Origin of the sequence: Streptomyces sp. NPDC020597 (assembly GCF_044335095.1) — a bacterium.
GTDB lineage: Bacteria > Actinomycetota > Actinomycetes > Streptomycetales > Streptomycetaceae > Streptomyces.
In genome coordinates, this window is record NZ_JBIRUL010000017.1 from 55,764 (window position 1) to 111,577 (window position 55,814).

Below are 55,814 nucleotides of genomic sequence, written 5' to 3' on the forward strand. Positions count from 1 at the left end.
GTTGGCCCCCTGTGGCTTGCCCGTTCCACCCTGCCACGGAAACCAGTTCGCGTTGAGAGCCCGGGGACGTGCCGACGCCGGCGCCCCTCGCGGTGGGGCGCCGGCGTCATGGCTCTGGGGGCGTCCGTCAGCCGGCCTGGCCGAGGGCGTCGTCGTCCACGGCGAGGCTGTCGCTGGAGAGGGTGTGGTCGAGGGAGCTGAGCGTGTCGTTGACGTTCAGTCCGTCGAGGTCGTCGGCGGCCAGGCCGTGCGAGGGGCTGATCGCGGCGACGACGAAGCCGGTGGCGAGGGAGGCGATGGCGAGCATGCTGCGCTTCTTCATGCGCGGATCAACTGTGCGGGCGGGCCCGGAGTCACGCCCGTCCGGCAATCCGTTCGCGCGGCCCGCTGGCCGGCGGTGAGAATGCCGTGGTCGCCGACGTCACCGAGGAGTTGTGTCATGGGAGTTGTGTCATGAGTGGCCCGCCTCACGCCCACGCCAGCCTGGACGGGCTCGTGACGGGGGACGCGTTCGGCGACGCCTGGTTCACCCGCTCCGACGAGCCCGCCGAGGAGCTGTGGGCGGCCCGCGAGCCGCGGCCCGCGCCCTGGCCGTGGACGGACGACTCGGCGATGGCCTGCGTGCTGTTCGCCCATCTGACGGCCCACGGAGAGGTCAGGCCGGGCGAACTGGCGGGCGAGTTCGCCGCCGAGTACGGCCGCGACCCCGGCCGCAAGTACGGCCCCTCCATGCACGGCGTGCTGCGGCGCGTCGCCCAGGGCGAGGACTGGCGCGCGGTGACCACCGGTCAGTTCGGCGGGCAGGGTTCGCACGGCAACGGCGCCGCCATGCGGGTCGCCCCGCTCGGCGCCTGGTTCCGGGGCGATCCGGACGCGGCCCGCGAGCAGGCCCGGCTGTCCGCACTCGTGACCCACGCCCACCCCGAGGCGGTCGCGGGCGCGGTGGCGGTGGCCGTCGCCGCAGCGCTGGCGGCCGGTCTCGAGGGCCGGGACGTCCCGCCGCGCGCCGAGTTCCTGCGGGAGGTGGCCGGTCGTCTGGCGGACGGCGACGTCCGCTCCGGGCTGCTGGTGGCGGCCGGCCTGCCCGGGCACACGTCGGTGCGCCATGCGGCGTCCGTGCTGGGGTCGGGCCGGCTCATCTCCGCTGCGGACACCGTGCCGTTCGCCCTCTGGTGCGCCGCGGGCCATCTGGACGACCTGTCCGAGGCCCTGTGGCAGACCGTCGGCGGATGGGGCGACCGCGACACCACCTGCGCCGTCGTGGGAGGAGTCGTCGCGGCCCGCACCGGCACCGCGGGTGTTCCGGCGGCCTGGCGTGCGGCCCGCGAGGACATCCCCGCCCGGAGCGGCTGGGACCCGCTCGTCGCGGCAGGGGTGGGCGTTCGCTGAGGCCCGCCGCGCCGCGCCGCAGGACCGCACGGACCCACCCGGACACCGACACCCGCGCCCACCCCCACACGCGGGCACCAGCACCAGCACCAGCACCAGCACCGAGGACGCACGCCGGAACGTTCCTGCTTCGCCTCGCTTCCTCCCGTCAGACCCGCGCCGCCGTGGCGCCGACCCCCGCTCCGGTCGCCGCCAGGGCGGCGGCGGCCGCTCCCACCAGGCCCGCGTCCGTGCCCATCTGCGCGGGCGTCACCGTCAGACGCCGGACGAAGGAGAGGGTGGCGTAGTCGCGCAGGGCCCGGCGCAAGGGAGCGAAGAGCACCTCGCCCGCCTTGCCGACCCCGCCGCCGATCACCGCGATGTCGATCTCGACCAGGGTGGCGGTGGCAGCGATGCCGGCGGCCAGGGCCTGGGCGGCCCGTTCGAAGGAGGCCACGGCGACCGGGTCGCCCGCTCGGGCGGCGGCGGCCACCGAGGCCGCGGAGACATCGCCGTCGGGGCCGGGCAGCCAGCCGTTCTCCCGCGCCCGTCGGGCGATGTTGGGGCCGCTGGCGATGCGTTCCACGCAGCCGCGCGCTCCGCACGGGCACGCGTCGCCGTCGAGTTCGACGCTGATGTGGCCGATGTGGCCGGCGTTGCCCGTGGGTCCCGGGTGCAGCCGGCCGCCCAGGACCAGGCCGCCTCCGACGCCGGTGGAGACCACCATGCACAGCGCGTTGGCGTGGCCGCGCGCGGCGCCCTGCCAGTGCTCCGCCGCCGTGATCGCGACGCCGTCGCCTATCAGTTCGACCGGCAGCCCTCCGGTGGCCGCCCGGACCCGCTCGACCAGCGGGTAGTCCCGCCAGCCGGGCACGTTCACCGGGCTGACCGTGCCCGCGGAGGCGTCCACCGGGCCGGCGCTGCCGATGCCCACGGCGTGGACGCGCTCCCATCGGGGGGACGCGGTCAGCTCACCCAGCACCCCCTCGACGGCCCGCATCACGGTGTCGCCGCTCTCCTGCGCCGGCGTGGGCCGCTGGGACCGGGCCAGGATCGCTCCGGAGCCGTCCACCAACGCTCCGGCGATCTTGGTGCCGCCGATGTCCAGCGCGGCCACGAGGTCGGTCTGCATCAGTCTGGGTTCTCCCCGTCCACCATGGAAAAGAGCTGCCGGTCCAGCGACTGGGGACGCGGGCCGGAGTTTGCGACGGACAGTGTCCCCCGCCGTTGACAACGTTGTCCAGGCTCTATGCTCGACGCCACATCCTCATACAGACCCAGGCGTCACGCACCCCTCGCGCGCAACATTCTGTGGAAATCGTGCGTGACCGCCCCCGTGGACCGACAGGACAGGACACAGCATCGTGCCCGAGACGCAGCGCCGGCCAGAGAATCGTTACGGCAACCGTCCCACCATGAAGGACGTGGCAGCTCGTGCCGGGGTCGGCCTCAAGACCGTGTCGCGCGTGGTGAACGGCGAGCCCGGGGTCACGCCGGAGACGGAACGGCGTGTCCAGGAGGCCATCGACGCGCTCGGCTTCCGCCGCAACGACAGCGCGCGGGTGCTGCGCAAGGGCCGCACGGCCAGTATCGGGCTGGTCCTGGAGGACCTGGCCGACCCCTTCTACGGGCAGCTCAGCCGCGCGGTGGAGGAGGTGGCCCGGGCGCACGGGACGCTGCTCATCAACGGCTCCAGCGCCGAGGACCCGGACCGTGAGCAGGAACTGGCGCTCGCGCTCTGCGCCCGGCGGGTGGACGGACTGGTGGTGATCCCGGCCGGCGACGACCACCGCTACCTGGAGCCCGAGATCAAGGCGGGGGTGGCCACGGTCTTCGTGGACCGGCCCGCCGGGCGGATCGACGCCGACTGCGTCCTGTCGGACAACTTCGGAGGAGCCCGGGAGGGCGTGGCCCATCTGCTGGCGCACGGGCACCGCCGGATCGGCTTCATCGGCGACATGCCGCGCATCCACACCGCCGCCGAACGTCTGCGCGGCTACCGTGCGGCGATGGAGGACGCGGGGATACCGGTCGAGGACGCCTGGATGTCCCTGGGGGCGACCGATCCGGTGCGGGTGCGCCGGGCGGCCGAGGAGATGCTGGCCGGGCCCGCGCCGGTGACGGCGATCTTCTCGGGCAACAACCGGGTGACGGTCACCGTGATCCGGGTGCTCGCCGAGCAGCCCCGCAGGACCGCGCTGGTCGCCTTCGACGACCTGGAGCTCGCCGACCTGCTGCAGCCCGGTGTCACCGTGGTCGCCCAGGACGCGGTCACGCTCGGGCGTACCGCCGCGGAACGCCTGTTCCGGCAGCTGGACGGCACCGTGCTCGCGCCCGAGCGGATCGAACTGCCCACCCGGCTCGTCGCGCGCGGCTCGGGTGAGCTGCCGCCGGCGGAGTGAGACGGTCGTGGACGCCCGCGGCGCGCGCCGCACTCTGGAGGCGCTGGGGCTCGCCGAGGCGCCGCGCGACCGCCCGCTGAGCTATCCGGGAGTGTGGCCGGCCGGGTCCGGTCTGCTCGACGGCGACGAGTGGCTGCCGCTGGAGCGGCTGAGGCATCCGGGCCGGACCCCGGTGGTGGCCGTCGGATCCAACGCCAGCCCCGCCCAACTACGGCACAAGCTGGCCGCGTTCGACGTCTCCGCCGCCGTCCCGATGACGAGGGCGCGGGTGACGGGCGTGGAGGTGGGGGTGTCGGCGCACATCAGCCGGGCCGGATACGTGTCCGCGTCTCCCGTCCACGCTCCCGCCGCCACCGTGGAGTTGTTCGTCATCTGGCTGGACGCCGGGCAGCTCGAGGTCCTCGACGCGACCGAGCCGAACTACGACCGGGTCGTGCTGCCGGCGCCCGGCTTCCGGGTCGAGCTGGAGGACGGCGAGGCACTCCTCGACGCGTTCGCCTACGTGAATCATCACGGAGTGCTGCATGACGGCTCCGGCGTTCCGCGCCGTCATCCCGGGCAGCGCGCCCTGCTCACGGAACTCCTTTCGCAGTCGTCCGAGTTGCGGCGGCTGTTCGGCGCCACGCCGGAAGAGTTCTGCGCCCGGGCCCGGGCCGACGCACGGCGTTGCGAGCAGGGCACGCGAGTGTTCGCACAGGAGAAGTGGGTGACCGCGTCCGGTCTGGAGCACCTGCACGTCCGTTAGGGTGATCGAACGGCGTCGCGTGTCGGTCACCGGCCGGGTGAGGCATGGAGGCGCCCGTGAGTCTGCCTTACGGAGGCATTCACACATGTCAGTCGAGTTGAACCACACCATCGTCCATTCCCGTGACAACCGCGAGTCCGCCGAGTTCCTCGCCCACATCCTGGGACTCGAAGTCGGGGCCGAGTGGGGCCCGTTCGTCCCGGTGGCCACGGGTAACGGAGTCACCCTGGACTTCGCCGCCGTCCCGGCGGAGTCGATCGTCATGCAGCACTACGCGTTCCTCGTCTCGGACGAGGAGTTCGACGCCGCCTTCGACCGGATCGAGCGGGCGGGGATCGCGTACTTCGCCGATCCGCACGGCAGGCAGCCCGGTGAGATCAACCATCACCACGGCGGCCGGGGCGTGTACTTCATGGATCCCGCGGGGCACGGGATGGAGATCATCACGACCCCGTACACCTTTCCCGCGCAGTAGCCGGGCCTGAGGCTGACGGCCGGGCGGGGCGCGCCCCGCCCGGCCGTCAGCCGTCCGCGTGCCGGTGCCGGGCGGCCGGCGCCCTACTGCGCGGAGGCCGTCAGGTCGCCCCGGCGGGGCGCCGCGAAGCCCTCCAGTGCCGGCCGGGTCAGCCCGGTCGCCTCGCTCACCTCGGCCGGGTCGAGCGCACCGCAGTCCAGACCGCGCAGCAGATAACCGCTGAGGGCCTTGGCGGTCGCCGGCTCGTCCATCACGTCCCCGCCGGCCCGGCCGGCGTATCGGGACAGGCGCTCGGCGGCCTGGACGAAGCCCTCGCGGTAGAAGGCGAAGACGGCCGCGTAGCGGGTGGGCAGGTGGCCCGGGTGCATGTCCCAGCCCTGGTAGTAGGCGCGGGCCAGGGCGCGGCGGGTGAGGCCGTAGTGCAGCCGCCACGCGTCGTGGACCTGTGCGGTCGGGCCGACCGGCAGGACGTTCGTGGAGCCGTCCGAGACGCGCACGCCGGTGCCCGCGGCGGCGACCTGCATGATCGCCTTGGCATGGTCGGCGGCGGGGTGGTCGCTCGCCTGGTGGGCGGCGGAGACGCCGAGACAGGCGCTGTAGTCGAAGGTGCCGTAGTGCAGTCCGGTGGCGCGGCCCTCGGCGGCCTGGATCATGCGGGCGACGGTGGCGGTGCCGTCGGAGGCGAGGATGGACTGGCTGGTCTCGATCTGGATCTCGAAGCCGAGGCGGCCGGGAGTCAGGCCGCGGGCCTGCTCGAAGGCCTCCAGGAGCCGGACCATGGCGGTGACCTGTTCCGGGTACGTCACCTTCGGCAGGGTGAGGACCAGGCCGCCGGGCAGGCCGCCGGCGTCCGCCAGGCCGGTGAGGAAGACGTCGAGGGTGCGGATGCCCCGGTCGCGCACGGCGGCCTCCATGCACTTCATGCGGATGCCCATGTAGGGGGCGGCGGCGCCCTCGGCGTACGCCCGCGCGATCAGCCGGGCCGCCCGGGCGGCCGCCTCGTCCTCCTCGGCGTCCGGGCGGGGTCCGTAGCCGTCCTCGAAGTCGACCCGCAGGTCTTCGACGGGCTCGCGTTCCAGCTTGGCCCGCACGCGCGCGTACACGGGTTCGGCGAGGTCGTCGGACAGGCCGAGGCAGGCGGCGAAGGAGGCCGCGTCGGGGGCGTGCTCGTCGAGGGCCGCGAGGGCCAGGTCGCCCCAGGAGCGGATCGTGTCGCCGTCGAAGACGTCGCCGGGGACGTAGACGGTGTGGACGGGCTGGCGCGTGCCGGGGTCGCCGGGATAGCGGCGGTCGAGTTCGGCGTCGACCGGGGCCAGGGAAGCGCTGATCTTCTCGCTGACGGCGCCCGCGAGGCTCGTCGCCACCGTCTCCTGCTGGCCCTGGCCCATTCCACATCCTCCAGTTTTCCGCTGTACGGAATCAACAATCCGTAGAATGAAGTTATCCGGGTGCCTTCCGGCGGGTCAACACCCTGTCCACGGCAGGGTCCCGCGCACCTCTCGCCGCACCCACGCCCTCTTCCGTACAACAGTTCACCCGTTCATCCTGTCTCACGGGGCGCGTGGGAGCGGAGACGAGGGGGACGCATGACGAGGAGCGGCAGGACGACCCGGCGGGCGGGACTGAGGACCGTGCTGGCGGCCCTGGCCGCCGTCCCGCTGATCGGCACGGCGGGGGCGTCCGCCGCCCGACAGGAGAGCCTGCCGGGCGGGCTGCTCCGGCCGGCGCCCTTCCCTCCGCTCGAGGTCATGACGTTCAACCTGCGCTTCGCCTCCGCGCGCAGGCCCCACAGCTGGGCCGTCCGGCGTCCCGTGATGCGGGAGTTGCTGCACCGGGCGGCCCCGCACGTCATCGGCACCCAGGAAGGCCGCCCGCGGCAGTTGCTGGACATCGAGGCCGACCTCGGACCGCACTACGCCTGGATCGGGACCAGTCGGGGCGTGGGCCCCGACGAGGCGGTGGCCGTCTTCTACGACACACGCCGGCTCGTCCCGGCCGAGTACGGGCACTTCTGGCTCTCCGACACCCCGCAGGTGCGCGGTTCCAACACCTGGGGCGGTGGACATCCCCGTATGGTCACCTGGGTCCGCTTCCGCGATCTGCTGGCCGCGGGGCGGCAGTTCTGCGTGCTCAACACCCACCTCGACAACGCGAGCCAGTACGCGCGCGAACGTTCCGCCGCGCTCATCGCCGCGCGGATCTCCCGGTTCGACCCCGCGCTGCCGCTGCTGCTGACCGGCGACTTCAACACCGTCGCGCACGAGAATCCGGTGTACGACAGGCTGCTCGCCGCCGGACTGGTGGACACCTGGGACACGGCGCGCACGCGGGGCGACGCGTACGCCACGTATCACGGGTACAAGGCGCTGACCCCGAACGGGAGCCGCATCGACTGGATCCTCGCGACGCCCGGCGTGCGCGTCCAGCGGGAGTGGACCGACGCCTTCAGCCTGAACGGTCAGTACCCGAGCGACCATCTGCCGGTACGGGCCTCGCTGACCATGGGATGAGCGAAGCCCCCGCGACCTTGAGGTCACGGGGGCCTGGCGCGGTCCTGTCGACCGCCGCGAGATCAGCCCTTGCGGGTCTTGATCTCCTCGGTGAGCTGCGGGACGACGTCGAAGAGGTCGCCGACGACGCCGTAGTCGACGAGGTCGAAGATCGGGGCCTCGGCGTCCTTGTTGACGGCGACGATGGTCTTCGAGGTCTGCATGCCGGCGCGGTGCTGGATCGCACCGGAGATGCCGTTGGCGATGTAGAGCTGCGGCGAGACCGACTTGCCGGTCTGGCCGACCTGGTTGGTGTGCGGGTACCAGCCGGCGTCCACCGCGGCGCGGGAGGCGCCGACGGCCGCGCCGAGCGAGTCGGCGAGGGCCTCGATGAGTCCGAAGTTCTCCGCGCCGTTGACGCCGCGGCCGCCGGAGACGACGATCGCGGCCTCGGTCAGCTCCGGGCGCCCGGTCGACTCGCGCGGGGTGCGGCCGGTGACCTTGGTGCCGGTGGCCTGCGCCGAGAAGGTGACGGCGAGGGCCTCGACCGCGCCGGCGGCGGGAGCGGCCTCGACCGCGGCCGAGTTCGGCTTCACGGTGATGACCGGGATGCCCTTGGAGACGCGGGACTTGGTCGAGAAGGACGCGGCGAACACCGACTGGGTGGCCACCGGGCCCTCGTCGCCGGCCTCGAGGTCGACGGCGTCGGTGATGATGCCGGAACCGATGCGCAGCGCCAGGCGGGCGGCGATCTCCTTGCCCTCGGCGGAGGACGGGACGAGGACGGCGGCCGGGGAGACGGCGGCGACGGCGGCCTGCAGCGCGTCCACCTTCGGCACGACGAGGTAGTCGGCGTACTCGGAGGCGTCGTGGGTGAGGACCCGGGCGGCGCCGTGCTCGGCCAGCGCGGCGGCGGTGCTCTCGGCACCGGCGCCCAGCGCGACGGCGACGGGCTCGCCGATGCGGCGGGCCAGCGTCAGCAGCTCCAGGGTGGGCTTGCGGACGGCGCCGTCCACGTGGTCGACGTAGACGAGGACTTCAGCCATGGGATTTGCTCTCCTGCGAAACGAAGTTGAGGGGCGGTCGGCAAGGGGCCTTTAGATGAACTTCTGGCCCGCGAGGAACTCGGCGAGCTGCTTGCCGCCCTCGCCCTCGTCCTTGACGATCGTGCCCGCGGTGCGGGCGGGGCGCTGGGTCGCGGACTCGACCGCGGTCCACGCGCCCTCGAGACCGACTTCCTCGGCCTCCAGGTCCAGGTCCGACAGGTCCCAGGACTCCACCGGCTTCTTCTTCGCCGCCATGATGCCCTTGAAGGACGGGTAACGCGCTTCACCCGACTGGTCGGTGACCGACACGACGGCCGGCAGGGACGCCTCGAGCTGCTCGGAGGCGGCGTCGCCGTCGCGGCGGCCCTTGACCGTGCCGTCCTCGACCGAGACCTCGGAGAGCAGGGTGACCTGCGGGACGCCCAGGCGCTCGGCCAGCAGGGCCGGGACGACGCCCATGGTGCCGTCGGTGGAGGCCAGACCGGAGATCACCAGGTCGTAGCCGGCCTTCTCGATGGCCTTGGCCAGCACCAGGGAGGTGCCGATGGCGTCGGTGCCGTGCAGGTCGTCGTCCTCGACGTGGATCGCCTTGTCGGCGCCCATCGACAGCGCCTTGCGCAGCGCGTCCTTGGCGTCCTCGGGGCCCACCGTGAGAACGGTGATCTCCACGTCGTCGTCGGAGTTCTCGGAGATCTGCAGCGCCTGCTCGACCGCGTACTCGTCGAGCTCGGAGAGCAGACCGTCCACGTCGTCCCGGTCGACGGTCAGGTCATCGGCGAAGTGCCGGTCGCCAGTGGCGTCGGGCACGTACTTCACAGTGACAACGATCCTCAAGCTCACGCCGGCTCTCCTACTGCATCGTCAGTTACGGCTGCCTTCTTCCAGGCAGCATAGGCGTCACAAGCGGCCGATCCCGGTTGGGGCGGCCTGCGCTCCCGACCGAAATATTACTCGTCAGTACACCCAGTTCGTTCCCGCTAAGCAAGCGCTTTGAACTGTGACCTTCGCAACGCAGCGTAACCGGAACCCGACGACCCCGCAGCGGACCGCGGCAGTGATCAATCCCGCAGAGCCGTGAACCGCCCCTGGTGGTACAGCAGCGGGCGGCCCGCTCCCTCCGGGTCTCCGAGCACCACCTCGGCCAGCACGATCCGGTGGTCGCCGGCGGGCACCCGGGTGACGACGCGGCACACCAGCCACGCGAGCACGCCGTCGAGAACGGGGACGCCCTCCGGCCCCTCGTGCCAAGCGGTCGGCGGGCCGAAACGGTCCGCGCCGCTGCGGGCGAAGGTGGCGGCCAGCTCCTGCTGGTGCTCGCCGAGTATGTGGACGCCGACATGCCGGGCGCGGGAGAGGGCCGGCCAACTGGAGGCGCCGGTGCCGATGCCGAAGGACAGCATCGGGGGCTCGGCGGAGACCGAAGTGAGGGAGGTGGCGGTGAACCCCACCGGACCGTCCGGCGCGGCCGCGGTGATCACGGCGACTCCGGCCGCGTGCCGCCGGAAGACGGAGCGCAGGAGATCGGGCGAGGCGAGCCTGGGGGCGCCGAGGCCGGGCACGGCCGTCATGGAGTTGTCCTTCTGCGGGGAGGGGCGTCGGGGTCCGTGGATGCTCAACGGGCGGGACAGCACGCGCTCGCGGTACGGCCCAGGTCGACGTGGGGCCGTCCGTGGAGAAGGAGTTCCTCAGGCATGGGGCCAGGCTGACGAGGGAGTGCGGCCGCAGTCAAGTGCGTCCTGGTATCTGGGAGATGCCTCACCGTCCCGCACGAAACGGTCACACCGCTTCCCCCAGCGCCGCGAAGACGTCGGCCTTGCGCGGCTGTCCGGCGGCCCGCCGAACGATCCTGCCGTCGGCGTCGAGCACCAGGACCGTCGGCGTCTTGAGGATGTCCAGCTCGCGCACGAGGTCGAGACGCGCCTCGGCGTCGATCTCGATGTGGGCCACCCCCGGCACCGCCGCCGCCACGTCGCCCAGGATGCGGCGGGTGGCCCGGCAGGGCGCGCAGAACGCGCTGGAGAACTGTACGAGCGTGGCGCGTTCGCCGAGCTCACCGCCCAGGCGGTCCGCCCCGATCCGTCTGCCGTCGTCCCGCCCGCGCACCCGTACCCTCCCGCTCCGCCGCCGCTGCAGCACTCCGAAGGCGCTCGCCGCCGCGAGCACCGCCACGCACACCACCAGTCCGGCCATCTGTCGCTCCAGCGTTCACGAGACTGCAAAGATTCCCGGTCCCGGCAATCGTCTCCCATGCGGAATGCTTGATTCATGGACATCGACGCGAGGGGCCCGCGCTTCGGGGCCGCCGTGACGACCGTAGTACTCGCGGTCGTTCTGATCACCGGGAACGTCTGGTTGCTGGCCTGGCAGACTCTGGCGTTCGCGCTCGGCGCGACGGGCGGGCCGGGGCGGTCGCCCTACGGCTGGGTGTTCCGCACGGCCGTCCGCCCCCGGATCGGGCCGCCCACGGAGTTCGAGGCGCCGCAACCGCCGCGGTTCGCCCAGGCGGTGGGACTCGCGTTCGCCTGCGTCGGACTGGCCGGCTTCGCCCTGGGGCCGCACTGGCTCGGCCTCGCCGCGACCGGCGCGGCCCTGGCGGCCGCGTTCCTCAATGCCGCTTTCGGGTACTGCCTCGGATGCGAGATGTACCTGCTCGCGCGGCGGGTCGCGGTGCGCGCGGAGTAAACACGATCTAAAAGCCCGAGGTGGATCAAATAGGTTGACGTGACGAGGATCTCGCCGTTCCCGGGCACCAGGACTGGCTCCCCGGCCGTTCTTGGGGCACGATCTGCGAGATGCCGCAAACCTACGGCAGCGTAACTTCGCCGTAGGACGTCTCCTCGGAGAAGAGAAGGAAGGGTCCGCCCCACCCATGGCAGAGCTCGTCTACCGCCCCGTCGTCGGCCTCGCCCAGACGTTGTTCAAGGTCTGGGATCTCAAGATCGACTGCAAGGGGTCGGAGAACATCCCGCGCTCGGGTGGAGCCGTGCTGGTGAGCAACCACATCAGCTACCTCGACTTCATCTTCGACGGCCTGGCCGCCCTCCCGCAGAAACGCCTCGTCCGCTTCATGGCGAAGGAGTCCGTCTTCCGCCACCGGATCTCCGGTCCGCTGATGCGCGGCATGAAGCACATCCCGGTGGACCGCAACCAGGGTGAGACGGCGTACCAGCACGCACTGGAGTCGCTGCGCTCCGGGGAGATCGTGGGCGTCTTCCCCGAGGCGACCATCTCCCAGTCCTTCACGCTGAAGAGCTTCAAGTCGGGCGCGGCCCGGATGGCCCAGGAGGCGGGGGTCCCGCTCATCCCGGTGGCCCTGTGGGGCACGCAGCGACTGTGGACCAAGGGCCAACCGCGCAACTTCAAGCGCAGCCACACCCCGATCACCATCCGCGTCGGCGAGGCCGTCGAGGCCTCCCGCGACAAGTACGCGGGCGCCCTGACCCGTCAGCTGCGCGAGCGGGTCCAGGAGCTGCTGGAGGCCGCGCAGCGCGCCTACCCGGTGCGCCCCAAGGACGCGAACGACACCTGGTGGATGCCGGCCCATCTCGGTGGCACCGCGCCCACTCCGGAGCAGGTGCGCGCCGCCGAGGCGAGCTGAGTCCTCCCCTTTCCGAAGACGTCGGCCCTCTCCGCGGAGAGGGCCGACGCATGTCCCGGGGAGCGGACCACGCGCGCGGCGGCGAACGCCGACGGGCCTCACAGCGCGGCGGGCAGGCTCCTCCACAGGCTCGGCCGGTCGGCAGCCGTGCGCAGCGCTTCGAGGACGACCGGATGCGGCGAGGCGTAGAGGCCGGGGCAGTCCGTCTCGCCCGCCCCGGCGTCGGCGTGGAAGGCCAGCCGTTCCCCGTCCAGGGAGAACCGCGCGTCCACGCCGGGCTTGTTCCCGCGCGGGTCCTGCCGGTGCCACGCCCCGTGGAAGCGCACCGCGACGAGTCCGTGCAGGACGTGCCCGTCGCCGTCGTCGCTCACGAGGCGCTGGTAGCACAGGGCGGTCGGGATGTCCTCGGCCCGCAGCAGCGCGGCCAGCGCGTGCGCCTTGGCGTAGCAGACGCCGGTCCGCTGCTCCAGGACGTCCGAGGCGCGCCAGGTCACCCGCAGGTCCTGGGCGTCCTGGGAATGGGGGATGCCGTCGCGCACATACTCGAAGGCCAGGCGTGCATAGGCATACGAGTCCTCGGCGTCTCGCGCGAGGCGGGCGGCGATGGCCCGCACCACCGGATGACCGTGGTCGATGACCTCGTCGGCAGCCAGGTAGGCGGACAGGTCGGGATTGTCCTGGATCAGCTCCATGGCTGGAGAGCATAGGAAAACGATCACCCGAGCGTCAATGACTTTTCAGGTGATCGCATACCTATGCAGTTACTTCGCCTGCCGTGCCGCCCGTCGGCAGGGTCTACCTGGCCATCTCCTCCTTCAGGGCCGCGACGAACGCGTCCACGTCCTCCTCGGTCGTGTCGAACGCGCACATCCACCGCACGTCGCCCGCCGCCTCGTCCCAGAAGTAGAACCGGAACTTCTTCTGCAGCCGCTCGCTCACGTCGTGCGGGAGCCGCGCGAAGACGCCGTTGGACTGCACCGGGTAGAGGATCTCCACGCCGTGCACGGCCCGCACGCCCTCCGCGAGGCGCTGCGCCATCTCGTTGGCGTGGCGTGCGTTGCGCAGCCACAGGTCCTTGGCGAGCAGGGCCTCCAGCTGCACCGACACGAAGCGCATCTTGGAGGCGAGCTGCATGGACAGCTTGCGCAGGTGCTTCATGCGGCGCACGGCGCCCTGGTCGATGACCACGACGGCCTCGCCGAACAGCGCGCCGTTCTTGGTGCCTCCCAGGGACAGGATGTCGACGCCGACCGCGTTGGTGAACGTCCGCATCGGGACGTCCAGGGAGGCGGCCGCGTTGGCTATCCGGGAGCCGTCGAGGTGGACCTTCATGCCGTGCGCGTGGGCGTGGTCGCAGATCGCCCGGATCTCCTCGGGCGTGTAGAGCGTGCCGAGCTCCGTGCTCTGGGTGATCGAGACGACCTGCGGCATCGCCCGGTGCTCGTCCTCCCATCCCCAGGCCTGCCGGTCGATCAGCTCGGGCGTGAGCTTGCCGTCGGGCGTGGGGACGGTGAGCAGTTTGAGACCGCCCATGCGCTCGGGGGCGCCGCCCTCGTCCACGTTGATGTGGGCGCTCTCGGCGCAGATCACCGCACCCCAGCGGTCGGTGACCGCCTGGAGTGCCACGACGTTGGCCCCGGTGCCGTTGAAGACCGGATAGGCCTCCGCCGTGGGCCCGAAGTGGCTGCGCACGATCTGCTGGAGGTTCGCCGTGTAGTCGTCCTCGCCGTACGCCACCTGGTGGCCGCCGTTGGCCAGGGCCAGGGCGGCCATCACCTCCGGGTGGCCCCCGGCGTAGTTGTCGCTGGCGAAGCCGCGGACCTCGGGGTCATGACGGCGACGGGCGTCGGTCTTCGCAGGGTTCACGGCTTCTCGGTGAGCCACAGACGCTGTCCGTTCACTTCCTGGGCGGACTTCTCCCAGACGCCGGCGATGGCCTCGGCCAGGTCCTTGACGTCCGTGAAGCCCGCGAACTTCGCGTTGGGGCGGTCGGCGCGCATCGCGTCGTGCACCAGCGCCTTGACCACCAGGATCGCAGCCGCGGAGGTCGGCCCCTCGGCGCCCCCGGCCTTGCGGAAGGCGTCGGCGAGCGCGAGGGTCCAGGCTTCGGCGGCGGCCTTGGCGGCGGCGTACGCGGCGTTGCCCGCGCTGGGCTTGGTCGCCCCGGAGGCGCTGATCAGCACGTACCTGCCGCGCTCGCTGCGCTGGAGGGCCTCGAAGAAGGCGAGTGAGGTGTGCTGCACGGTCTTGATGAGCAGCAGCTCCAGGAAGTCCCAGTCGTCCAGACTGGTCTTGATGAAGGTCTCGCTGCCACGCCAGCCGCCGACGAGGTGCACCACGCCGTCGATCCGGCCGAAGTCCTTCTCGACGCGCAGCGCCCAGTCGCGGGTCGAGTCCAGGTCGAGCAGGTCGACGGGCTCGCCGATGACGGCCGCGCCCCCGGCCCCGTAGCGGGCCGCGTCGACGGCCTCCGCCAGCCGCTCCGGGTCGTTGTCGGCGCCGACGACCGTCGCGCCGGCCTCGGCGAGCCTGAGCAGTGTCGCCCGGCCCGCGGCTCCGCCCGCGCCGGCCACCGCGATCACCGCACCGCTGAGAGCCCCGTTCCCCATGGTCTTCGCCTCCTGAGCAGTGTGCTGCTCCGCAGTGTCCCGCGGAGCAGTGTTCTCCGTTCGCAGGTCGCTCACGCGGCGATCCGCTCGGCCCCGTCCGCCGTGATGCCCTTGGTGGAGGCGATCACGTTCTTCAGCTTCTTGGACAGTGCCTCATAGAACATGCTCAGCGGAAACTCGTCGGGAAGCACGTCATCGACGAGCCTGCGCGGCGGCTGGGTCAGGTCGAGGGCGTCGGGGCCCTTGGCCCACTTGGAGCCCGGGTGCGGGGCGAGATAGGTCGAGACCAGCTCGTAGCCGGCGAACCAGTGGACCAGCTTGGGGCGGTCGATGCCGTCGCGGTAGAGCGTCTCGATCTCGGCGCACAGCTGGTTGGTGACCTGCGGGGCACGCTCCCAGTCGATGTGCAGCCGGTTGTCGGTCCAGCGCACGACCTCGTGCTTGTGCAGGTAGGCGAAGAGCAGCTGGCCGCCGAGGCCGTCGTAGTTGCGCACGCGCTCGCCGGTGACCGGGAAGCGGAACATACGGTCGAACAGGACCGCGTACTGCACGTCACGGGCCTGCGGGACACCGTCGGCCTGCAGCTTCACGGCCTCCTTGAAGGCGGTGAGGTCGCAGCGCAGCTCCTCGAGCCCGTACATCCAGAACGGCTGGCGCTGCTTGATCATGAAGGGGTCGAAGGGCAGGTCGCCGTGACTGTGGGTGCGGTCGTGCACCATGTCCCACAGCACGAAGGCCTCTTCGCAGCGCTTCTGGTCGTGCACCATGTCGGCGACGTCCTCGGGCAGCTGCAGGCCCAGGATGTCGACGGCGGCGTCCGTCACGCGGCGGAAGCGGGCGGCCTCGCGGTCGCAGAAGATGCCACCCCAGGAGAAACGTTCCGGCGCTTCCCGGACGGCGATGGTCTCCGGGAAGAGGACGGCCGAGTTGGTGTCGTAGCCGGACGTGAAGTCCTCGAAGGTGATGCCACAGAACAGCGGGTTGTCGTAGCGGGTGCGCTCCAGCTCGGCGAGCCACTGCGGCCAGACCATCCGGAGGACCACGGCCTCCAGGTTGCGGTCCGGGTTGCCGTTCTGCGTGTACATGGCGAAGACGACCAGGTGCTGGAGTCCGTCCGCGCGGTTCGCGGCGGGCTGGAAGGCCAGCAGCGAGTCGAGGAAGTCCGGCACCTCGAAGCCTCCGTCGGCCCACACCCGCAGGTCCTTGACCAGCGCGCGGTGGTAGTCGGCGTCGTGCGGGAGCAGCGGGGACAGCTCCTCGACGGCCTCGATGACACGCTGCACGGCCTGCTCGGCCTCGCCGCGCGCCGGGGCGCCCTCGGCCGAGAAGTCGATCGACCCGTCCTTCGACTGCCAGGGCCGGACCTGCTCCACGGCATCCTTGAGCACGCGCCACGCCGGGTGCTCCACCACCCTGGACGCCGGAGGAACCTGCTCCTCCGATGCTGCCTGCACAAGAATTTCCGTCATGTCCCATCCTTCGCTGAAGAACCTTGCGTCACCACACCGTAGGCATATGGGGTTTCCTTCAGCAAGTGGCCTCTCGGGAAATTATCCTGCCCAACCACTCCTTCACCGTACTTTTTCCTGCCGGGCATCGGAGGGTCAGCGTGTGGGCATCGCAGGGGCGCCGGCTTCCCGCGGAGCAGGGCGGGTAGGGAACAGGTCGGTGCACACACCGGTCCCCACCCCGCCCGGGTCCGCCACGCGGCCCGCCCCTGCAGCCCCGTCGTCGGAAGCGAGTCGCGTCTTGAACTTCCTCACCATCGGCCATCGCGGCGTCATGGGCGTCGAGCCGGAGAACACCCTGCGTTCCTTCGTCGCAGCCGAGCAGGCGGGCCTCGACGCCATCGAACTCGACCTGCACCTGAGCAAGGACGGCGCCCTCGTGGTCATGCACGATCCCGAGGTGGACCGCACGACCGACGGCACCGGCCCCATCGCCGACCAGACGCTCGCGGAACTGCGCACACTCGACGCCGGACGCGGGGAACGCGTCCCGCGCTTCGAGGAGGTGCTGGACGTCGTACAGGCGCCGCTCCAGGCCGAGATCAAGGACGTGCAGGCGGCGCGGGCGCTGGCCGAGGTGATGCTCGAACGGGACCTCGTGCGGCGGGTGGAGGTGTCGTCCTTCCACGACGAGGCCGTCGCGGAGATCGCGCGGCTGGTGCCCGGGGTGCGCACCGCGCTCATCGGCAGCCGCTACGGCCTCGACATCGTGGACCGGGCCGTCGCGGCCGGCGCCGCGACGGTCTGCCTCAATCTGCGGCGGCTCACGCTGGAGATCGTCGAGGAGGCGCGCAAACGCGACCTGCGGATCATCGGCTGGGTGGTGAACACACAGGAGCAGTTGCGCCTGGTGCGCGCCCTGGAGCTGGACGGCGCGACCACCGACTATCCCGACATCAGGCGCACCGGCCGGTTCACCGCCTGAGCGCAGGCCCTGCTGAGCCCGGGCCGGGGGGTGCTCAGACCAGCGGCTTGACCAGCAGCTCGAACTGCAGGTCGGCGCGCCGCGGAATGCCGAAGCGCTCGTCGCCGTACGGGAACGGGGTCATGCGTCCGGTACGGCGGTACCCGCGCCGCTCGTACCAGGCGATGAGGTCCTCGCGCACGGAGATCACCGTCATCTGCATCTCGCCGACGCCCCAGTCCTCGCGGGCCTGCCGCTCGGCCTCCGCCATGACGGTCCTGCCGAGGCCGGCGCCCTGCGCCGTGGGGCTCACCGCGAACATGCCGAAGTAGGCGTGGTCACCGCGGTGGGCCAGCTGACAGCAGGCGACGATGCGGCCGTCCTGCTCCACGGTGAGCAGCCGGCTGTCCGCCGCGGCGACGACCGCGCGCACGCCTTCGGGGTCGGTGCGCCTCCCGTCGAGGATGTCCGCCTCCGTCGTCCATCCGGCCCGGCTGGAGTCTCCGCGGTAGGCGGACTCGATGAGCGCGACCAGCTCGTCGACGTCGGCGTCGGTGGCGGTGCGGAAGACGAGGTCGGTGGCTGCGGTGTCCATGCGGGCGGTCTCCGGTATCTGACACGGGCTGGGGCTCGCCCGAGCCTAACCCCGTGCGGCTAGGCTGCCGCCGCATGGTGCACGTACTGAGCAGCAGGACCCTGCTTCGACCGACCGACCCCGAGCGTTCCCGTGTCTTCTACGGGGAGCAGCTGGGTCTGGCCGTCTGCCGTGAGTTCGGCACGGGCCCGGACCGCGGGACCGTCTACTTCCTCGGCGGCGGCCACCTGGAGCTCTCGGGCCGCGCCGAGAACCCGCCGGCGCCGGGCGAGCGCGCGGCCGCTCCCGTGCGCCTGTGGCTCCAGGTCGCAAACGCCGCTGCGGCGCACGACGAGCTGCGGTCGAAGGGCGTCGAGATCGCGCGGCCGCCGGTGAAGGAGCCCTGGGGTCTGGTCGAGATGTGGATCGCGGACCCGGACGGAACCCCGATCGTGCTCGTGGAGGTGCCGGCGGACCACCCCATGCGGTACCGGCCGGGCCTCTGAGGCCCGGCGAGGGGCCGGACCGGCTTCCCGGGACGGCGTCTGCCGGGACCGGTCCGGCGACGGCGGCGGGGCGGGGGCGGGGGCGGGGGCGATGAGGTCAGCGGATGCCTTGCGGCCGGGCGGGGCATAGCGTGCTGAGGGGGTGACCTTTTCGGAGGAACGTCATGAAGCTCGACGCGCCGGTGCCGGGCGGGCCCTGCTGGGTGGAGCTGGGGACCGGCGACCCGGAAGCGGCGAAGCGGTTCTACGCGGAGCTGTTCGGCTGGCGCGCGCAGACGGATCCGCGGCAGGAGGCCGGCGGTTACTCGGTCGCCCACCTCGGCGAAGCGGCCGTCGCCGCGCTCAGCCCCCGCCACCAGGAGGCTCAGCCCTGCGCCTGGAGCGTGTCGTTCGCCGTGACCGACGCGGACGTCAGCGCCCGGCTGGCCACGGAGGCCGGCGGCACCGTGGCGACGGACCCGACGGACGTCTTCGACGTGGGCCGGTTCGCCGTCGTCCTCGACCCGTCCGGGGCCGCGTTCCAGCTGTGGCAGGCGCGGTCCTTCTCGGGCGCGGGCCTGTTCAACGTGCCCGGCTCGCTCGGCTGGGTCGAGTTGCTCACCCGTGATCCCGGCCGGGCGGAGACCTTCTACACCACGGTCTTCGGCTGGACCGTCCGCTCGTCCGAGGACTACCTGCAGTGGGGCGTCGGCGGCGCGGACTTCGGCGGCATGATCAGGATGGACGACAAGTTCCCGCCCGAGGTGCCCCCGCACTGGCTGCCGTACTTCGCGGTCGCCGACGTGGACGCCGCAGCGCGGACCGCCGCCGGGGCGGGCGGCTCCGCGCTCATGGAGCCGGCCACCGTGCCGGACGGCCCGCGGATCGCCGTGCTGCGCGACCCCCAGGGCGCGGCGTTCGGCGTGTACCGGGCCGGACACGACAGATGAAGCCCTGCGGGCCGCCTCTCCGGCCCGCCGTTCCTGCCGCCGTTCGGGCTGCCGTCCGGCCCGGGGCCTTAGGCCGAGGTCCGTCACGTACCGTCCGCCGGCGCGGACGCCGTAGCCGCGGTCACACGCCCAGCGACCGCATCTGCCCCTCCAGCCGGCTGAGCAACTCCCCCAGCAGATCGGCCAGTTCGCCCTGCCGCCCGTCGTCCATGGCGGACAGCGCGGCGCTCTCGTAGGCGAGCTGCTCGGGCAGGACGCCGTCGACGAGGTCCCGGCCGGCGTCGGTGAGCCGCAGGTGCGCGACACGGCGGTCGCGGCTGTCGCCCCGGCGCTCCACCAGGCCGCGTTCGGTGAGCTGCTTGAGGCGCTTGGTGACGGCCGCGCCGGACGAGAAGGTCTCGCGGGCCAGGTCACCGGGGGTCAGTTCGTGGTCCCTGCGGCGCAACGCGCCGAGCAGGTCGAACTCGGGGCGGGTCAGTCCGGCGCGCCGCAGGGGTGCGTCCTCGGCCTGTTGAAGGAGGGCGGCGCAGCGGTTGACGCGGCCGATGATCTCGATGGGTCCCGTGTCCAGGTCCGGCCGGACGGTCTGCCACTGCCGCACGAGGGCCGACACCGTGTCGTTCCGCACCTCGGGGCCACCGTCTCCGGTTCCCTCTCCGTTTCCGTTCGTGTTTCCGTTTCCGTTCGTGTTTCCGTTTCCGTCACCGTTACCGGGCGGCACGGCGTCCCCGGCCTCGCCCACCACTCCGTTCCCGCTCCCGGACGGCCCGGCCTTCCGGTTCCCGTTCCCGGCTTCGGCGTCGCCGCCGGGGCGGTCCGACCGGTCACCGGCGCCCGGTCGGTCCTCGGGAGCGGACGGGGCGCCGGCTGCGGGGGTCCGCCGCGGCGTTTCCCCGGCCGAGGGCCCTTCCGGTGTTCCGTCCCCGGCCGCTGCACGCCCCTGCTTCCCCGTCATCCCCGTACGTCCTCCGCTCTCGCCTTCGCGTCCCGGTCCAGGAGAAGCCCCTGGCGCCGTACCGTCGCCGCGAGCGTACGGCGTCCGTCGGCCGCTCGCCGACCAGCCGGGCCGGGCCCGGTCCCGTGCGAACCCCGAGATGACCAGGGCCGTCGGCGTCACCACGACTCCCGTGCTCCGCCCGACGCTCCCCGTGTACCCCCTTGCGCCCGTGTGCGCGCTGCGTTGCCCGGGCATCGCATTCGGTGATTGCCGACGTCGAGCGGGGAGGTGCGCGTGCACGGACCGGCTTCGCCCGGCTGGCTGCTGGTGGCGCTGTGCGCGGCGACCGGGGTCTACTGCCTGCTGCGGATGCGCAGCAGCGTCGAGGAACAGCGCAGGGCCGCGGGCGGCGAGGCTCTGATGGGCTTCGGGATGGCGGCGATGGCCGTGCCGTCCGCCGTGTTCAGCCCCCCGGCCTGGGCCTGGCCCGCGTACGCCGTGGTGTTCGGCACGGCCGCGCTGCGGGCGCTGTGGGCGGCCCGGGCGGGCGCCTGCCACCTCCATCACGTGGTCGGCGCCGGGGCCATGGTCTACATGGCCGCCGCGATGGCCGCCTCCCCCGCCCCGGCGCACGGGCACGAGCACGGGGGCGCGGGGGTGCCGCTGTTGACAGGTGTGCTGGCGCTGTACTTCGCCGGATACGTCCTCGTGTCGGGGGTCCGGCTGCTGCCCGCGGCCGGGGCGGGGACGTCCGCCGCCTCCTGGAGCGACCGGCCCGAAGTCGTCCGGGCGTGCCGGCTGTCGATGGGGATCGGCATGCTCGCGATGCTGCTGGCGATGTGATCCGTGCGACGGCGGGCGCCGGTGCAGCACGACGCCCGCCTGCGGACGCCGCTGACGCTCGTGCCCGCCGGATCCGCGTGCGTCGGTCACGCCGCCGGGGTCGGGCCGTCCGGACCCCGTGTCGGCCACCCCGCACGTGTTTCCGGTCGCACGGGTCGGCGAGGATCTGTATATGCACCACGCGCCCCTCGACTCCCCGCCCCGTCCCGCGGCCCTGCACACGTTCCTCGGCGCCGCGGCGGCCCTGGGGTTGTGCTCCGTGCTGCTGCTCGTGCTGGTCGCCGTCGAGTGGCGTCCCCTGATGTCCGTCGACGGCGACGTCTCGCGCATCACGCATCGCTGGGCCGTGGCCGACCCCGACGTCACACAGGCCTGCCGCATTCTCACCGACTGGGTCTGGGACCCGGTGACGATGCGACTGCTGGGGGCTGCCGTGGCGGTGTGGCTGGTGTGGCGGCACGGGGACTGGTGGACGGCGGGATGGCTGGTCGTCACGGCCGCCGTGGGCACAGCGCTCCAGCAGGGCCTCAAGGCCGCGGTGGGCCGCGCCCGGCCGGTCTGGCCCGATCCGGTCGACTCCGCCCACTACGCCGCGTACCCCTCGGGCCACGCCCTGACCGCCACCGTCGTCCTCGGGCTGCTGCTGTGGCTGCTGCACCGCCGGGGCGTCGGCCGCGTGGTGTGGCGGGCGGCGCTGGCCGTGGCGGCGGTGTCCGTCGCGGGTGTGGGGCTCACCCGGATCTGGCTGGGTGTGCACTGGCCCTCGGACGTGCTGGGCGGGTGGCTGCTCGGGGCGATGCTGGTGGCGCTGGCGATCGCGGCACAGCTGCGGTGGCGGCCGTGACGCCGCCGGGACGGCGGTACTCCTACGTGGGTCCGCCGGAGCTGCGCCGGGCGGTCGTCGACGGGGGCGGCGGCCGGGTGGTCCGCAGCGCCGCGGACCTGGACGACGCGGCGGGACGGGTCGGCGGCGCGGCCTCGGAGTACGGCGGGGAGCCGTTCACCTACGTCGTCGCCCTCGACGGGCTGCTGCGGCTCGCGCCCCGCCGCAGCGAGCACGTGGCCTGCGCCGACGGTCAGGACGTGCTCGGCGCGGGCGAGATCTCCTTCCGCCGCACCCCGTGCGGGGCGCGGGTGCAGGAGGTCAGCAATCAGTCCACCGGTTACTGCCCCGACCCCGACTCCTGGCCGGCCGTGGCCGCGGCGCTGGACCGGGCCGGCATCGGCCGGCCCGACGGCTTCACCCACGCCCTGGTGTTCCGGCGCTGCGAGGGATGCGGGGAGCACAACGTGGTGCGCGAGGAGGTCTTCGTCTGCGTCTTCTGCGACGCGGACCTTCCGCAGGCCTGGAACATGACCCCTTCCTGAACAGCCGTCCCCCGTAGGGGCTTTCTAGAATCTCCTGATGACCACCGTGCTGTTCGACTTCTCCGGGACCCTCTTCCGCATCGAGTCCACCGAACGGTGGCTCCGCGCCGTGCTCGACGCCGCGGGCGTCGTGCTCACCGAACCGGAACTCGCCGCGAAGGCTCGGGCGCTGGAGGCGGCGGGCGCCCTGCCGGGCGGAGCCTCCCCGGTCCGCCTGCCCGAGGAGCTGGCCGGGGTGTGGCAGGTCCGGGACCGGAGCGCCGAGCTGCACCGGGCCGCGTACACGGGCCTGTCCCGTCAGGTGACGCTGCCGGACCCGGTGCTGTACGACGCCCTGTACGACCGGCACAGGACGCCGGAGGCCTGGTCTCCCTACCCCGACGCCCGCGAGGTGCTGAGCGGCCTGCGCGAGCGCGGGTCCCGGGTCGGGGTCGTCAGCAACATCGGCTGGGACCTGCGCCCGGTGTTCCGCGCGCACGGGCTCGACCAGTACGTCGACGCCTACGTCCTGTCGTACGAGCACGGTGTGCAGAAGCCGGACCCTCGGCTGTTCACGATCGCGTGCGAGGCACTGGACGCCGATCCCCGCAGCACGCTGATGGTGGGCGACGACCGCCGGGCGGACGGCGGCGCCGCGGCGCTGGGCTGCGCGGTGCACTTCGTGGATCATCTGCCGGCGGCCGAGCGTCCGGACGGGCTGCGCCCGGTGCTGGACCTCCTGGGCTGACCGCCGCACGACGTCGGACGCCTGCGACAGCAGCGGCGGACGACGCCGTCAGGCGCATGCGCGCCCACTCTGGACGATCCCCCGCGTCGCCCAGAGCAGGCGCCGACCCGGTGCGCTCCGCCGGAGCGACCGGGACCCCCTGAGTATAGTTGGCTGGCAGCCAGTCAACACAGGAGTTACAGAATGTCCCCGCGCAGCGCCTCGGTCAATGAAGAATTGCGGCGTCGTTCCCGGGAGCGACTGCTGCAGGCGGCTGTGGAGCTGGTGGGCGAGCGCGGCTACGAGGCGACCACGCTCGGCGACATCGCGGACCGGGCCGGCTCGGCGCGCGGTCTGGTGTCGTACTACTTCCCCGGCAAGCGGCAGTTGGTGCAGTCGGCCGTGCACCGGCTGATGCACCGCACGCTGGAGGAGGCGCTGGAGCGCGAGCCGCACACCGAGGACGGCCGGGAGCGGATGGCGCGGGCCATCGACGCGATCCTCGGGCTGGCCCGGGACCGTACCGTGCTGATGCGCCAGCACATGGCGGGGCTGCTGCAGGCCGAGGGCTTCGTGGAGTGTCCGGAGCAGCAGCGGCTGGCCGAGTTGCTGCGGGAGACCGCGGCCCGGCACGGGGCGCAGGATCTCGACCACGACTACCCGATGCTGCGCTCGCAGTTGATGGGGGCCGTCTACGCGATGGTCCTGCCCAACGTGCCCCTGTCGCTGAGGACGCTGCGCGCCGAGCTCTTCGCGCGCTACCGGCTCGACTGGGAGCTGGGGGCCCCGCCGGACGCCGAGGCGCCCGGCGGGGGGTGCGGCGCCGATCTGTCGCGCTTCTTCGCGACCGGGCCGCCGTCCGGCGATCAGTCGAAGTAGTCCGGCTGCGTCTGGACGTTGAGCTCGCGCAGATGGACGCGCCCGGCCGGATCCGTGCGCCGGTCGCTGAGCTTGAGCACGTCGAAGCCCTTGGCGATGTCGTTCGAGTAGATGTAGCCGTTGTAGTAGTACGCCGACCACGAGCCGCCGGTCTGCAAGGTCGTGGTGCTCAGCGGGCCGCGCTCGAAGTAGGCGATCTCCGTGGGCTTCGCCGAGTCGGTGAAGTCCCAGACCGAGACGCCGCCCTGGTACCAGGCCTGGACCATGAGGTCCTTGCCCTTGACCGGGATCAGCGAGCCGTTGTGGGCGACGCAGTTCTCGGTGGCCGCCTGATGACGCGGGATCTTGTAGTAGCTGCGGAAGACGAGCTTGCGCTTGTCGCCCTTGCCGGTGATGTCGTAGATGCCGTCGGCGCCGCGGGTGGGGCCGGTCGCCGCGTCGCAGGTGGCCGCGCCCCCGCCGCCCAACTCGTCGGTGAAGACGACCTTGTTCGCCTTCTGGTTGAAGGTGGCCGAGTGCCAGAAGGCGAAGTTGACGTTGTCCTGGACCCGGTCGATCACCTTCGGGTGCTCGGGGTCCCTGATGGACAGCAGGATGCCGTCGCCCATGCAGGCGCCGGCCGCGAGGTCCTTCTCCGGCAGCACGGTGATGTCGTGGCAGCCGGTGGTCTTGGAGACTCCGGGGTTCGTCGGGCCGCCCGGGTTGCCGCCGCCGTCCGGGCCCTCGCCCGGGAACAGCACGGGGAAGCCGACGACCGCCGCTTTCTCGGGCGCGTTGCGCGGCACCTTGATGACGGAGATGCCGTCGTGCGGGGGCTGGCAGTCGGGGTAGGCGGCGTTGGGCGAGTACGAGGAGACGTAGATGTAGACGTTCTTGCGCTCCGGCACCAGGGTGTGGGTGTGCGAACCGCACGCGGTCTCGACGGCGGCGACGTACTTCGGGTTCTTCTTGTCGCTGATGTCGAAGACCTTCATGCCCTCCCACGAGGACTTCTCGGTGACCGGCTGGGTGGTGCTGTTGCAACTGCTGTCGCTGCGCGAGGAGTCGGTCGACAGGAACAGCAGGTCGCCCGAGACGGAGACGTCGTTCTGTGAGCCGGGGCAGAGCACCTGGGCCACGGTCTTCGGCGCCTTCGGGTTCTTGATGTCGAAGATGCGGAAGCCGTCGTAGTTGCCGGCGAAGGCGTACCGGCCCTGGAAGGCCAGGTCCGAATTGGTGCCCGGCAGCACGTCCTTGGGGATGTTCGTCAGGTGCTGGATGTTGTCGGAGTGGACGATCTCGTCCTGTCCGGGTATCTCGCCAGCGGCGATCGCGGCACTCGCCTGGGTCCGGGCGTCGCGGGTCGCCTCCCGCTCAGCGGCGGGGCCGTCCCCCGGGTCGGGGGTCGCGGCCGCCGGGACCGCTGTCAGCAGCGCGGCCAGGAGCCCGGTGCAGGCGGCGGCGGCTTTCCACCGTCTGCGTCGTGTTCGAGGATCGTTCGACAGGGTCACTGCATCCTCCCTAGTCACCGTTCGCGCGGGAACGGTTCACGGTGCTCCGAAGTATCGTCTTCATCATGCACATATCAAGGGTCGGCAATGCACTCGTCATGAATGATTCGGTTCGGCGGTGCTGTCGGCGGTGCATGAATTCGGACGAGGGCGGGCCCGCCCTCGACTCGCCTGCCCCAGGAGGTCGTTGTGCTCGTCCGCCGCGCGCCCGTCGCGTCAGCCTCGCTGCTCCTCGCCCTCGCCCTCACCGGCTGCGACTCGGGGACGGACGCCGGGTCGGGCGCGGTGAGCGGCCCATCCGTGATCGCCCCGGGCAAGCCGGGTGAGGCGAACCGCACCCTCTCGGCACAGGACGCGGCCGAGCAGCGCGCCGACGACGACACGCCCAACTCCGCCGACGTGTCCTACGCGCGGAAGATGATCGAACACCACGCCCAGGCCCTGGAGATGACCGCACTCGTGCCGGACCGCGCCGCATCGGGGGACGTCAAACGCCTCGCCCTGCGCATCTCCGCGGCCCAGGGACCGGAGATCAAGGCCATGGAGGCCTGGCTCACCACTCATGGCCAAAAGACGACGGGCGGCGGGCACATGCACACGGCGATGCCCGGCATGGCGACCGCGGCCCAGCTGACCGCGCTGCGGGCGGCCCGCGGCAAGGCGTTCGACACGCTCTTCCTCACTCTGATGATCACTCACCACGAGGGCGCGCTCACGATGGCCGCGGACGTCAAGGCGCAGGGCAACAACGTACGGGTGGAGGAGATGGCGGACGACGTGATCGCACAGCAGACGAGCGAGATCACGCGGATGAACGGGATGCGCTGACGCCCTGCGGACGCCGGAGATCCCGGAGTCCCCGGGGCCGTGAGCCCGCGGCCGTCGAGTTCGTCGACGGGGACGGAGGTTCGACGGCGGACGGGACGGTTCAGCGCCGGGCGTGACGCGGCGTCAGATATCCGGCGTCGCGTGCCCTGGCGATCAGGCGCAGCGATCGACGCCTGCTGTGCCCCGTCGCGCACATGACCGCGAGGACGGGATCCGCCCCCTCCTCCTGGGCGGCACGGTACTCCTGCGCCGCCAGCCACAGCCCTTCGACGCCGCGCGGCCAGAGCGGGCGACCCCGCCTGGGTCCGAAGAGCTCCTCGGCGCCGTGCCCGTCCGCCGCCGGGCGGTCCGCGTCCTCCACAGCCTCCACACGGAACGTGGCCTCAGCGCCGAACGCGACTTCCGCGTCGAACGCCGCTTCCGCGCCCGACGCGGCCTGCGGGCCGGCCGTGTCCGGCGTCGCGTCCGACAGGGGCACGTCCTCGCCCTCGCCCCCGTCGGTGCCGTCGGTGCCGTCGAACAGGGGTCCCTCGATCCAGTCCGCGAGCAGGGTCAGGTCGACGAGCGAGAGGGCGGGCCGGGCCCGGATGTCCTCGATGGAGACCCGGCCGTCGCTGGTGACGGCGAGCAGATCGACCCGCGCCCCGTCGGCGAACGACAGCCGGACATGGGACCAGGAAGTGACGCCTCCCCCCTCCTGCACCTCCCACGCCGGCCACACGGACACCGTGCCGTCCTCGGCGGAACGATCAGAAAGATTAAGAAACGATGCTTCTAGCACATACGGAACGTAACCGCATGATCACTTTCCATAAGAACGGACACGCGTGCGACGCGACCGTACACACCCTGTCAGCGGAGGGGTGACGGTGCGATGCTGGAGACACCAGCGAATCTCCTCCGACCTTCGGGGTAAGGAGTTCCGCCGTGCTCCGTGTCGCCGTCGTCGGCTCCGGGCCGAGTGGTGTCTACACCGCCCAGAGCCTGGTCCAGCTCGACCCGGACGTGCTCGTGGACGTCCTGGACCGCCTGCCCTGCCCGTACGGGCTGGTCCGGTACGGGGTCGCGCCGGACCACGAGAAGATCAAGTCCCTGCAGCAGAACCTGTGCGCCGTGCTCGAGCACGAACGGGTCCGTTTCCTCGGCGACGTCCCGGTGGGCGCGGACGGAGTGCCGGCGGCCCGGCTGCGCGAGCTCTACCACGCCGTCGTGTACTGCGTCGGCGCCGCGACCGACCGGCACCTCGGCATCCCGGGCGAGGAGCTGCCCGGCAGTTGGTCGGCGACGGAGTTCGTGTCGTGGTACAGCGCCCACCCGGACGCCCCGCCCGCACGTTTCCTGCACGGCGTCGAGACGGCCGTGGTGGTGGGGATCGGGAACGTCGCGGTGGACGTCACCCGGATCCTGGCGCGGGGCGCCGCCGAGCTGAGCCCCACCGACATGCCGCAGGCGGCGTTGGCGGCGCTCGCCGCGAGCGAGGTGGGCGAGATCCACATGATCGGACGGCGCGGCCCGTCACAGGCCCGGTTCACCACCAAGGAGCTGCGGGAGCTGGGCGCACTGCCGGACGCCGAGGTGGTCGTCGACGAGGCGGAGCTGGCTCTCGATCCGGCGTACACGGATCCTTCCGGCCTTTTGGCGGCGCAGCGCCGCAACGTGGAGGTGCTGCGCGGCTGGGCGGCGTCGCCGGCCCGCGGCGCCCGACGGCGCATCCGGCTGCGGTTCTTCCTGCGCCCTGTCGAACTGCGGTCCGTCGGCGGCCGGTTGGGCGTGGCGCGGTTCGAACGGACGGCGCCGGACGGGCGCGGCGGGGTGACGGGCACCGGCCGGTACGAGGACGTCCCGGCACAGTTGGTCCTGAGGTCGGTGGGCTATCGGGGCACTCCGCTCGAGGGCCTGCCGTTCGACGCCGGGCACGGCACCGTGCCGCATCTGGCCGGGCGGGTGGTGCGCGACGGCGAGGTGGCGCCGGGCGAGTACGTGGCGGGCTGGATCAAGCGCGGCCCGACCGGTGTCATCGGCACCAACCGGCCGTGCGCGAAGGAGACGGCGACGTCCCTGCTGGCGGACGCCCCCGCACTCGTGCGACGGGAACTGCCCGGCGACCCGCTGGCGCTGCTGCGGGCCGCCGGGGCCGAGCCCGTCGAGTGGGCGGGCTGGCTGGCGATCGGACGGGCCGAGGCCGCTCTCGGGGCCTCGCTCGGCCGCGGAGTGGTCAAGCTGCCGGACTGGCCGTCCCTGCGGGCGGCGGCGGACCCCGCCGCTGTCGGCGTCCAGGACCCGCCGCCCCTCCGGTGAACGCCTCCGGTCCCGCCCCTTCGAAAACCGCCCCGGCGCGGGCCCTTCGGTGAACTCTCCGGGCACAGCCCTGCAATGGGCGGCCCGGGCCCGGCAGCACGCGCGTGATCGTGCGCTGCCGGACACGTCAGGAGCTCGTGAGGACGACCAGTCGCTGGGTGGCCCGGGTCATCGCGACATAGCGGTCGACCGCCCCCTCGACGCCCGCCCCGAAGGCGTCCGGGTCGATCAGCACGACCAGGTCGAACTCCAGCCCCTTCGACAGTTCCGGCGTCAGCGACCGGACGCGCGAGGTCGGCCGGAACGCCGGGTCGCCGATGACGCAGGCGATCCCGTCGTCGTGCTCGGCGAGCCAGGACCGGAGGACCTGCTCCAGCTCCGACACGTCCCCGTGGACGACGGGGACGCCGCTGCTGCGGACGGACGTCGGGACGTTGGCGTCCGGGAGCGCGGCCCGGATGACCGGCTCGGCCTCTGCCATGACCTCCTCCGGGGTCCGGTAGTTGACGGTCAGGGACGCCACGCCGATCCGGTCGAGCCCGATCCGCTCGAGCCGCTCCTGCCAGGACTCCGTGAACCCGTGCCGGGCCTGGGCACGGTCCCCGACGATGGTGAAGCTCCGCGACGGGCAGCGCAGCAGGAGCATCTGCCACTCGGCATCGGTCAGCTCCTGCGCCTCGTCCACCACGATGTGCGCGAACGGGCCGGCCAGCAGGTCCGGGTCGGCGGTGGACAGTTCGCTCTCGTCGACCAGGCTGACCTGGGCGTCCTCGCCGCGCAGCATGGTCACCAGGCCTTCGCCGTCGTCACCGTCCGCGCCGGAGTCGGCCACGGCCGCGATCAGGTTGTCGACGACCTGCGTCATGCGCTCGCGCTGGGCGGCGAGGACGGCCTTGTGCCGGACCTTGCGCCGGGCCTCCTCCGGGTCGCCGAGCCGCTGGCGTGCCGCGTCCAGGAGCGGCAGGTCGGACACCGTCCACGCCTGGGGGTCGGTGCGCTGCAGCATGCGCACCTCGTCCGGGGTGAGCCAGGGGGCGCACATCCGCAGGTAGGCGGGCACCGACCACAGGTCTCCGACCAGGTCGGCCGCTTCCAGCAGCGGCCACGCCCGGTGGAGGGCGCCGACCAGTTCGCGGTCGTGCCGCAACGCCTTGCGGAACAGTTGCGGTGAGACGTCGCCGCCGTGCTTGTCCAGCAGGATCGTGACCAGTTCCTCCCAGATCAGGTCACGCGCCTCGTTGTGCGGAGTGCCCGGCGGCGGCGCGTCGAACGCCTCGACCCAGTCGTCGGCGCCGAGCCAGACGTCGGCGTCCGAGACGGTGACCGTCATCCCCTCCGTCGGCGGAGACTCGTAGAACCGGACGGCCGTCTCGATCGCCTTCACCATGTCCGCCGACGACTTCAGCCGGGCCGTCGTCGGGTCGGCCTCGGCCGCCGCGTCGGCGCCCTCGGCGACGAGGTCGCGCAGGATGCACGTCTGCACGCCCTCCTCGCCGAGGCTCGGCAGGACGTCGGCCACATAGGCCAGGTAGGGCCGGTGCGGGCCGACGAACAGCACGCCGCCCCGACGGTGCCCGAGGCGGGGGTCGGAGTAGAGGAGGTAGGCCGAGCGGTGCAGGGCCACGACGGTCTTCCCGGTGCCCGGGCCCCCGTCGACGACGAGCGCGCCCCGCGACCCGGCGCGGATGACGGCGTCCTGGTCGGCCTGGATGGTGGCGAGCACGTCGCGCATCCGGCCCGAGCGGGTGCCGCCCAGACTGGCGATGAAGGCGGACTGGTCGTCGAGCGCGGCGTGCCCTTCGAGCCCGTCGGCGGTGAACACCTCGTCCCAGTAGTCGCTGATCCGGCCGCGGGTCCAGCGGTAGCGGCGACGGCTCACCAGGCCCATGGGATCGGCGTGCGTGGCCGCGAAGAACGGCTCGGCCGCGGGGGAACGCCAGTCGATCAGCAGCCGGCGGCCCGTGCTGTCGGTGAGGCCGATGCGTCCGACGTACAGGGGCTCGGGGTCGTCCGCGCCGACCATGTGCCCGAGGCACAGGTCCAGGCCGAAGCGGTTCAGGGAGCGCAGCCGGCCCGTCAGCCGGTGGATCTCCTGGTCGCGGTCCATCGCCTCCCGGCCGAGGCCGCCGGGGGCGCGGCGCTCGGCGTCGAGACGGGCGGAGAGCTCGGCGATCGTCTGCTCGAGGCTCTCCGCGATCGCCGCGAAGTGCTGCTCGTCGCGGGCGATCAGCTTCGGGTCGGCTTTGGCGGACAGGCGGTCGGGCAGGTCGAACGCGCCGGCGGTCGGGAGGGCCATGGGGTCGGCATGCACTTCGTAGATCACTCATTTCCGCAGGTTCGGGCCTCGGCCTGCGATTCTGCGGGATGACGGGGGCCTTGCCGCAAGCCCCCGGGTGCGCTATACGTTGAGAGTGGCAAGGAGTGATGTTTCTCCGTTGCCCTTTCTTTTTTCCCCGCCGCCGTCGGGCGGTTTCCTCACATCTGCGCGATCTTACGCGCGCCCCCGGAGCGAGCCGTCGGGCATGCCGTCCTCGCAGGGCACACAGAGGGCTCTGCCGCCCCGGGAGACGTCGTCGACTCCGCGTGCAGGCAGCCCCGTCGAGCGTGAGGAGACCTGGTGCGGTGCTGTTTCCGGTGCGAGCGGCCCGGGAACCGATGGTGACGCCTGCACCGGCGGCAAGGGCGCCTGCGCGGGCCGCGTCGGTGGCAGTGACCGTTCCGAAGGCCGTTGCCGTCACCGTCGTGAAAGTCACTCTCACCCCGCATCGCGGCACGCACATGCCCGCCGCGAAAGCGCGCCCACGCTTCGTCGCGCACACCTTCCGGAGCCGGCCGGGAGGACCCGGCCGACCGGAACAAGACGGGAACGGGACGGGAACGAGACGGGAAAGCGTTCTGCGCAAGACGTTGACTAGAAAGCGCTTGCCCCCTACGTTCCGTTCAGCAGTGTGACCGAGCCGCTCAGCTGGACCCCACAAAGGCCGCACTGTCCGATCAAGTCGTTCAGGTTCACGCTCGTCATTCACATACTTGATCTTCCCCACGTCCGGAAGAAGGCATCGGGACATGACTCCACCGGTAGCTTCCGCACCACTTCGCGCCCGTGGGCGCGCCCTCGCCGGAGGGCTGGCCGCCACCGCTCTCACAGTTGGCATGATCATGACTAGTGGGGCGCTGACCCCCGCGAGTGCCGCCACCTGGCCCACCCCCACCAGCAGCAAGGCGGTGACCGCCACCATCTCGGTCTCCGGCACCAAGGACTACGGGATGCAGCGCCTCTACGGCAGCGGCGACCTCGGCAGCGGCGGCCAGAACGAGGACCAGGACCCGATCCTGGAGCTCAAGCCCGGCGCCGTCCTGAAGAACGTCATCATCGGCGCGCCCGCCGCCGACGGCATCCACTGCCTCGGCAGCTGCACCCTGCAGAACGTCTGGTGGGAGGACGTCGGCGAGGACGCGGCGACCTTCCTCGGCTCCTCGTCGTCCAACGTCTACACCGTCTCCGGCGGAGGGGCGAAGGAGGCCAGCGACAAGGTGTTCCAGTTCAACGGCGCCGGCACGCTGAACGTCTCCAACTTCGCCGTGAAGAACTTCGGCACCTTCGTGCGCAGTTGCGGCAACTGCAAGAGCGGCCAGTACAAGCGCACGATCAACCTGAACAGCATCGAGGCGACCTACAAGGGCAACAAGCTCGTCGGCATCAACACGAACTACGGCGACAGCGCCACCCTCAGGAAGATCACCATCGTCGGGGACAGCAGCAAGAAGATCACCCCGTGCCAGAAGTACATCGGCAACAACACCGGCAAGGAGCCGACCACCAACGGCAGCAACGCGGACGGGACGTACTGCAAGTACTCGTCGTCCGACATCACCTACAGGTAGGCCGCCCGGCCCGCCGGACCCCCACGGTGAGACGGCGGCCGTACGGAGCGTCCCCCGCACGACGCTCCGCACGGCCGCCCCGCCCATCCGCCCGGTCCGTCGCGCCCCGTCGCCGCCCCGTCGCGCCCGGTCCGCTCCGCCTACCGGCCCGGGCCGGACGCCGTGGCGGCGATCTCGTGCCGGTACCGCTCGTAGGCGGTGCGCAGGACGGGGCCCGGCCAGTCGGCGGGCAGCAGTGCGGCGGGCAGCACCGGGTCGGCCAGCAGGTGCCGCACCACCGCCGCGAGCGCCGTGAACCGGTCGGCGGGCGTTTGGGCCCGCTCGACGTGGGCCAGCAGGTCCCGGGCCGTCCGCGCCCACGCACCGAGCGGCCACAGGCTCACCGCCAGCTCGCGAGCGGGCGTCGAGGGCCGTGTGACGAAGTGCTGCAGCACGTGGTCCGTCCCGGCGGGCCACGACCGGCTCAGATTCGCCGGCCGCAGCCAGACGCCCTCGCGGAGCTCGGCGAGCCTCAGGGCGCTCAGCCGGGTGCGCAGTTCGGCGCGTTCGGCCGGGCCGCGACCGGTCGCGGTGATCACGGCCATCTCCCAGTCGCCGTCCCACGCGCGTGTGTGCGGGTGCAGGGCGTCGTCCTGGCGTCGTTGACGCTCCAGCAGCCGGTCGCTCAGACGGTAGACGCCGCCCGCCCGGCGCAGATCGCCCGCCGCGACCATCCGACTCAGCGCCGCCCGCACCGTGGAGCCGCCGACACCGAACGGCTCGACCCCGCGGACCAGGTCCTTCGCGGCCAGTTCGGGCGGGTGCGAGCCCAGCAGCAGGCTCAGCACCACCGACCGCGCGGACAGCGGGCGCAGGTCGACCTCGACCTCACCGGGCTGCGCCGACACGTTGATCCGCATAGGGCCGTACTTTAGTGGGCGCACGTATTGCACCATTGCTACGACTGTCGAAGAAGTGCAACATGGTGCGCATGTCCCGGACACTGTCGCTCCAGGTGACGCACGACGTCACGAATCAGCCGCCGCCGCTCGCCCCGTACGACGCCTCCGAGGACGCCGCCCTGCTGGAGGGGCTGCGCCGGGAGGGCGCGGGGTGGGCGGAGGCGGACGTACGCCGGATCGGTCTGCTGGCGGGCGGCGTCGAGGCCCAGGAGTGGGGCGAGCTGGCCAACCGGCACGAGCCCCTGCTGCGCACGCACGACCGGTACGGCCACCGCGTCGACGAGGTCGACTTCCATCCCAGCTGGCACGAGCTGATGCGGGTCGCGGTCGCCGAAGGGCTGGCCGGGGCGCCCTGGGCGGACGACCGGCCCGGCGCCCACGTGGCGCGCACGGCGGGCGGCCTGGCGTGGGGGCACACGGACGCCGGACACGGCTGTCCCACGTCGATGACGTACGCGGCCGTCCCCGCCCTGCGACGCCGGCCGGAGCTCGCCGCGGTGTACGAGCCGCTGCTCACGAGCCGCGTGTACGACCCGGGACTGCGGCCGCCGGCCGAGAAGCGCGGGCTGCTCGCCGGCATGGGGATGACCGAGAAGCAGGGCGGCTCCGACGTCCGGACGAACACGACCGCGGCCGCCCCGACGGCGGAGCCCGGGCTGTACACCCTGCGCGGGCACAAGTGGTTCACGTCGGCCCCGATGTGCGATCTGTTCCTGGTCCTGGCCCAGGCGCCCGGTGGCCTGTCCTGCTTCCTCGTGCCGCGCGTGCTGCCGGACGGCACGCGCAACCCGTTCCGCGTCCAGCGTCTGAAGGAGAAGCTCGGCAACCGCTCCAACGCGTCCTCCGAGCCCGAGTTCGACGGGACCGTGGCCTGGCTGGTCGGGCCGGAGGGACAGGGCGTGAAGACCATCATCGAGATGGTCAACTGCACACGGCTGGACTGCGTGATGATGTCGGCGACGCTGATGCGCAAGACGCTCGTCGAGGCGGGACACCATGTGCGGCACCGCAGCGCTTTCGGGGCGCGGCTGCTCGACCAGCCGCTGATGCGCAACGTTCTGGCCGATCTGGCGCTGGAGTCGGAGGCCGCCACGACGCTCACGCTGCGGCTGGCCGGCGCGGCCGACCGCGCGGTGCGCGGGGACGAGGGCGAGCAGGCCTTCCGGCGGATCGCGACCGCCGTCGGCAAGTACTGGGTGACCAAGCGGGGGCCGGCCTTCACGGCAGAGGCTCTGGAGTGCCTCGGCGGCAACGGCTACGTGGAGGACTCGGGCATGCCGCGGCACTACCGCGAAGCGCCCCTGCTGTCGATCTGGGAGGGCTCGGGCAACGTCAACGCCCTCGACGTGCTGCGGGCGTTGACCCGCGAGCCGGCGACGGCGGAGGCCCTGTTCGGCGAACTCGCCCTGTCCCGCGGGGCGGACGCCCGTCTCGACGGGGCCGTGGCACGCCTGCGCACCGGGCTGGGCGAGGCGACGCAGGCCGGCGCCCGTCGGCTGGTCGAGCGGATGGCCCTCGTCCTGCAGGGCTCCCTTCTCGTCCGTCACGCCCCGCCGGCCGTCGCCGACGCCTTCTGCGCGACCCGGCTGGGCGGCGACTGGGGACATGCCTTCGGCACCCTTCCGGACGGCGCCGATCTCGGCGGGATCCTCGAGCGGAGCCTTCCGGCCGGTTCCTCCCGCCCGTAGCTGCCACCGCCGGCGTGTCCTGGGGCTGTCGCGTGCGCGCCTCGCGTCCGGGTGCGCGAGCGCGAGGCGCGCGACGAACGCGACGAGCGACCGATCGTCACGCTCGTCGAGTGCCGGGCCGCTTCCCGCGGCGCCGTCCGGGACGGGCGGCCGATGCCTGGACCCCTGTCTCGTCGCGCGGTGCACCGCGGCGCGCGGGCCGGACCGCGGCCGGCCGCGTCGTCCCGCCTCGCCGTCTGCGCGCCCCGAAGGCTCCGGGCGAGGGCAGGGCACGGCGGAGCGGCCCGTGCCGCACCCTGTGAGGGCGGGCGCGGGCGGGTGGTCCCGCAGGGCGGGTCAACTCGCCGGACGTCCCCGCAGGGCGTCGAAGCGGGCCCAGTCGATGTCCCACTGGGCGACCCGGCGGCGTTCCAGGCGACCGCGCAGGACGCGGCCTCCCGCGAAGGGCAGCGTCGCCACGCCGAGCCCCGCCACGCCGCCGACGAGAGACGCGCGCAGGCGGGCCTGGGCGGCGCCGACGGGTTCGGTCACCATGCGGCCCCGGGGGTCCGTCCAGACCGTGACGGGCGTGCCGGCGGCACTGCCGGGGCCGACCCTGACCTGCCCGGTGTGCCTGGAGCCGTCGGGCCCCGTCCAGCCCGCCTTCGCCCACACGCGATCACCGCTCACGGACCCGCTCGCCGCGGGCTTGCCGGGGGCAGGGTCGGTCAGACGGCCCGTGAGCGGCCGCCACTCGACACGCTCGCGCGCGAGGCCGTCCTCGACGGACCCCGCCGTCGCCCACCCCGCGAGGACGCCGGCGAGCACGGTCAGCGCCCACACGCCGAGCACGACCCAGGACTCCACCATGTCGGCGGGGCGCTTGAGCGGATTGCGCCGCCAGCGCCACAGCCACACCTTCGGACCACGGAACGCCATCGAAGGCATCCTCCTCACGAACACACGTACATCCCGGCCGCCCTCCCATACGGGGCGCACGGGCGCGATGCTCAGGGCGAGTCCGGGGGCCGGCCGTCCCGCCGGCCCGCGGTGCGCCCGCGGACGTCCGGCGGACGAGGCCAAAGTCCAGCCGCACAGGGCCGCCAGGGCCGTCGTGACCTGCGACGACGACTTTTCCGGAGGTGACTGTCAGTGGCGGGGTGCAGACTGGCCGGTGTCTGGGACGAAGGCGTCGAAGACGCAGCGGAGGTGATCGGCATGACCGAGGTACTGCTCGCCGTGGGCACGCGCAAAGGCCTGTTCGTCGGGCGTCGGCGCGGTGGGGCGTGGGAGTTCGACGAAGCCCCTCATTTCAATGCGCAGGCGATCTACTCGGTCGCCCTCGACACCCGCGGCGACCGCCCGCGGCTGCTCGCCGGCGGCGACAGCGCGCACTGGGGACCGTCGGTGTTCCACTCCGACGACCTCGGCCGGACCTGGACCGAACCGGCCGCGCCGGCCGTCAAGTTCCCTCAGGACACCGGGGCCTCGCTGGAGCGGGTGTGGCAGCTGCACCCGTCCGCGGCCGAGCCGGACGTCGTCTACGCGGGCACCGAGCCGGCCGCGCTCTACCGCTCGGAGGACCGCGGCGAGAGCTTCGACCTGGTCCGCCCGCTCTGGGAACACCCGACTCGCTCCCGGTGGGTGCCCGGCGGTGGCGGGGAAGGCCTGCACACGATCCTCACCGACCGGCGCGACCCGCGATCGGTGACCGTGGCCGTGTCGACGGCCGGAGTGTTCCGCACAGCCGACGGCGGAGCGAACTGGTCCCCCGCCAACTCGGGCGTCTCCGCGGTGTTCCTGCCCGATCCGAACCCGGAGTTCGGCCAGTGCGTGCACAAGGTCGCGAGGGACGCGGCGAATCCCGACCGTCTCTACCTCCAGAACCACTGGGGGGTGTACCGGAGCGACGACGCGGGCGGGCAGTGGACCGACATCGGCCCGGGCCTGCCCTCCACCTTCGGTTTCGCCGTCGCCGCGCACCCCACCCGCGGGGACACGGCGTACGTGTTCCCGATCAACGCCGACGCGGACCGGGTGCCGGCCGACCGCCGGTGCCGGGTCTTCCGCACCGCGGACGCGGGCGCGAGCTGGGAGCCGCTCTCCTCGGGCCTGCCGCAGGAGGACCACTACGGGACCGTCCTGCGCGACGCGCTGTGCACCGACGACGTCGCGGAGCGGGCCGGCGTGTACTTCGGCAACCGCAACGGCGAGGTGTTCGCGTCGTCGGACGACGGGGACAGCTGGCAGCAGCTGGCCTCGCACCTGCCGGACGTGCTGTGCGTGCGGGCCGCGGTGGTCGGATGACGCGGACCGGACACGCAGGGGTCGGGTCTTCCGGCCGCACGCCGGCCCGGCGGATGGCACCGGGCCGGACGCGCTCCTTCCGGTCAACAGGCCCTGGCCACTGGTTGATCGTCACGCCCCCCGCGGCAGTAGGGTGACGCCGTGGCACCACGACCCCTGCATGAAATCGTCGAACCGGGCTGGGCCGAGGCCCTCCGACCCGTCGCCGGGAAGATCGCCGAGATGGGCGAGTTCCTGCGCGCGGAGATAGCCGCGGGACGCACCTACCTCCCGGCCGGACAGAACGTCCTGCGAGCCTTCCAGCAGCCCTTCGACGACGTCCGCGTCCTGATCGTCGGACAGGACCCCTACCCGACGCCCGGGCACGCGGTCGGGCTGTCGTTCTCGGTCGCCCCCGAGGTACGGCCGCTGCCCGGCAGCCTGATCAACATCTACCGTGAGCTCACGACCGACCTGGGCGTGCCCCAGCCGTCCGACGGCGACCTGACGCCGTGGACGCGGCAGGGGGTGCTGCTGCTCAACAGGGCGCTCACCACGGCTCCGCGCAAACCGGCCGCGCACCGTGGCAAGGGCTGGGAAGAGGTCACCGAGCAGGCGATCAGGGCGCTGGCGGCACGCGGCAAGCCGCTGGTGTCCGTCCTGTGGGGCCGCGACGCCCGCAACCTGCGCCCGCTGCTGGGCGATCTGCCGTCGGTGGAGTCCGCGCACCCCTCCCCCATGTCGGCGGATCGCGGCTTCTTCGGCTCACGGCCGTTCAGCAGGGCCAACGACCTGCTGGTCCGGCAGGGGGGTCAGCCGGTGGACTGGCGCCTGCCGTGACCTTCGGCGCCGGCCCGGACGCCGACGACGAGACCGACGCCGGAAAGGGCGTCCTCGCCGTGGATTCGGGCGGTTCGGGATTGCGGATCGCTCTGGGGTCGGCCGGGCGGGGCGCTCTGGGGCGACGCTCGTCCACGGTGGCCGTGCGCACCGGGCCGCGCGGCATCGATCCGGTGCACCTGATGGAGCAACTGGTGCCGCTGGTCAGGTCGTTGGCGGCCGAGACCGACGCACCGCCGCCGACCACGGCCGTCGTCGGCGCGGCGGGCCTCGCCACCCTCGGCGACGCGCTGCGCGCCGAACTGCCGTCCGCCCTGGCGCGGGAGTTCGGCGTCCGTACGACCGCACTGGCAGCCGACGCGGTCACCGCCTACGCCGGGGCGCTCGGGGAGCGACCGGGGGCGGTGGTGGCCGCGGGCACCGGCCTGATCGCGGTCGGCACGGATCTGACGGCCTGGCAGCGGGCGGACGGCTGGGGACATCTGCTCGGCGACTGCGGGAGCGGCGCCTGGATCGGCCGGGCCGGTCTCGAGGCCGCGCTGCGCGCCCACGACGGACGCCCTGGCGGGTCCACGGCGCTGCTGGCCCGCGCCGAGGAGCGGTTCGGCCCGGTGGCCGGGCTGCCCGGGCGCCTCTACCCACGCCCGGACCGGCCTGCCGTCCTCGCCTCGTTCGCGCCGCCGGTGGCCGAGTGCGCGCAGGACGACCCGGCGGCGGCCGGCATCCTGCACACGGCGGCCCGGCACATCGCGGAGTCGGCCGCAGCCGTCTGCCCGCCGGGAGGCGAGCCCCTGGTCGCGCTCACCGGGGGCCTGTTCGCCCTGGGCGCCCCCCTCCTCGTCCCCCTGGAGGAGGAACTGGCGAGGCGGCTGCCGCACGCCCTGCGTGCGCCCGCCGAGGGCGATCCGCTGGACGGCGCCGTGCGCATCGCCGTCGGCCTGGCGACGGGCATGCTGGACCTGCCGCATGAGGAGACGCTGCTGTCGGTGCTGCCGTCCGTGTAATGCACAGCGCGTAGGGAACGTACGTCATGCCCCAAAAGGGGGATTACCCCCTTCGAGGGCAAGTCGCCTGGAAAACACGCTGATCACTTCTGATCCGTACGTAACTCATCAGACAAAACCGGACGGATACCGCTCACGTGCACCCTCCCCGAACAGGGGAGCCCAGGAAGCCAGTAACATGCGTCGCCATGAGCTCCCCCACTGGGCCCGCGTCCGGCCTGCCAGTACGAATGCCGCGACCTCGCCAGCCCGGGCGGCACCGCCGACCCGAGCCGCTGGCGGCTCCCGAGGGCGCGCCCGCGCTCGTCCTCGCGGTGCCGGGCACGCCGAGCGTCGCCACCCGCGGTCTCGCCGAGGAGGTCGTGAGCATCGCCCGCTCCGAGCTCCCCGGCCTCGACGCGCGCATCGGCTACCTCGACGGGGACGACACCGAGTTCCCCACCGTCCAGTCCGTGCTGACGTACGCGGCCGAGGAGCGCACCGCCCGCTTCGAGCAGGCCCGTGCCGCCGGTCTGGACGTCAAGGAGCCCGACGGCCCGGTCGCGGTGGTCGTGCCGTTGCTGGCCGGTCCCGACAGCGCGCTGCTGCGCCAGGTCCGCCAGGCCGTCATGGAGAGCCGGATCGCGGCCGAGCTGACCGATGTGCTCGGCCCGCACCCGCTGCTCGCCGAGGCGCTGCACGTGCGGCTGTCGGAGGCGGGCCTCGCCCGAGCCGACCGCGCCCGGCTGTTCACCGTGGCGACGGCCGCGGACGGCATCATCCTCGCCTCCGTGGGCGGCGAGGAGGCCGTGCAGGCCGCCGGCATCACCGGCATGCTGCTCGCCGCGCGTCTCGCCGTTCCCGTGATGGCTGCGGCGCTCGACCAGGAGGGTTCCATCGCCTCCGTCGCCGAGCAGCTGCGCTCCTCCGGCTCCCAGCAGCTGGCGCTGGCCCCCTACCTGATCGGCCCGGAGATCGACGCCACGCTGATCGAGGAGGCGGCCAAGGAGGCGGGCTGCCCCGCCGCCGACGCGCTCGGCCCCTACCCGGCCATCGGCAAGCTCGCGCTGGCCAAGTACACGACGGCCCTCGGCATCGCGCCGCCGCAGCAGCAGGGCGCGCCGGTCCGCTGAGCCGCCCGGCACCACCTCAGGACGCCGTGAAGGGCCCCCTCCCGTCCAGGAGGGGGCCCTTCACGTCCCGCGCCGTACGACGGACCGGACGGCCGGATCGGCGGAGAAGGACGCGGAGGCGAAGGCCTAGGCAAGGGCCGGAGGCCGAGGGCCGATCCCGCCGACGAGACCGCGGGTCAGCCGAGGACCACGAAAGCGCGGGTCAGCCGAGGACCACGCAGGACGCGGCGGCGACCGCGACCGAGCCCGCGCGGCGGGGCAGGCCGGTCGTCGGGTCCAGCGTGAACCAGGTGACGTCGCCGGAGCGCTCGTTGGCGACGTAGAGGACGTCTCCCGAGTCGGCGAGGGCCACCGCCCGCGGCCACCGCCCGTGGCAGGGCGCCGTCCCGACGAGGCGCAGCGCCTCGCCCCCGGCTTCGACGGCGAACACCGAGAGGACGTCCTCGCCGCGGGTGGCGGTCCACACGAAGCGGCCGTCGGGTGAGACGACGAGGCCGGAGGGGTAGGCGTCCCCGGCCGGCGCGCCGGGCAGCACGGCGGCCTCGGCGAGCGGCTTGAGGGAGCCCTCCGCCGCGTCCCAGCGGCAGACGGTGACCGTCGGCGTGAGCTCGTTGACGACGTAGGCGTGCCGGCCCGCCGGGTGGAAGGCCAGGTGGCGTGGCCCCGACCCGGGGCGCAGGGCGTGTTCCCGGTGCAGGACGGGCGCGCCGTCGCGCATCGCGCAGACCCGCACCGAGTCCGTGCCGAGGTCCACGCTGACCGCCCACCGCCCGCTGGGGTCGGGCTGCACATGGTGGGCGTGCGGGCCCTGCTGGCGACGCGTGTGCGGACCCGAGCCGGTGTGCCGCAGGATGCCGGAGGCTGCGCGGGCGAGGGTGCCGTCGGCCCGGACCGGGACGGCGGTGACGCTTCCGGAGCCGTAGTTGGCGGTCAGGACGTGCCCGTCGAACACGCTGAGGTGGGTGGGCCCGCTGCCGCCGACCAGTACCGGAGGGCCGGCCTGTTCGGGCACGTCGCCCGCCACCCGGTAGGCGGCCACCGCGCCGTCCGTCGTCTCGCTGACCGCGTACAGCGTCTCCCCGGTGGGCGACAGGGCCAGGTACGAGGGGTCCGGAACGCCGTTCACGCTGCTCACGACGGTCAGGGCGCCGCTGCTGCGGTCCACGTCGGCAACCACGATGCCGGGCCCTCCCGCCGCCGTGAACGAGCCGATGAACGCCCGCCGTCGTCTTCCGCCGAGGTCTGCCACCGCTGTCGCCTCCCGGGTCGCCGCTGCCGCTGATGACGCTGCCTCTCGGGGTGACGGTAGCAGTCGATCACCAGCGGTCTAGACCAGACTCGCTCCGCATGGTCCGCGGGCCGCCGTCGGGCGGCCGGCCGAGGCCTCCGGCGCGACGTCCGCGTGCACCGCCGACGGCAGGGGGCGCCTGCGTGTCAGGCGCCGGCCGGGAGGCGGTCGGCGCGGCGCAGCGGGACGGCGAGTTCGAGGAGCGCGCGTTCCAGGGCGTGCAGGTGGGCCAGCACCGGCTCGGCCGGGGCGGCGGCCGGGGCCGCGCCGGTCGCCGTGGGGCGAGGGCCGGCGCCCGCCGGGACGGTGAGCGCCTCGACCGCGGCCTCGACCCGCCGGCAGGCGGTGACGAGACGGGCGTCGTGCGAGGCCTGCGGGTCCGCGGCGACGGCGGCGAGCCCGCGCACCTCGCGGGCGCACTCGTCGAGCAGCGCGAGCACGTGCCGGGCCCTGCCCTTGCGGGCACGCAACGGGCTGAGCGGATGCACGAGCGGCGCCAACGACATCCGTACCCGGGCCAGGATCTGTTCGAGTTCGGCCACCCGCCGGGACGGGTCCGCGGTCGCGGCGCCCGCGAGCCGCGCTGCCGCCTCGGCCGTGCAGGCGTGCACGCAGCGCAGCGCGCGCTCCACCCACGCGTCCGTGACGGAGTGCGTGGTCACCGGCAGCACCAGCAGGACCGCCAGGACGGCGCCCAGCGCGCCCACCGCCGTCTCGGCCGCCCGCAGGGCGAGCAGCGCCGGGTCGAGCAGCCCCAACAGCCCGTACAGCGCGCTGGCCATGACCGTGACGGACAGCATCATCCACGTGTAGGAGACGGCGGCCGTGTAGAAGATCCCGAAGACGCCGACGCCGACGACCGCGGCGGACGCCACGGGCTCTCCGTGCAGGGGCACCGCCACCACGAGTCCCAGCGCGATCCCGAGGACGGTCCCGAGGAACCGCCGGAACCCGCGCACCAGCGTCTCGCCGCGCGAGGCGGTGTTCACGAACACCCACCAGGTCGCGCCCACGGCCCAGTACCACCGCTGGTCGGAGAGGACCTGCCCGACCGACAGGGCGATCGCGGCCCCCACGGTCGCCTGGACCGCCTGCCGGGTCGTGACCCGTGCGAGACCGCGGCCACCGTTCGGCGGAGCGACGACCGGCGGGGCGGGCGAGCGCCGCTCGTAGCACCACGCCCCGAACCGCACCGCGGACGACGCCGCCAGCGACAGCGTCACGGCCGCGCAGAGCTCCGGCAGCCGGGCGGGGACCGTGTGGAGGAACTGCGCGGCGAAGTACGTCATGAAGGCGAACACCCCGAGCGAGTGTCCGCGCGGTCCCCACCGGCGCGCATAGGCTCCGGCGCCCACGACGGCGAGGAAGACCAGGTCACGGGCGACGGGGTGGTCGTGCAGGAAGGCCGCGAGAGTGAGCACCGGCAGCCCGACGGCGGGCAGGAGCGCCGTCGTCACGGCCTGGCCGCGCACGGTCGGGTCGGTCACCGTGAACAGGGCCAGCAGCGCGGCCAGCCCTCCGGTGACGGCCGCCGTCAACGTGTGCCCGGCCGCTCCGCACAGGGCGACGGCCAGCCCGACGCCGAGCACGGCCCTGGAGGCGAACCGCAGCCGTGCCCGCCCCGGATCCGGCGCCACGAAAGCCCTCTTCAGCAAGCTGCCCCGCCCTTTCCCACCCGTACGTGCCGACGGCACGGAAAAGGCGCCGCGGGGTCCGCAGCGCCATCGACGGGGTCATCTCAGCACCAGAGGGGCGAATGGTTCAACCGGCTCGCAGAACACTGCGCCAATGGCACAGGCGCGTGGGTCCGGGACCGGCCGCCGGTCGGCCAACGGCCCACTCGCCCCGGACACGCGGTCCGACGGCACGCCCCGGCCGGCCCGACACCGTCGCCGGGAGTCGCCGGGTCGCGCTCCGTCGGGCCGTTGGTACTGTCGTCGCTGATCGGTGTGTGCACGAAGGGACCGGGCGACCACATGGCCGTGGACGAGCTGGACACCCGCATACTGCGTCTGCTCATCGAACAGCCGCGGACCAGCGTGCGGGAGTACGCCCGTCTGCTCGGCGTCGCCCGCGGCACGCTGCAGGCCCGCCTCGACCGGCTGGAGCGGGACGGCGTGATCACCGGCACGGGGCCGACGCTGTCCGCCGCGGCACTGGGTCACCCGGTCCTCGCGTTCGTGCACATCGAGGTCACCCAGGGACACCTCGACGACGTGGGCGACGCGCTGGCCGCCGTGCCGGAGATCGTCGAGGCCTTCTCGATCACCGGCGGCGGCGACCTCATCACCCGGGTCGTGGCCCGGGACAACGCGCACCTCGAGGACGTCATCCAGAAGTTGATCAGTCTGCCCGGGGTGGTCCGCACCCGCACCGAGGTGGCCCTGCGCGAACGTGTGCCGCACCGGCTCCTGCCGCTGGTGCAGTCGATCGGGCGGACGACCGCACGACAGCCGCCGGACTAGGACCGGCGGCGGGGCTTTCCGCCGCCGGCGCCGCGCCGGCCGGCGCCGCCCTTCGTGCCGCCGCCGCTCCTGCCGCCTCCCGCGGTCTTCGCGCCGCCGCTGCGGCCACGGGCTGCGCCGCCGCCCCCGCCGCCGCCTCGGGCCGCGCCGCCCGGCTGCGCCTTGCGCGGCTGCCGCTCCTTCGCCGGGGCCGGCTGGGCCCGCCCGCGCGTGCTGTTGACCGTGCGGCCGCGGACGATCCCGATGAAGTCCTCGACCAGGTCGGTGGTCGCCTCCTCGGGCCAGGAGAGCGCGACCTGCGACCCGGGGGCGTCGACGACCGTGCGGTAGGTCAGGTCGCGGCGATGGTGGAGCCGGGCCAGGGACTGCGGCACGACCAGGACGCCGATGTTCGCCGCGACCAGCTCGATCGCGTCCTCGGTGGTCGCGGGGCGTTCGAACGCCGCCTCTCCGGGCGGCCGCTCCCAGCCGAGCACGTCGTCGAGGGGGTGCAGGACCACCTCGTCGGCGAGGTCGTCCAGGGTGATCTCCTCGGCGGCGGTGATCACGTGGTCCCTGGGGACCACGACGACGGTCGTCTCCGTGTAGAGGGGGATCGCGCTGAGCACCGTGCGGTCGACGGGAAGACGCACGAGGGCCGCGTCGGCGACGCCCGAACGCAGGGCGCCGGAGGCCTCGGCGGCGGCGACCTGCAGCAGGGTGAGGGGGACGTCGGGCAGGCGTTCCTCCCAGATCCGCACCCACTTGGCGGGGGTCGCTCCGGGGACGTACGCGAGCCGGAACGAGGGGGTGTCCGCCGAGTCGGTCATCCCGCCAGGCTACCGGCTGCGGTCACCGGCCGTGGTCGGCGCCCTCGTCGGCGGCCGATACCCTGGACTGCATGAAGTCGCAGCAGAGCACCCAGACGATGAAGGCCGCCACCGCGGCGAAGAAGCTGGGTGTGTACCTCCCCGCCACGCCCGCCGAGTTCCAGGAGGGCGACGTCTCGCGCGCCGACCTGAACGAGCTGCAGACGAACCCGCCCGAGTGGCTGGTGAAGCTGCGCGAGAGCGGCCCGCACCCCCGTCCGGTGGTCGCGGCCAAGCTGGGCGTGTCCATCGCGGGCCTGGCGCGGGGCGGGGTGACGGAGGCGCTGACCTCCGAGCAGATCGACGCGCTGAAGGAAGCGAAGCCGCAGTGGCTGGAGAAGGAGCGCGCCACGCAGGCCGAGGTCCGCAAGGAGACCGCGCGCCTCAAGAAGCGGGACGCCGAGCGCGCCGAGGACTGACACTCCTCTTCACCGGGCCTCGCCCCCGCACCGTGGCTTTGACTACCATCTGCACAGGTTCACCGACGTGGGTGTTTCGAGGTTGCTGGGGGTTGGGATGGTTGCTGGTCGTGTGGTGCGCTTCGACAGCCAGCGGGGTTACGGGTTCATCGCTCCCGACGACGGCGGGGAGGATGTCTTCCTGCACGTCAACGACATGCTGATGCCCGAGTCCCAGGTACGCCGGGGCATCGTGGTGGAGTTCGAGATCGAGGACGGCGAGCGCGGCCCCAAGGCGTCCGGGGTGCGGCTCGCGCGGGGCGAGGACGGCAAGCCCCTCGCCGCCGACGACGACGTCCTGTGCGACGTCCTCAGCACGGAGGAGTTCGTCCGGGACGTGACCGAGGCGCTGCTGACCGCCGCGCCCTCGCTCACCGGCGAGCAGATCGTGCAGGTCCGGGCCGGGCTGGCGCAGTTCGCCAAGAACCACGGCTGGGTCGAGGGCTGACCGACCGCCCGCGATCCCTTCTCCGGGCCTTTTTCCCCAGGTCGACACCCACACGGGCTCGATGTCAGTGGCCTCCCCTACAGTTCCCGTCACTTGATCACTGCGGGTGCGGGAGGCACGCATGGGGTGGGTGTCGGCCGGCGACTACGAAGTCGCCCTCGAAGACGGCAAGGTGGTCTGCCGCAACGCGGCCGGACGGCGCCTGAAGTCCGTACCGCCGAAGATCGCCGACGATCCGGCGGTGGTGGGGCTGCGTCAGCTCACCGAGTGGCTGGAACGGCACGAGCGCCAGTGCCTGGAAGACGTCGAGCGCTGGATGGTGCGTTCGCTCCCGGTGCCGTTCGAGGTCGTCGCGCGGGTGTGGCCCGACCCCGCGTGGCGGGCCGCCCTGCGCGACCTGGTCGTCACCGGGGCCGACGGCGAGGTCGCCGGGTTCCTGCGGGACGCCGACCTGGAGCGCGGCCTCGGCCTGGTCGACCTCGACGGTGACACCGTGCGCATCGTCCCCGACCTGGTCCGTCTCCCGCACCCGGTCCTCCTCGACGACCTCGAGGAACTGCGGGAGTTCGCCGTCGAACTCGGCGTCGAGCAGCGCGCCCAGCAGCTCTTCCGCGAGGTGTGGAAGCGGCCCGCCGCGCTCGACGCGCAGGACACGGCCGTCGAGGAGTACGCGGGCGGCGCCTTCAAGGAGCAGCGGTTCCTGCACGGCCGGGTCACCCAGCTCGGCTACCGCGTGCGCGGCGGTCACGCCGTCTGCTCCGTGCTGGAGGACGGCCGGAGCGTCGAGGCCCGGGTGTGGGTCGGCGACTACGAGGGCTACGAGGAGGCGGAGACCGGCCCCCTGGTGTTCACCGACTCCGCGGGCCGGGTGCTGAGGCTCGGTCAGGTCGGGCCGGTGGCCTGGTCGGAGGGCATGCGGATGGCGGCCGCGCTGTACGCGGGACGCGACGTCGAGGACGAGGAGCGGGCGGCATGACGACCTACGACGAGGCCACCGCGGCCGTACTGCTCGACGCCGGCGCCGTCCTGCCTCCGGGCAGCACGAGCCGTGAGGACGCCGACGTCCTCACGGTCCGCGCGTACACCCATCCCGCCCTGGGCGACCGGGCGGTCGTGCGGCTCGTGCCCCACACCCTCGGCGATGCCGAGGACCTCGCTCTGGACTTCCTCGGGCTGACCCGCCGGGCGGAGACGCCCGAGGTCGGCCAGGTGCGCCGGGAGACGCTCGGCTTCCCCGCCTGGGCGCTGGTCAACGACCCGGCGAACGGTCACCACGCACTGGCGCTGGTCAAGGACGTCGAACGGCTCGCACGGCAGGCCAAGTCCCGTCCCGGCACCGCCAAGGACGGCTTCGAGGAGCTCGGCGCCCGGCTCGGTCGGGCCGTGCCGCACTTCCTTCCCACGTTCTACGAGCAGGCGGCCCGCGTCTTCCTGCAGTACGAGAACACGACGTACGCCTCCGCGTTCTTCGGTAAGGCCCGCGAGGCGGAGCGGGTGCACGCGCTGGCGGTCGACGAGGAGCGGCAGCGGGCGGTGTTCCTGGAGTTCGCCTTCGCCGGGGCGCTGACCGTCAAGGCCCTCAAGGAGCACGTCAAGGCGCTCGCCGCGCGGCTCGATCCGGCCGCGGCCTGGGCGCAGTTCCGGCAGTTGACCGTGGAGCGCTGCGCGGCCGGCATGCCGCCCTACGCCTCGCTGCCGCAGGACGCGCGCGGACTGATCAAGGCCGCCGGTCTCGACCGGGTCGCCGAGGAGTGCGCTCTGGTCGCCGACCTGCTCGCGTCGCCCGCGGCGGTCCGTGCCCCCGCCTCCTTCTGGAACGCCTACCGGCCGGTCCTGGCCGTCCTCGCCGGACAGCGGCCCGAGGTGCGCGGCCGCCTGCTGGAGATCATGCCGGCCGGCCTGGGGCGCTCGGTCGAGGACGACGAGTTCTGGCTGGCGCTGCTCGTGGAGTGCGGGGCCGACCGGCTCCTCACCGGTGAGGCGGGGGACGGGGCGGACGCGGCGGACTGGCTCGGCCGCTGGGCGCTGCACCGCAAACACGGCGGGAACGTCTGCGACCGCTCACCGGCGACGCTCGCCCTCGTCGAACGGATGGCGCCGCGCCTGCGCGAGCAGGGCCGTCCCGTGGACCTGTGCACGGGACGCTGGCGGTCCGGCGCCGACGTGGACCTGCTGGACCTGTGCGCGGCGCAGGGCGTGCCGCTGACGCTGCCCGGCCCGGACGAGGTCGTCTTCCTCTCCCTGGGGGGCTGGATCGGCAGGCCGGGCCCCGAGCGGCGCGACCTGGCGGCGATGGCCGCCGACCCGCGCCTGCGGCGTCTGCTGTACACCGACGTCGGCGCTCTCAGGGACCAACGGCCGGACGGCGGGGTGCTTGACGGTCTGGCCGCGCACCCCGTGCTCGGCGACGTCCTGCGCGAGTGGCTGGAGGACGCGGCCGGGGAGCTGACCGCGGCGGTCGGCCTGCCCGCCGCACGGGCGGCGCTGGAACGGCTGCGCCCCTTCCGCTCGGTGGCCGCACGGGTGAGCCCGGCGGCGGTGGCCGCGGTCGCCGCCCACGAGGTCGCCCTCCTGCTCGGGCACACGCTGCGGGCGGGCATTCTCGACGAACTGTGCTGGCCCGCGCTCGACGAGGCGCTGCGCCGCCTCGACGCCGAGACCAGTCCGGGCCGCGACCACGACAACCCGATGACCGTCCACGAGGCGTGGCCCGCGCTGGTCGTCTCGCGCGAGCACAAGGTGTTCGTCGTCGGCCCGCAGGAGATCCTGCTGGAGCACGACCTGCGGCTGCCCGTGGAGCCGGACCGCTGGCAGCGCCCGGCGTTCCGTTACACGGACGGCGAACTGCTGGTGATGTGGCGGCAGGACGGCAAGCAGTTCGGGTACTGGTCGGCCCGGCCGGCCGACGTGTTCCCGCTCGGCGGCGAGCAGATCCCCCACTACTGGTACGGCGGCTCCGGCGCCGGGGCCCCGTCGATCCCGCTGCCCGGCGGCGGCCGCGCCACCGGCGGGCGCACCCTGCACGCGGGCGACACCGTCCTGCCGCCCGGCCGGCGCGTGCTCGGCGACGGTGTCGCCTTGTGGCGTCAGGGCAGGCAGGGCCGGCAGCAGGTGTGGCTCGAGTACGACCCGGCCACCGGCACGCACGGGCGCGCCTCGCTGCCCGCGTTCCTGCGGTCCGGCATCCGGGAGGACGCGACCCTGCGCCAGGAGCAGTGCCAGGTGCTACCGCTGCTGCCGGGCCTGGAGCAGAGCCCGTTCGGCACGGACGGCACGGTGCTCGGACGCTGGGTGCGCACCGAGGGCGAGGGCGCCGAAGCGCGCACGGTCGCCGGGACGCCGGACGGACGGACCGTCGCTCTCGCCCGGGCCGACGGCCGGGCGCCGGGCGAGCTGCTCGGTGCGCTGCGCCTGCCGGGCGGCGCCGAGCCGGTCGCCGTTGCGCTGCACCGGCAGGTCGCCCTGTACGCGGGCGACGATCCGTCCGCGGCCGGCGAGCTGGGCCGGGTGACGCCGATGGAGCGCGGCGGCGAGTTCGCCGCGGGCACCCGGTTCGTCCCGCCCGTCGACTTCTGGCACGCGCTGCGTCCGCGCGACGCGGCCGGGTCGGGCGTGCTGCGCGCGCTGACCGACGAGCGGTCGGCCGCCCTGGTGAAGGCCGCGACCGAGGCGCTGGCGCAGCGGCGGGCGGCACTCGCGGCGGCCGGGGCGGTCGACGGAACCGCGGAGGCCGGGGCCGTCGTCCCGCCCGCCGACGAGGTCCTTCGCCAGGTGGTGTCCGCAGAAGTGCCCTCGCTGGACGACCCTGGGATCGTCACGGGCGTCGCCGCGCTGCTGCGCGCGGTGCTGCGGCTCGCGGAGTCGACCGCCTCGTTCGTGACGCCGCCGGACGACCGGCCGAAGGCGCAGAGCCGACGCGTCCTCGGCATGTACGCCGACCTGGAGCCCGAGCACGGTGACGACCGGACACTGCGCGAGGCCACGGCGGGACTCGCCCAGACGCACGGGTGGTGGGGCAGCGAGGTGCGCTGGAGCGCCCTGCGCCAGATCCGCTCGGTCAACCACGTGCTGTCGGGGAAGCCCGCCGACGGCACACCGCTGCGCGAGGCCGCCCGGTCCGCCGGCGCCGCCGACGGATGGCGCAGCGACGAGTTCACCGTTCCCGGCATCGGCCTGGTGTGGACGCCGCTGCTGGACGTGCTGCGACCGCTCGCGTACCGCGCCGCCTCGCCGACGGTGACCGAGGCGCACCGCGAGGCGCTGCTCCTGCTGTGCGAGGCGGTCGCGGACGGGCCGCTCGCCGCGGCCGGCGGCGTCCTGCGCGAGGTCGTGCTGAGCGAACCGCACGAGAAGCAGGAGCGGGTCGGACAGGTCCTGCGCCGGGACGGCCGAACCGTCGTCGTGCTCGGATGCCAGAACGTCGACCGGCAGTCCGGACAGGTGCACTGGATCGCCCTGGACCACGACCCGGCCGGCGCCTTCGGCGCGATAGCGCACTTCACCCTGACGCGGGAGACGGACCGTCCGGCGGCGTTCCCCGCCGAGGCGCTGAGGGCGGTCACCGCGCTCGTCCGGGACAAGGGCCCGGCGCCCTGGCAGCCCGGGGCGCCCGCAGTGCTCGCCGACTCGACGGGCGGGGGGCTGGGGCCGATGCAGGCGGCCCTTCTGATCGCCGGCCGGCCGGCGCAGCTCACGGAGGAGGTGATCGCCGCGACCGGTCTGAAGCCGCGTCAGAAGGAGCTCGGCGACGCCCTGCTGTCCTCGGTCGGAACCGCCGACCGGCTGGCGCTGATCGGTGCGCTGCTGCCGGTGAACCCCGGGGACCTGTGGACGGCCGGGCCGGACACGGCAGCGGCCGGCCGGGAGTGGGCCGAGCGGCTCGGCGGAGTCGTCCGGCTGCCCGAGGACCTCGCGGGCGAGCTCTCGCTCGCCGGACTGGCCACCGGCTCCGTCGAGGAGGTCCTCAACCCGGGGCGCACTCCCTGGATCAGCCGCACCACCGTCCAGCGGCCGGACAAGGACGGCAACCTCGTCGCCGAGGACCCTGCGGCGCTGCCCGGCCGCAGTGAGCTGACCCGGGCCGTGGCCGCCCTGGCCGGCCTCGCCTACGCGCTGCCCTACGGGCACCCGCTGCGGGCGCTCCTGCCGGGGGCTCTCGCCGCGCTCCGCCGCCGCTTCGCCGATCCGGAGCTGCTGCTGGATCTGGACCTCGCATGGACGGACACCGGCGCGTCGGCCGCCGTCGAACTGCGCAAGGCGTACGGGCTGCCCGCGGTGGGCGGCGCCGACGAGCACGGTCTGACACCCGCGGGCGAGGCGCTGGTGCTGCGCCCGTGGTACGGCGAGCGGGAGACCGTGCTGGTCAGGCCGGGCGCGCTGCGCACTCCCGACGACCCGGTGTTCGGCCTGGTGGAAGGGCTCGTCGGCGAGGGCCGGGGGCTCGGGATGCGGGCGCTGCGGACCCTCCTCGACGAGGAGCTCACCCGCGCGGTCACGGCCGGCGCCGATCCCGCGGGGCCGCGTGGCCACGCTCAGGATCCGGTCCTCGTCGTGCCCGAGCTGGTCGCCGAGGTCGCGGCACACCACGGGCTGGGCGAGGACGCGGCGGCGCTCTACCTCCAGCTGCTGGCGCTGCCGGACCCAACGGACCGCAACTGCGTCCGCTGGAGCGGCTGGAAGCCGGCCCGCACGAAGAGGGCCCGCGCCGAACTCGCGGCGAGCGGCCTGGTGGTGGAGGCCAAACGGGCGCGCGCGGGGCGCACGCTGTTCCTGCCCTGCGGGTGGCTGGACCTCAAGTCCCCCGCGCTTCCGGTGGAGCTCTGGAAGAAGGTCCTGTACCCGATTCCGTCCCACGGGCGTGCCGTGCCGCTGGTACCGGTGCCCGAGCTGTTCGCCCGCGCGTGGGAACGCGTCCGCTCGGGCGACGCCCCGGCGTACGAGGAGCTCACCACCCGCGCCACCCGCAAGGGCCGCCGCCGATGACCACCGTCCCGTCACCCCTGGAAGAACACGCGCCGATGACCGTCACCGCCCCGTCCTCTCCCGTCCCGTCGGACGCCCCGTCAGCCGTCCCCGCGCGTCAGATCGTCCCGCCCGAGGACCGGTACGCCGCCGAGCTGGCCTTCCTCGCCGCGTACGACGACGGGCCGAGGCCGCCCGCCTGGCGGCTCACCCCGCGCGCGGTGGTCACGTTCGTCATGGGCAGCGAGGGCCGCGCCCTGAAGCTCCCCGACGACGCGCGGACGCCCGAAGGGGCGCCGCGCCGGATGACGGTGGAGGGCAAGTTCGTCGGCGACCGTGCGCTGGTCGAACGGTGCGTGGTGACGCTCGCCGGCGAGCGCGGGCTGCTGCTGGTCGGCGAGCCGGGCACCGCCAAGTCGATGCTGTCAGAGCTGCTGTCCACCGCCGTGTGCGGCACCAGCGGCCTGGTCGTGCAGGGCACCGCCGGCACTACGGAGGACCAGCTCAAGTACGGCTGGAACTACGCCCTGTTGCTGGCGCAGGGACCGAGCAGGCAGGCGCTGGTGCCCTCGCCGGTGCTGACCGCCATGTCCCGGGGCGCGATCGCGCGGGTCGAGGAGGTCACGCGGTGCCTGCCCGAGGTGCAGGACTCGCTGGTCTCCCTGCTGTCCGAGCGGCGCATGGCCGTTCCCGAACTGGCGGGCACCGGCGACGCGTTGGCGCACGCCGCGCCCGGCTTCAACCTCATCGCCACGGCCAACCTGCGGGACAAGGGCGTGTCGGAGATGTCGGCGGCCCTCAAGCGCCGCTTCAACTTCGAGACGGTCGGCCCGATCCCGGACCTCGATGCGGAGACCGCGCTGGTGCGCAGCCAGGCGCGGGCCTCGGTGGAGCGGGCGGGTGCGCCCTTCCAGGTCGACGACGCGGTCCTGGAGGCGCTGGTCACGGCCTTCCGCGACCTGCGCGAGGGGCGGTCGGCGGAGGGCTGGGAGGTGGAGCGGCCGTCCACCGTGATGAGCACGGCGGAGGCGGTCTCCGTCGCGGGCGCGCTGGCCCTGGCCGCGGCCTACTTCCCCGGGGACCGTGACGTGCTCGGCCTGCTGCCGGGCCATCTGCTGGGCGTGGTCCGCAAGGACGACCCCGCCGACGCGGCCCGGCTGCGCGGCTACTGGGACGGGCCCGTCCGGCGCCGGGCCGAGCAGGGGTCGGCCACCTGGCGCACCCTGTGGGACCTGCGCACGGTCCTGGAGGGCTGACGACCGTGTCACTCCACCCCGCCGCGGACGTCCCGGACTCCGCGGACTCCGCCGGCCTCCCGGACTCCGCAGGCCCTCCCAGCCCCCCCGGTTCTCTCGGTCCGCTCGCTCCCCCCGGTCCGCTCGGTGCGCGTGGCGGTCCCGCGTCCCCCGACGAGGCTCTGGCCGGCCTCACCGACCCGGCCGGGCCCTGCCTCATCGGCGTCCGGCACCACGCGCCCTCGCTGGCCGCCGCCGTGCCCGCGCTGCTGGACGAGGCCCGCCCCGATGTGGTGCTCGTCGAACTGCCGGCGGAGATGCAGGAGTGGCTGGGCTGGCTCGGGCACGAGGAGACCCGGGCCCCCGTCGCACTCGCCGCCGCACCCGGCGACGGACGGGCCGGCGCGGGCCCGGCGTTCTACCCGTTCGCGGACTTCTCACCCGAGCTGGCCGCCGTGCGCTGGGCCGCCCGGCACGGCGTCCCGCTGATCGCCTGCGATCTCCCGCTCGCGGACCGGGCATGGGGCGAGGGGCGCGACGGCACGGCCCAGGGCGCGGGCCTCGGTCTGACCGGCGCGCTGCGGGCCGGGCTCACCGGCCGCCCCGGGGACGATCTGTGGGACCGGCTCGTCGAGGCCGCCGCGCCGGGCTCGCCGCCCGAGGCGCTGCGCCGGGCGGCCCTGCTGACGGGGTGGGCGCTGCGCGAGGAGGCGGCCGCCGGCGGCGGGGTGCCGGAGCTGGATCTGCGACGTGAGCGGTGGATGCGGTCGCGGATCGCCGAGGCCACCGCGCACGGCGAGCGGGCCGCCGTGGTCGTCGGCGCCTTCCACGCGCCGGCTCTGACCGCAGCGGCCCTCGCCGGCGGAGACGGGGACACGGACGGGCGGGCGGAGCGGCGGCGGGCCGCGGCCGAGCGGGGTGACGGCACTCCTTCGACGGCACCCGGCCGGGGCGGCGACCCGGCCGGCGGCCGGGCCGCCTGGATCACCTCGCTCATCCCGTACACCTACGCCCTCCTCGACGAACGGTCCGGGTATCCGGCGGGAATCCGGGATCCGCAGTGGCAGGAGACGGTGCTGCGGGCGGCGGGCGATCCGGCGGCGCTGGAGGATGCGCTGGTCCGGGCCGCCGTGCGGATCTGCGCGGAACTGCGCGGCCTCGGACATCCGTCCGGGCCGGCGGACGCGCGCGAGATCAGCCGGCTGGCCTCGGACCTCGCCCGGCTGCGGGGGCTGCCCGCGACGGGCCGGGGCGAGCTGGTCGAGGCCGTGCAGACGGTCCTCGCGCAGGGCGAGCCCTACGGGCGGGGACGGGCCGTCGCACGGGCGATGGAGCGGGTGCTCATCGGGTCGCGCACCGGACGGCCCGCCCCGGACGCGCCGCGCTGCGGGCTGGCCCCGGCGGTCGAGGCCGAGACGGCCGCGCTCGGCCTGCCGGGTCCGCAGGACGGCTCCGGCGCGGTCCGGGACCTGCGGCTCGACCCCCTGCGTTCCGATCTCGACCGGCGCCGGGATCTGCTGTTGCGGCGGCTCGCGGTGTGCGGAGTGCCGTACGGGCAGGCGAAGGATGTGGCCGGCGCGGGCGGCGCGCAGGCCCTCACCTCGCGCTGGGAGGTGCGCTGGACGCCGGCGACGGCGGCCATGCTGACGGCGGCCGGTGTACGGGGCGTCACGGCGGCCCAGGCCGCCGAGGGCGTGCTCCGGGAGCGGCTGCGCACGGAACGGGAGGAGGGCGGGTCGACCGCCGCCCAGGTCCTCCGGGGCCTCGCCGAGGCCGCGGAGTGCGGGTTGCCGGTGCTCGCGGACGAGCGGCTGGACGACGTCGCCGAGGTGCTGCCGCAGGCCGGCACGCTTCCCGAGCTCCTCGCCGGTCTCGCCCTGTCGGACCGCCTGCGCGCCGGTCATGTCCCGGGGCTCGGCGCCGACGAGGGGCGCACGGCACGGGCGGCCGCCGTGGCCGAGCTGCTCACCTCGGCGGCGGTGCGTCAGGTGGACGGGCTGACCGGGTCCGAGGACCCGGCCGACGCCCACGCGCTGCTGGAACTCGCCCATCGGGCCGACCTGTTGGGCGGCGTCCGGCTCACCGACGCGCTGGCCCGGCTGGCCGCCGACGGCTCGCCGCTGATGCGCGGCGCCGCGGGAGCCGTCCGGGTGCTGCTGGGGCAGGAGGACGCGCGCGCCTTCGGCGACCGGGTCGCGTCCTGGGTCGACGGGGCCGTCGACCCCGACTCCCGCTCGGCCCTGACCGCCCGGCTGAGCGGGCTGCTGACCGCCGCGGGCCCCCTCCTGGAGGCCGCGGCACCCGCTCTGACGCCGTTGCTCGACCGGGTCGCCGGGTTGCCCGACCGGGAGTTCCTGGACCGGCTTCCGGCGCTGCGGGGCGGCTTCGAGACCCTGAGCCCCGCGGCCCGCGACCGGCTCCTCGCCTCCGTCGAGGAGCGCCTCGGCGCCCGGCGCATCGGGGACACCGAGGGCGTCGACCCGGTCGCGCTCGCCGTCTGGGCCGAGGCGGACCTCGTCGCGCGCGACGCCCTGCGCACGCTGGGCCTGCTGCCGGCGCCGGACGCCCACGGCCGGACGGCGCCCGACGCCGGGACGGCGGCGTCCACGGCCGTCGCCTCCGACCCCGCCGCCTCCGAGGCCGTCCTCCACCCCGCCGGGGACGACGGGGACGACGGGGACGCGCCCCGCGACGAGGACCGGCGCCTCGCCGCCGACGACCGGTGGCGGCTCGTGCTGGGGCGGCGCGCCGACCGGCTGCCCGCGTCCGCCCGCTCGCTGGCGACGGCCCTGGACGAGCTGTACGGCAGCGGGCGCGGCGAGGGCAGCCGAGGGGATCTGACGGGCCCTGGGGCCGGAGGCGGGCGGGAGGCGC

Annotated in this window: 52 protein-coding genes (1 of these 52 only partly in view); 30 read left to right on the top strand and 22 right to left on the bottom strand. The window is 73.6% G+C overall.

Annotated features, from left to right (window positions below):
• Positions 1-127: 127 nt before the first annotated feature.
• Positions 128-322 carry a hypothetical protein gene (locus tag ACH4ZA_RS26350; protein ID WP_398431939.1) on the bottom strand — a complete coding sequence of 65 codons (195 nt, stop codon included), beginning with the start codon at positions 320-322 and terminating at the stop codon, positions 128-130.
• A 131-nt stretch (positions 323-453) separates the two neighbouring features.
• Between ACH4ZA_RS26350 and ACH4ZA_RS26355 the strand changes: the two genes are divergently transcribed.
• Positions 454-1,389, top strand: coding sequence for an ADP-ribosylglycohydrolase family protein (locus ACH4ZA_RS26355; protein WP_398431940.1), 936 nt, complete (start codon positions 454-456; stop codon positions 1,387-1,389).
• A 148-nt stretch (positions 1,390-1,537) separates the two neighbouring features.
• On the opposite strand, the gene ACH4ZA_RS26360 is transcribed toward ACH4ZA_RS26355, so the two are convergent.
• Positions 1,538-2,500, bottom strand: coding sequence for an ROK family protein (locus ACH4ZA_RS26360; protein WP_398431941.1), 963 nt, complete (start codon positions 2,498-2,500; stop codon positions 1,538-1,540).
• Between the two features lie 232 nt (positions 2,501-2,732).
• Between ACH4ZA_RS26360 and ACH4ZA_RS26365 the strand changes: the two genes are divergently transcribed.
• From ACH4ZA_RS26365 to ACH4ZA_RS26375, 3 genes are all read left to right on the top strand, one after another.
• Positions 2,733-3,770 (top strand): LacI family DNA-binding transcriptional regulator, encoded by a 1,038-nt coding sequence (locus tag ACH4ZA_RS26365; protein ID WP_398431942.1) that lies wholly within the window; start codon positions 2,733-2,735, stop codon positions 3,768-3,770.
• A gap of 7 nt (positions 3,771-3,777) precedes the next feature.
• Complete coding sequence (locus ACH4ZA_RS26370; RefSeq protein ID WP_398431943.1) at positions 3,778-4,515, top strand: hypothetical protein; 738 nt, start codon at positions 3,778-3,780, stop codon at positions 4,513-4,515.
• A gap of 85 nt (positions 4,516-4,600) precedes the next feature.
• Positions 4,601-4,990, top strand: a complete 390-nt coding sequence (locus ACH4ZA_RS26375; protein WP_398431944.1) for a VOC family protein — start codon at positions 4,601-4,603, stop codon at positions 4,988-4,990.
• Positions 4,991-5,073: 83 nt separating this feature from the next.
• Here ACH4ZA_RS26375 and ACH4ZA_RS26380 read toward each other — a convergent pair whose 3' ends face one another.
• Positions 5,074-6,378, bottom strand: a complete 1,305-nt coding sequence (locus tag ACH4ZA_RS26380; protein WP_398431945.1) for a DUF6986 family protein — start codon at positions 6,376-6,378, stop codon at positions 5,074-5,076.
• Positions 6,379-6,576: 198 nt separating this feature from the next.
• Between ACH4ZA_RS26380 and ACH4ZA_RS26385 the strand changes: the two genes are divergently transcribed.
• On the top strand, positions 6,577-7,500 hold the full coding sequence (locus tag ACH4ZA_RS26385) for an endonuclease/exonuclease/phosphatase family protein (protein ID WP_398431946.1): 924 nt from the start codon (positions 6,577-6,579) through the stop codon (positions 7,498-7,500).
• 62 nt (positions 7,501-7,562) lie between these two features.
• On the opposite strand, the gene ACH4ZA_RS26390 is transcribed toward ACH4ZA_RS26385, so the two are convergent.
• From ACH4ZA_RS26390 to ACH4ZA_RS26410, 5 genes are all read right to left on the bottom strand, one after another.
• Positions 7,563-8,525, bottom strand: coding sequence for an electron transfer flavoprotein subunit alpha/FixB family protein (locus ACH4ZA_RS26390; RefSeq protein WP_398431947.1), 963 nt, complete (start codon positions 8,523-8,525; stop codon positions 7,563-7,565).
• Positions 8,526-8,576: 51 nt separating this feature from the next.
• Complete coding sequence (locus ACH4ZA_RS26395; RefSeq protein ID WP_107447524.1) at positions 8,577-9,365, bottom strand: electron transfer flavoprotein subunit beta/FixA family protein; 789 nt, start codon at positions 9,363-9,365, stop codon at positions 8,577-8,579.
• A 218-nt stretch (positions 9,366-9,583) separates the two neighbouring features.
• Complete coding sequence (locus tag ACH4ZA_RS26400) at positions 9,584-10,093, bottom strand: flavin reductase family protein (protein ID WP_398431948.1); 510 nt, start codon at positions 10,091-10,093, stop codon at positions 9,584-9,586.
• Positions 10,094-10,137: 44 nt separating this feature from the next.
• Entirely contained in the window at positions 10,138-10,218 is an 81-nt protein-coding gene (locus ACH4ZA_RS26405) for a putative leader peptide (RefSeq protein WP_351688193.1), read from the bottom strand.
• A gap of 83 nt (positions 10,219-10,301) precedes the next feature.
• Positions 10,302-10,715 carry a TlpA family protein disulfide reductase gene (locus tag ACH4ZA_RS26410; protein ID WP_398431949.1) on the bottom strand — a complete coding sequence of 138 codons (414 nt, stop codon included), beginning with the start codon at positions 10,713-10,715 and terminating at the stop codon, positions 10,302-10,304.
• 75 nt (positions 10,716-10,790) lie between these two features.
• Here ACH4ZA_RS26410 and ACH4ZA_RS26415 point away from each other — a divergent pair, with 75 nt between their 5' ends.
• Both ACH4ZA_RS26415 and ACH4ZA_RS26420 read left to right on the top strand, forming a co-directional pair.
• Complete coding sequence (locus ACH4ZA_RS26415) at positions 10,791-11,207, top strand: DUF4395 domain-containing protein (RefSeq protein WP_398431950.1); 417 nt, start codon at positions 10,791-10,793, stop codon at positions 11,205-11,207.
• A 187-nt stretch (positions 11,208-11,394) separates the two neighbouring features.
• Positions 11,395-12,123: a lysophospholipid acyltransferase family protein gene (locus tag ACH4ZA_RS26420; RefSeq protein ID WP_398431952.1), complete on the top strand. Its 729-nt coding sequence runs from the start codon at positions 11,395-11,397 to the stop codon at positions 12,121-12,123.
• Between the two features lie 98 nt (positions 12,124-12,221).
• Here ACH4ZA_RS26420 and ACH4ZA_RS26425 read toward each other — a convergent pair whose 3' ends face one another.
• The 4 genes from ACH4ZA_RS26425 to ACH4ZA_RS26440 form a co-directional block, all read right to left on the bottom strand.
• Positions 12,222-12,815, bottom strand: coding sequence for a transglutaminase domain-containing protein (locus ACH4ZA_RS26425; RefSeq protein ID WP_398431954.1), 594 nt, complete (start codon positions 12,813-12,815; stop codon positions 12,222-12,224).
• 103 nt (positions 12,816-12,918) lie between these two features.
• The gene (locus ACH4ZA_RS26430; protein WP_398431955.1) at positions 12,919-13,989 is read right to left on the bottom strand and encodes a threonine aldolase family protein; all 1,071 of its coding nucleotides are present in this window, start codon (positions 13,987-13,989) and stop codon (positions 12,919-12,921) included.
• Positions 13,986-14,732, bottom strand: coding sequence for an SDR family NAD(P)-dependent oxidoreductase (locus ACH4ZA_RS26435; protein ID WP_398431956.1), 747 nt, complete (start codon positions 14,730-14,732; stop codon positions 13,986-13,988). Before ACH4ZA_RS26435 ends, ACH4ZA_RS26430 begins: the two co-directional genes overlap by 4 nt.
• 71 nt (positions 14,733-14,803) lie before the next feature.
• Entirely contained in the window at positions 14,804-16,201 is a 1,398-nt protein-coding gene (locus ACH4ZA_RS26440; protein ID WP_398431957.1) for a DUF6421 family protein, read from the bottom strand.
• Between the two features lie 280 nt (positions 16,202-16,481).
• On the opposite strand from ACH4ZA_RS26440, the gene ACH4ZA_RS26445 reads away from it, so the two are divergent.
• Positions 16,482-17,165, top strand: coding sequence for a glycerophosphodiester phosphodiesterase (locus ACH4ZA_RS26445; protein ID WP_398431958.1), 684 nt, complete (start codon positions 16,482-16,484; stop codon positions 17,163-17,165).
• 34 nt (positions 17,166-17,199) lie between these two features.
• Here ACH4ZA_RS26445 and ACH4ZA_RS26450 read toward each other — a convergent pair whose 3' ends face one another.
• On the bottom strand, positions 17,200-17,739 hold the full coding sequence (locus tag ACH4ZA_RS26450) for a GNAT family N-acetyltransferase (protein ID WP_398431959.1): 540 nt from the start codon (positions 17,737-17,739) through the stop codon (positions 17,200-17,202).
• Between the two features lie 74 nt (positions 17,740-17,813).
• Here ACH4ZA_RS26450 and ACH4ZA_RS26455 point away from each other — a divergent pair, with 74 nt between their 5' ends.
• Positions 17,814-18,224, top strand: a complete 411-nt coding sequence (locus ACH4ZA_RS26455; protein ID WP_398431960.1) for a VOC family protein — start codon at positions 17,814-17,816, stop codon at positions 18,222-18,224.
• 164 nt (positions 18,225-18,388) lie between these two features.
• Complete coding sequence (locus ACH4ZA_RS26460) at positions 18,389-19,153, top strand: VOC family protein (protein ID WP_398431961.1); 765 nt, start codon at positions 18,389-18,391, stop codon at positions 19,151-19,153.
• 121 nt (positions 19,154-19,274) lie between these two features.
• Here ACH4ZA_RS26460 and ACH4ZA_RS26465 read toward each other — a convergent pair whose 3' ends face one another.
• Positions 19,275-19,781, bottom strand: coding sequence for a MarR family winged helix-turn-helix transcriptional regulator (locus tag ACH4ZA_RS26465; RefSeq protein ID WP_398431962.1), 507 nt, complete (start codon positions 19,779-19,781; stop codon positions 19,275-19,277).
• Between the two features lie 603 nt (positions 19,782-20,384).
• On the opposite strand from ACH4ZA_RS26465, the gene ACH4ZA_RS26470 reads away from it, so the two are divergent.
• The 5 genes from ACH4ZA_RS26470 (at position 20,385) to ACH4ZA_RS26490 (ending at position 23,886) form a co-directional block, all read left to right on the top strand.
• On the top strand, positions 20,385-20,933 hold the full coding sequence (locus ACH4ZA_RS26470; RefSeq protein ID WP_398431963.1) for a DUF5134 domain-containing protein: 549 nt from the start codon (positions 20,385-20,387) through the stop codon (positions 20,931-20,933).
• Positions 20,934-21,105: 172 nt separating this feature from the next.
• A complete protein-coding gene (locus ACH4ZA_RS26475; protein WP_398431964.1) occupies positions 21,106-21,777 on the top strand; it encodes a phosphatase PAP2 family protein in 672 nt (223 codons plus the stop codon).
• Positions 21,765-22,301: a hypothetical protein gene (locus tag ACH4ZA_RS26480; protein WP_398431965.1), complete on the top strand. Its 537-nt coding sequence runs from the start codon at positions 21,765-21,767 to the stop codon at positions 22,299-22,301. The genes ACH4ZA_RS26475 and ACH4ZA_RS26480 overlap by 13 nt, the downstream gene beginning before the upstream one ends.
• Before the next feature lie 37 nt (positions 22,302-22,338).
• Positions 22,339-23,028: an HAD family hydrolase gene (locus ACH4ZA_RS26485; RefSeq protein WP_398431966.1), complete on the top strand. Its 690-nt coding sequence runs from the start codon at positions 22,339-22,341 to the stop codon at positions 23,026-23,028.
• Between the two features lie 183 nt (positions 23,029-23,211).
• Complete coding sequence (locus tag ACH4ZA_RS26490; RefSeq protein ID WP_398431967.1) at positions 23,212-23,886, top strand: TetR/AcrR family transcriptional regulator; 675 nt, start codon at positions 23,212-23,214, stop codon at positions 23,884-23,886.
• Here the strand turns inward: ACH4ZA_RS26490 and ACH4ZA_RS26495 are convergent.
• Positions 23,874-25,376, bottom strand: coding sequence for an LVIVD repeat-containing protein (locus ACH4ZA_RS26495; protein ID WP_398431968.1), 1,503 nt, complete (start codon positions 25,374-25,376; stop codon positions 23,874-23,876). The genes ACH4ZA_RS26490 and ACH4ZA_RS26495 overlap by 13 nt on opposite strands.
• Positions 25,377-25,565: 189 nt before the next feature.
• Between ACH4ZA_RS26495 and ACH4ZA_RS26500 the strand changes: the two genes are divergently transcribed.
• Positions 25,566-26,204, top strand: coding sequence for a DUF305 domain-containing protein (locus ACH4ZA_RS26500; RefSeq protein ID WP_398431969.1), 639 nt, complete (start codon positions 25,566-25,568; stop codon positions 26,202-26,204).
• Between the two features lie 100 nt (positions 26,205-26,304).
• Here the strand turns inward: ACH4ZA_RS26500 and ACH4ZA_RS26505 are convergent, their stop codons facing one another.
• The gene (locus ACH4ZA_RS26505; protein WP_398432032.1) at positions 26,305-26,931 is read right to left on the bottom strand and encodes a DUF6214 family protein; all 627 of its coding nucleotides are present in this window, start codon (positions 26,929-26,931) and stop codon (positions 26,305-26,307) included.
• A 200-nt stretch (positions 26,932-27,131) separates the two neighbouring features.
• On the opposite strand from ACH4ZA_RS26505, the gene ACH4ZA_RS26510 reads away from it, so the two are divergent.
• A complete protein-coding gene (locus ACH4ZA_RS26510) occupies positions 27,132-28,502 on the top strand; it encodes an FAD-dependent oxidoreductase (RefSeq protein WP_398431970.1) in 1,371 nt (456 codons plus the stop codon).
• Between the two features lie 127 nt (positions 28,503-28,629).
• On the opposite strand, the gene helR is transcribed toward ACH4ZA_RS26510, so the two are convergent.
• The gene (helR, locus tag ACH4ZA_RS26515; RefSeq protein WP_398431971.1) at positions 28,630-30,798 is read right to left on the bottom strand and encodes an RNA polymerase recycling motor ATPase HelR; all 2,169 of its coding nucleotides are present in this window, start codon (positions 30,796-30,798) and stop codon (positions 28,630-28,632) included.
• Positions 30,799-31,568: 770 nt separating this feature from the next.
• On the opposite strand from helR, the gene ACH4ZA_RS26520 reads away from it, so the two are divergent.
• Positions 31,569-32,387 carry a pectate lyase gene (locus tag ACH4ZA_RS26520; RefSeq protein WP_398431972.1) on the top strand — a complete coding sequence of 273 codons (819 nt, stop codon included), beginning with the start codon at positions 31,569-31,571 and terminating at the stop codon, positions 32,385-32,387.
• A 140-nt stretch (positions 32,388-32,527) separates the two neighbouring features.
• Here ACH4ZA_RS26520 and ACH4ZA_RS26525 read toward each other — a convergent pair whose 3' ends face one another.
• Positions 32,528-33,286: a PaaX family transcriptional regulator C-terminal domain-containing protein gene (locus ACH4ZA_RS26525; RefSeq protein ID WP_398431974.1), complete on the bottom strand. Its 759-nt coding sequence runs from the start codon at positions 33,284-33,286 to the stop codon at positions 32,528-32,530.
• Positions 33,287-33,357: 71 nt separating this feature from the next.
• Between ACH4ZA_RS26525 and ACH4ZA_RS26530 the strand changes: the two genes are divergently transcribed.
• Complete coding sequence (locus tag ACH4ZA_RS26530) at positions 33,358-35,016, top strand: acyl-CoA dehydrogenase family protein (protein ID WP_398431975.1); 1,659 nt, start codon at positions 33,358-33,360, stop codon at positions 35,014-35,016.
• A gap of 336 nt (positions 35,017-35,352) precedes the next feature.
• Here the strand turns inward: ACH4ZA_RS26530 and ACH4ZA_RS26535 are convergent, their stop codons facing one another.
• Positions 35,353-35,934, bottom strand: coding sequence for a hypothetical protein (locus ACH4ZA_RS26535; RefSeq protein WP_398431976.1), 582 nt, complete (start codon positions 35,932-35,934; stop codon positions 35,353-35,355).
• 213 nt (positions 35,935-36,147) lie between these two features.
• On the opposite strand from ACH4ZA_RS26535, the gene ACH4ZA_RS26540 reads away from it, so the two are divergent.
• The 4 genes from ACH4ZA_RS26540 to ACH4ZA_RS26555 all read left to right on the top strand — a co-directional run bounded on the left by ACH4ZA_RS26540 (position 36,148) and on the right by ACH4ZA_RS26555 (position 40,237).
• Positions 36,148-37,302 (top strand): WD40/YVTN/BNR-like repeat-containing protein, encoded by a 1,155-nt coding sequence (locus ACH4ZA_RS26540; protein WP_398431977.1) that lies wholly within the window; start codon positions 36,148-36,150, stop codon positions 37,300-37,302.
• A gap of 141 nt (positions 37,303-37,443) precedes the next feature.
• Positions 37,444-38,121 carry a uracil-DNA glycosylase gene (locus ACH4ZA_RS26545; RefSeq protein WP_398431978.1) on the top strand — a complete coding sequence of 226 codons (678 nt, stop codon included), beginning with the start codon at positions 37,444-37,446 and terminating at the stop codon, positions 38,119-38,121.
• Positions 38,118-39,125, top strand: coding sequence for an N-acetylglucosamine kinase (locus tag ACH4ZA_RS26550; protein ID WP_398431980.1), 1,008 nt, complete (start codon positions 38,118-38,120; stop codon positions 39,123-39,125). Before ACH4ZA_RS26545 ends, ACH4ZA_RS26550 begins: the two co-directional genes overlap by 4 nt.
• A 188-nt stretch (positions 39,126-39,313) precedes the next feature.
• The gene (locus tag ACH4ZA_RS26555) at positions 39,314-40,237 is read left to right on the top strand and encodes a sirohydrochlorin chelatase (RefSeq protein ID WP_398431981.1); all 924 of its coding nucleotides are present in this window, start codon (positions 39,314-39,316) and stop codon (positions 40,235-40,237) included.
• A 202-nt stretch (positions 40,238-40,439) separates the two neighbouring features.
• On the opposite strand, the gene ACH4ZA_RS26560 is transcribed toward ACH4ZA_RS26555, so the two are convergent.
• Positions 40,440-41,486: a lactonase family protein gene (locus ACH4ZA_RS26560; RefSeq protein WP_398431982.1), complete on the bottom strand. Its 1,047-nt coding sequence runs from the start codon at positions 41,484-41,486 to the stop codon at positions 40,440-40,442.
• A 185-nt stretch (positions 41,487-41,671) separates the two neighbouring features.
• On the bottom strand, positions 41,672-43,180 hold the full coding sequence (locus ACH4ZA_RS26565) for an FUSC family protein (RefSeq protein WP_398431983.1): 1,509 nt from the start codon (positions 43,178-43,180) through the stop codon (positions 41,672-41,674).
• Positions 43,181-43,501: 321 nt separating this feature from the next.
• Here ACH4ZA_RS26565 and ACH4ZA_RS26570 point away from each other — a divergent pair, with 321 nt between their 5' ends.
• The gene (locus ACH4ZA_RS26570) at positions 43,502-43,990 is read left to right on the top strand and encodes an Lrp/AsnC family transcriptional regulator (RefSeq protein ID WP_319282648.1); all 489 of its coding nucleotides are present in this window, start codon (positions 43,502-43,504) and stop codon (positions 43,988-43,990) included.
• Here the strand turns inward: ACH4ZA_RS26570 and ACH4ZA_RS26575 are convergent.
• Positions 43,987-44,799, bottom strand: coding sequence for a LysR substrate-binding domain-containing protein (locus tag ACH4ZA_RS26575; protein ID WP_398431984.1), 813 nt, complete (start codon positions 44,797-44,799; stop codon positions 43,987-43,989). The two genes, ACH4ZA_RS26570 and ACH4ZA_RS26575, sit on opposite strands and share 4 nt — an antisense overlap.
• Positions 44,800-44,870: 71 nt before the next feature.
• Here ACH4ZA_RS26575 and ACH4ZA_RS26580 point away from each other — a divergent pair, with 71 nt between their 5' ends.
• The 6 genes from ACH4ZA_RS26580 to ACH4ZA_RS26605 all read left to right on the top strand — a co-directional run.
• Positions 44,871-45,257 carry a DUF5997 family protein gene (locus ACH4ZA_RS26580; protein ID WP_398431985.1) on the top strand — a complete coding sequence of 129 codons (387 nt, stop codon included), beginning with the start codon at positions 44,871-44,873 and terminating at the stop codon, positions 45,255-45,257.
• A gap of 97 nt (positions 45,258-45,354) precedes the next feature.
• The gene (locus ACH4ZA_RS26585; RefSeq protein ID WP_351679483.1) at positions 45,355-45,744 is read left to right on the top strand and encodes a cold shock domain-containing protein; all 390 of its coding nucleotides are present in this window, start codon (positions 45,355-45,357) and stop codon (positions 45,742-45,744) included.
• A 121-nt stretch (positions 45,745-45,865) separates the two neighbouring features.
• The gene (locus ACH4ZA_RS26590) at positions 45,866-46,720 is read left to right on the top strand and encodes a DUF4132 domain-containing protein (RefSeq protein WP_398431986.1); all 855 of its coding nucleotides are present in this window, start codon (positions 45,866-45,868) and stop codon (positions 46,718-46,720) included.
• On the top strand, positions 46,717-51,726 hold the full coding sequence (locus ACH4ZA_RS26595; protein ID WP_398431987.1) for a hypothetical protein: 5,010 nt from the start codon (positions 46,717-46,719) through the stop codon (positions 51,724-51,726). Before ACH4ZA_RS26590 ends, ACH4ZA_RS26595 begins: the two co-directional genes overlap by 4 nt.
• A gap of 35 nt (positions 51,727-51,761) precedes the next feature.
• Positions 51,762-52,961: an AAA family ATPase gene (locus ACH4ZA_RS26600; RefSeq protein ID WP_398431988.1), complete on the top strand. Its 1,200-nt coding sequence runs from the start codon at positions 51,762-51,764 to the stop codon at positions 52,959-52,961.
• 5 nt (positions 52,962-52,966) lie between these two features.
• Positions 52,967-55,814, top strand: the 5' portion of a protein-coding gene (locus tag ACH4ZA_RS26605; protein ID WP_398431989.1) for a DUF5682 family protein. The gene runs 935 nt beyond the window's last position; 2,848 of the gene's 3,783 nt are visible here — the first part of the coding sequence; its start codon is at positions 52,967-52,969; its stop codon lies off the right edge, out of view.

Coding starts and splice junctions, on each gene's coding strand:
- ACH4ZA_RS26350 (WP_398431939.1), bottom strand. CDS start 322: ATGAAGAAGCGCAGCATGCTCGCCATCGCCTCCCTCGCCACCGGCTTC.
- ACH4ZA_RS26355 (WP_398431940.1), top strand. CDS start 454: ATGAGTGGCCCGCCTCACGCCCACGCCAGCCTGGACGGGCTCGTGACG.
- ACH4ZA_RS26360 (WP_398431941.1), bottom strand. CDS start 2,500: ATGCAGACCGACCTCGTGGCCGCGCTGGACATCGGCGGCACCAAGATC.
- ACH4ZA_RS26375 (WP_398431944.1), top strand. CDS start 4,601: ATGTCAGTCGAGTTGAACCACACCATCGTCCATTCCCGTGACAACCGC.
- ACH4ZA_RS26380 (WP_398431945.1), bottom strand. CDS start 6,378: ATGGGCCAGGGCCAGCAGGAGACGGTGGCGACGAGCCTCGCGGGCGCC.
- ACH4ZA_RS26385 (WP_398431946.1), top strand. CDS start 6,577: ATGACGAGGAGCGGCAGGACGACCCGGCGGGCGGGACTGAGGACCGTG.
- ACH4ZA_RS26390 (WP_398431947.1), bottom strand. CDS start 8,525: ATGGCTGAAGTCCTCGTCTACGTCGACCACGTGGACGGCGCCGTCCGC.
- ACH4ZA_RS26400 (WP_398431948.1), bottom strand. CDS start 10,093: ATGACGGCCGTGCCCGGCCTCGGCGCCCCCAGGCTCGCCTCGCCCGAT.
- ACH4ZA_RS26405 (WP_351688193.1), bottom strand. CDS start 10,218: ATGCCTGAGGAACTCCTTCTCCACGGACGGCCCCACGTCGACCTGGGC.
- ACH4ZA_RS26410 (WP_398431949.1), bottom strand. CDS start 10,715: ATGGCCGGACTGGTGGTGTGCGTGGCGGTGCTCGCGGCGGCGAGCGCC.
- ACH4ZA_RS26415 (WP_398431950.1), top strand. CDS start 10,791: ATGGACATCGACGCGAGGGGCCCGCGCTTCGGGGCCGCCGTGACGACC.
- ACH4ZA_RS26420 (WP_398431952.1), top strand. CDS start 11,395: ATGGCAGAGCTCGTCTACCGCCCCGTCGTCGGCCTCGCCCAGACGTTG.
- ACH4ZA_RS26425 (WP_398431954.1), bottom strand. CDS start 12,815: ATGGAGCTGATCCAGGACAATCCCGACCTGTCCGCCTACCTGGCTGCC.
- ACH4ZA_RS26435 (WP_398431956.1), bottom strand. CDS start 14,732: ATGGGGAACGGGGCTCTCAGCGGTGCGGTGATCGCGGTGGCCGGCGCG.
- ACH4ZA_RS26440 (WP_398431957.1), bottom strand. CDS start 16,201: ATGACGGAAATTCTTGTGCAGGCAGCATCGGAGGAGCAGGTTCCTCCG.
- ACH4ZA_RS26450 (WP_398431959.1), bottom strand. CDS start 17,739: ATGGACACCGCAGCCACCGACCTCGTCTTCCGCACCGCCACCGACGCC.
- ACH4ZA_RS26455 (WP_398431960.1), top strand. CDS start 17,814: ATGGTGCACGTACTGAGCAGCAGGACCCTGCTTCGACCGACCGACCCC.
- ACH4ZA_RS26460 (WP_398431961.1), top strand. CDS start 18,389: ATGAAGCTCGACGCGCCGGTGCCGGGCGGGCCCTGCTGGGTGGAGCTG.
- ACH4ZA_RS26475 (WP_398431964.1), top strand. CDS start 21,106: ATGCACCACGCGCCCCTCGACTCCCCGCCCCGTCCCGCGGCCCTGCAC.
- ACH4ZA_RS26485 (WP_398431966.1), top strand. CDS start 22,339: ATGACCACCGTGCTGTTCGACTTCTCCGGGACCCTCTTCCGCATCGAG.
- ACH4ZA_RS26490 (WP_398431967.1), top strand. CDS start 23,212: ATGTCCCCGCGCAGCGCCTCGGTCAATGAAGAATTGCGGCGTCGTTCC.
- helR (WP_398431971.1), bottom strand. CDS start 30,798: ATGGCCCTCCCGACCGCCGGCGCGTTCGACCTGCCCGACCGCCTGTCC.
- ACH4ZA_RS26520 (WP_398431972.1), top strand. CDS start 31,569: ATGACTCCACCGGTAGCTTCCGCACCACTTCGCGCCCGTGGGCGCGCC.
- ACH4ZA_RS26525 (WP_398431974.1), bottom strand. CDS start 33,286: ATGCGGATCAACGTGTCGGCGCAGCCCGGTGAGGTCGAGGTCGACCTG.
- ACH4ZA_RS26530 (WP_398431975.1), top strand. CDS start 33,358: ATGTCCCGGACACTGTCGCTCCAGGTGACGCACGACGTCACGAATCAG.
- ACH4ZA_RS26535 (WP_398431976.1), bottom strand. CDS start 35,934: ATGGCGTTCCGTGGTCCGAAGGTGTGGCTGTGGCGCTGGCGGCGCAAT.
- ACH4ZA_RS26555 (WP_398431981.1), top strand. CDS start 39,314: ATGAGCTCCCCCACTGGGCCCGCGTCCGGCCTGCCAGTACGAATGCCG.
- ACH4ZA_RS26570 (WP_319282648.1), top strand. CDS start 43,502: ATGGCCGTGGACGAGCTGGACACCCGCATACTGCGTCTGCTCATCGAA.
- ACH4ZA_RS26575 (WP_398431984.1), bottom strand. CDS start 44,799: ATGACCGACTCGGCGGACACCCCCTCGTTCCGGCTCGCGTACGTCCCC.
- ACH4ZA_RS26580 (WP_398431985.1), top strand. CDS start 44,871: ATGAAGTCGCAGCAGAGCACCCAGACGATGAAGGCCGCCACCGCGGCG.
- ACH4ZA_RS26585 (WP_351679483.1), top strand. CDS start 45,355: ATGGTTGCTGGTCGTGTGGTGCGCTTCGACAGCCAGCGGGGTTACGGG.
- ACH4ZA_RS26590 (WP_398431986.1), top strand. CDS start 45,866: ATGGGGTGGGTGTCGGCCGGCGACTACGAAGTCGCCCTCGAAGACGGC.
- ACH4ZA_RS26595 (WP_398431987.1), top strand. CDS start 46,717: ATGACGACCTACGACGAGGCCACCGCGGCCGTACTGCTCGACGCCGGC.
- ACH4ZA_RS26600 (WP_398431988.1), top strand. CDS start 51,762: ATGACCGTCACCGCCCCGTCCTCTCCCGTCCCGTCGGACGCCCCGTCA.